Below are 53,921 nucleotides of genomic sequence, written 5' to 3'. Positions count from 1 at the left end.
TCTCGACATGCTGCCGGGCACCAAGATCTACAAATTGCCTGACGACATGTCGCTGCGGTTGGGTGCGCTGTCGGAGCCGCTGACGTCCTGCATCCGCGCCTTCAATCGCGCCAGCCGCGCCGGCGGTTTTTCCTGGGGCGACACTGTGGTGATCCAGGGCTCGGGCCCGATCGGCATTCTCGCGGTCGCCGCCGCGCAGGAGATGGGAGCAGGGCGCGTGATCTGCGTCGGGGCGCCGGAGGAGCCGCGGCTCAAGCTCGCGCGCGAGTTCGGCGCCGAGGCGACGGTGAACATCGAGGAGATCAAATCGCCCGAGGCACGCATCGCGCGCGTGCGCGACATCGTCGGCGGCTTCGGCGCCGATCTGGTGATGGATTGCTCGGGCCATCCCTCCGCCGGCCCCGAAGGCATCGAGATGCTGCGCGACGGTGGCACTTATGTCGAGATGGGCCAGTTCACCGACGCCGGCTCGATCGAGACTTCATGGCACCGCATTTGCACCAAGGATATCAACGTGCTGGGCTCCTGGGGTTTTACCGCCAACGATCTGCCGCTCGGCGTCGACATGCTCCATCGCACGGCGGGCAAATATCCCTGGCTGAAGATGCAGACAATCTATCCGTTCACGGAAGAAGGCGTCGCACAGGCGGTCAGGGATGCCATGGCGATGAAGACGGTGAAGTCGACCATCGTGCCGTGGCCGGAACTGGTGGAATAACCGATGTCGTCCATCCCCGGGGATCTCGCAGCGTTCCTGGTCGAAGCCAAGCGCCATACCTATGCGGGGATGGGCGACGACGCCACCGCCGCTCCGCTGCTCAGAGGCTCAAAGCAGCTCGAGCATCGTGCGGCACCTATGCCTATCGCGATATCTATTTCGGGATGGGGTTTTTCGTTGGCCAAGAAACCGTGTCCCGGGATGACCGCGTCGTTTGGTCGATGAGCTACAGCGGTGGCGTCCGTGCGGAGATCACGGATCGAGACATCTTCCTCGCAATCTACAAATTCCTGGGTCAGGCGTTGCTGGATGTCAGCGTCGAGTATCCGTTTCGGGGCCCGCATCTGTTCGAGCAGGCAGGCATGATTTATCGAAACGAGGTCGAGGGCGCGCTCGATCGTTTCCACGGTGTCGAGACGATTGCGCGGCAGGATGGCGTGCCGCTCTATGCGGTCCGTTACAGTGGCGGTTTGTTGCGATAAAGTCTCGCGAGCCCTGTAGCCCCGGACGGAGCGCAGCGTAATCCGGGATTCTCGCCTGGGGCTCCCCGTATTCCGCTACGCTCCATACGGGCTACGGGCCGGCGTTTTGAATGAAGGACGAGATGACAACCGAACCGATCCAACGCACCCGCTCGCCCTTCCGCGCCATCCGTGCGATCGACTACACCGTCATTTTCGCGCGCGACATGGTGGCGATGCGGCGCTTCTACCAGGAGGTTCTCGCATTTCCGCTGCTGCGGGAGCTGTCGCCGGACTGGATCGAGTACGGCTTGGGCCCCAACACGCTGGCTCTTGCAAGGCCAAGCCGGACCGCGGCTGACGCGCCGACGCCGGCAGGCAGTGCCTCGCTGCAACTGGCCTTCAAGGTGTCCGCGGCCGAAGTCGATGCGTGTGCCGACGAACTCGCACGCCACGGCGTGGCGCTGCTGTCACCGCCGACGAACCAGTCGTTCGGGCATCGGACGCTGTTCTTCCGCGACCCCGACGGTAATCTTTTGGAGATCTATGCGGAGATCTGAACCGGGCAGCGGCGGGCCCGTACACGAAAAGTTCCATCGAAAATCCGCGAGTTATTCAAGCCGGGGTGAAACTTAGGCCCAGGTTACGGCTTTCAGTTCACGGGAGAGTTCATCGTGAAGCAGAACCTGAAGCCCCTGACCTACATCGCGGCCGCCATCTACTTCCTGGTGGATGCGGTCTTCATGGCCGTGGCGAGGCCAATCTCGCGCTGGATCGGGCGGCATCTCCAATTGAAGCGATTGCGGGGCTGGATCAGATCGCTGTCGCCTTATTGCTCGCTCGCCTTGTTTTCGGTACCCGTCATTATCCTGGAGCCGGTCAAGCCCGTGGCAGCCTATCTCGCGGCGACCGGGCAAATCGTGATGGGGGCCGTGACTTTTCTTGTCGGCGAACTGCTTAAGCTGGTGCTGGTCGAGCGCCTGTTCCATCTCACGCGCGACAAGCTGATGCGGATTCCGGCCTTCGCCTGGGCCTATGGGAAGTACTCCGAGGTGAAGGCGTGGCTGCAGGCAACCGACGCCTGGCGCGCCATCCGCGCACTGAGCCGCGCGGCCAGGGACACTCTTGTGCGGGCAAGAGCTAGACTGGTCGGCGGCTTCAGCAGCCTGGTGACCTCCAGGGATTAAGGCTGCAGGCATAGAGCTGCGCTGGGCGAGTTGCCATCTATGCGAGCTTGCGGTCCGCGGCGGTGGCCTTGTCGCCCGTGTTCGGCGTGCCGGTCGGCTCGATGAGCAGGAGATGAACTTCCTCGCGCGCGACCGGGCGATGCTCGACACCTTTGGGCACGACATAGAGTTCGCCCGGACCAAGCGTCACCGTGCGATCCCGTAATTCGATCTCCAAACTGCCTTTCAGGACGAGAAAGAAATCGTCGGTGTCGTCATGCTTGTGCCAGGTGAATTCTCCCTTCACTTTCACCACCATCACGTCGCAATCGTTGAAGGTCGTGATCGTGCGTGGGGACCAGAAATCCCCAAATGTCGCGAGCTTGTCGGCAAGCGAGATTCCGTCGGCCATGTGTTCTCCCGTTCTTCCGTGCGGCACAATTTGGGTCGAGCGATGCCAGCAGTTATTTGACATATCCCGACGATATGGCCTGCGCCCATTTCGGGTGGTCGTTGGCGAGGGCACGGGACGATGCGGCGTCCCAATCGTATTCGAGGGCCAAGAGTTCGGCCTGCCAGCCCCTTTGTCGCTTCGTGAGGATTGCATATCGCGCGTGCGGCGAGCGGTATTCCAGGTTTGCGGCAACGGGAATGTCTGCGAAGACCGGGCAACCAACGCTCCCTGGATTGAGAACCAGACAGTCATGAGGTCCGTGAACGACGGCCTGGCGGTGGCTATGACCACACAGCACCACACGCGCCGTCGGCTCACTCGCGAGGCGCATTGCCAGCACGTCGCGGCGTGCCGGTACGAAGCGGCCGTCGTCGAGCGTTTCTTCCAGCAGGCATGTCGTATCGTTCTCGGGCGTGCCGTGGCAGGCCAGGATCCCATCGTCCAGCCGTATTTGGGAAGGCAGGCTGTGGAGTGCGAGACGTTGCTCCGCAGTCAATGCGTTGCGCGCAAACAGACCCGCCGACGAGAGCTTGTCGTCCGGAAACTCCTCAATCCAGCGATCATGGTTTCCGCGTACGGTCGGCAACGACAGCGCCTCGAGCGCTTCGAAAGTCTCTTTCGGCCACAACGGGCTGGTGACGCAATCGCCAAGGTTGACCGTACGATCGACGCCACGCGCCTTGATGTCGGCCAGCACCGCCTCGAGCGCGGCAAGGTTGCCGTGGATATCGGAAATGACTGCCAATCGCATCGTCGTGCTCCCTAGTTCAATCGGCCTGAGCTTAGCCCTGTTGTGCGTCTCCGGCAGCTTCAACCGCGCATAATTTAAGCGAGGTGGCCGTGAAAATCTGCAGCCTCGCCCCAAAATCCCGCTATATGCAGTAAAATGCCCCGAAAACGCTGGATGTAGTGGGTCGAGCTGGCCAGTAAGCTTCTTCTCGGCATCACCAAAGCCATGCGTCATAGGCATGGTGATTTGCCCGCACTTGGCGTAAAGAGCGTCCAAATCAGATCACCACGCGTGCGGCTGGACCATTTGCCGCCTACGCAGCTTCAGGTCGCGCGGCTCGACGTTCCGCGCCTGGACCAACCAAGGTTTATCCCGTGTCTTTTCCGACCATGAGTGCGCCGCTCGCCCGAGCTTTGGCCGAGCGCAATTACGACCGTCCGACCCCCGTTCAGCTCGCCGTGCTCACGGACGAGGCCGCTGACCGCGATCTCTTGGTTTCGGCACAGACCGGCTCCGGCAAGACCCTGGCCTATGGGCTCGCCATGGCCAAGGACCTGTTGGGCGACGCCGAGCGGTTCGAGCGGGCGGGTGCACCGCTTGCCCTGATCGTGGCGCCGACCCGCGAGCTTGCCTTGCAGGTCCATCGCGAGCTGGCGTGGCTGTACGAGCATGCGAGCGGGCGCGTCGTCTCCTGCGTCGGCGGCATGGACCCCAGGCGCGAGCAGCGCGAGCTTGCGGCCGGCGCTCATATCGTCGTCGGCACGCCCGGCCGGTTGTGCGATCATTTGCGCCGCGGCCGTCTCGACATCTCGGAATTGAAGGTAGTCGTGCTCGACGAGGCCGACGAGATGCTCAATCTCGGCTTTCGCGAGGACATGGAGTTCATCCTCAAGACCACGCCGGACACGCGCCGCACCCTGATGTTCTCGGCGACGTTCCCGCGCGGCATCGTCGCGCTGGCCAAGCAGTATCAACAGCGGGCGTTCCGGATCGAGGTCGCCGGCGACGAAGGCGGTCACGCCGATATCGAGTACCGCGCGATCCGGATCGCGCCCGGCGATGCCGAGCACGCCGTCGTCAACGTGTTGCGCTTCTACGAGGCGCCGAGCGCGCTGGTGTTTTGCAGCACGCGCGATGGTGTCCGGCATTTGCAGGCGGCGCTGCTGGAGCGCGGCTTCTCCGTGGTCGCTTTGTCAGGCGAATTGACGCAGAACGAGCGAACCACGGCGCTGCAGTCGCTACGGGACGGACGCTCGCGCGTCTGCGTGGCGACCGACGTCGCCGCGCGCGGCATCGACCTGCCGAGCCTCGACCTCGTCATTCATGCCGACCTGCCCAACGACGCCGAGGTCATGCAGCATCGCTCCGGCCGCACCGGCCGCGCGGGCCGCAAGGGGACGAGCGTCATGCTGGTGCCGCCCGTGCGGCGGCGGCGTGCGGAAATGCTGCTGAACGTCTCGGGCATCGACGCGGTCTGGGGGACGGCGCCGCAGCCGGATGAGATCCGCAAGCTCGATCACGAGCGCATGAAGGACGTGCTGTTCACGGAGGAGACCACCGCCGACGATCTGGCGCTGGCGCAGGCGCTATTGGCCGAGCGGTCGGCCGAGGAGATCGCCGCGTCACTCGCACGGCTCTATCGCGCGCGGCTGCCGTCGCCCGAAGACATTATGGATCCCGGCGAGCGGAGCAGTCGGCCGCGCGAGGATCGCGGCCGCAATGATACGCGCGCACCGCGCGACGATATCCGCGCATCGCGTGGCGATGATCGGCCCGAAAGGGCGCGGCCCAAAGCGGGAAAATCGTCGTCGAAACATGGCATGGCGGATGGCAGCGTCTGGTTCCGGGCCAACATCGGACGAAAAAAGAATGCGGAAGCGCGCTGGCTGTTGCCGATGATCTGCCGCCGCGGCGGCATCGACAAGAACGACATCGGCGCGATCAAGATCATGGACACCACGACCGAGTTCGAAATTTCCGAGCGGGTCGCGGAATCCTTCGCCGTGAAGATCAAGCGTCCGGACAAGGAAGACAATATCCGCCTCGAGCCGATGGCGGATGCGCCGCAGCGACAGGCGGCTTCGGAAGAGCGGCCCCACGCGCCGCGGCGCGAGATCGGCGACAGCGATCATCGTGAACGCCAGGGCGAACGCGCGCGCGAGCCGAACGGGTTCAAACCGCAAGGCAAACCTCACGGCAAGCCACACGGTAAACCGCACGAAAAGCCGTACGGCGAACGCACACCGAAATTCGACGATGCTCCTTCCTTCGCAAAGAAGAAAAAGCACAAGAACAAGCCGGGCCACGCTGAGCCCTCGGTCACGTCGTGGTCTGAGAAGGGCGCCGCCGGGAAGAAGCCGAAGACTAAAAAGAAGCATCGCGCCTGACGGCGGCCTACCGGCGTCGACGGGGAGGGGCGTTACGTCGCAGCGAGGTCGCGCAGCATGTAGGTCGCGCTGTCGCCGTAGGACGCGAGTTTCGCCCGCAGCTCCGCATCCGCCGTGACCGGCCGAAAGCCGAGACGCTCCCACAGCGGCCGCGTGGCGTAGACCGACACCAATGCGAGCGTCGCGATTCCTGACGCGCGCGCGAGCTGTTCGGTCGCAACGACATAGTCGCGCGCGACGCCGCCGCGAAAGTCGGGCAGCACCGCGATGTCATGCAAATAGAGGCAATCCGCACCGCCGGGCAATTGCTCGAGGAAGCCGTCGAGCGGCGGAATCCGGTGCTGGATCCAGGGATGCGCGAAACCATAGCCGACGATCCCGTCGTCCGCGACAAGCACGCGGCAGCCATCGGGATAGAGCCGCATCTTTTCCGCGAACACCTCAGGGCTTTCAGGCAGATCGGGATGGATCCGTGCTGCGATCTTGCTGATCGCCGGCAGATCGGGGGCGCGCGCGGGACGCCAATGCGGCTTGCTCATGTCGATCCGTCGTCCATCTCCATCATCCCAGTTTATTCCGATGCGACGAGGCTTGCAGCGAAAAATATCTTTGCCGCGATCTCAGGAATACGACGGCTCGCGCGGCGTCCTACCCATGCAAGCCCATTGCCTGACAGGAGAGACCATGACGTCATCGATCCGCCTCGCGCTCACGCTCGCAATATCGCTGGCGCTGCTTCCCGCTGCCTTCGCGGCACCGCCGACCAAGACCGGCAAGACCGACAAAGGGAACGTGCTTACCGACCCCAAGGGCATGTCGCTCTATACTTTCGACAAGGATGCTGACGGCAAGTCGGCCTGCAATGGTCCGTGTGCGACCAACTGGCCGGTGCTGAAGGCCGAGGCGAGCGATGCGGCCGCCGACGGCTACACCGTCATCACGCGCGACGATGGCTCGAAGCAGTGGGCCTACAAGGGCAAGCCGCTCTACACCTTTGCCAAGGACACCAAGCCCGGCGACGTCACCGGCGACGGCTTTCTGAACGGCGCCTGGCATCTGGCGATGCCGTGAGCAGGGTGCACTCCTAGCGCAGCCCCTCATAGACCATCAGCCCGCGTGCGATCTGCAGCTTGCGGATCGCGCGCGGCAGCAGTTTTTCCGGCTGGTGCAGATAGCGCCAGGAGGTGAGGGCGAACGGGCCCAGCGCGCCGCATTCGTCGTCGAACGGCGCGAGCACGCCCGTCACGCTCACCGGTGTATGCGGGCGGGCGTTGAACGGCAGCAGCAGCAGCTCGAGATGCGCCTTGCTGCCGTCCTCGCGCGCGGCGGTGACGCCGGCGATTGCCCCGAGGCTCTCGTCGGCGACGATGGTCGTGATCTCCTCGATCTCGCGGCGGCTAGCCTCGTTGAACAGCGCCGCAAAGCTCGCATCCTTGAGGTCGCGCCCTGCGAGGGCGCAGACGCGCGTGCCGGCGACGCGGAACGGAAAGCCGAGATGGGGCTCGCAGGAGAGCACGAAGATGTCACCGAGCAGGCCGCGCACGGCGGCCGGATCGATATCGGCCCGGTCAGGGGCCCGCGCGGTGCCCCGCTTGGTGTCCCAATATGCGAAGAACTCGCGGCTCGACGGATGTTTCATGGCTGAACGCTTACCCCGGGGCGCAACCTCGCGGGACAAACCTGTCCCGCTTCAGTGCAGCCGCGATCCCTGTGTTGTTGTGCAGGAGGGGCTTTGCAGCGTCCATGCCGCAGCGGCATTTTCGGTGCTCCTGGCGCTGCCTTTGCGTCGTTAACGTTAAATTAACTATGCGCTTTCCGTGCACCGCCCCGCTGCTATGGTGATCGCGGTCGCAAGCCTCGCCGCTTTTCTCCAGGTTCTCGGCGAGGCCTGTACACAGGCGTCAAACAGTTTGGTCACCGGCCGCGGGGAGGGGTGGGGATACTCCCGTCTCTCTGGGTACCGGAAGTCCGACACGGATAGGCAGGGCTTTCCCAGGGCCCTGCCTTTTCCTTTTGTGCACTTGCGCAGCGCGGGCAAAGGCGACTATCTCCAAGGCCTGTCGTGAAGCCTGTCGCTCCGATCGCGCCTGAAAGCGAAGCCGCCCTTGGAATTCCCGCCAAATTCTCCGCCGCAAGATCCTTCGTCGCAAGATGCTTCGCTGGGGGTGCCGGCCGTCGTTGAGGAGGCTCCGCGCGAGCCGATCCTGACGCTGCCGTTCGCGCTGACCGCCTATATCCTCCTGCTCGCGGTGATCCATCTGCGGGTGCTGCTGCCGCCGGAGCTCGAGAACTGGACCATCGACGTCTTCGGCTTCATCCCCAAGCGCTACGATTCCTCGCTGCTCAATCTGGAGATCCCCGGCGGAGCCGGCGCCAAGGTCTGGACCTTCGTCACCTATTCGCTTCTGCATGCCAATCTCACCCATCTCGGCTTCAACGTGCTGTGGCTGTTGCCGTTCGGCAGCGCGCTGGCGCGGCGCTTTGGCGCCATCAGGTTCTTCCTGTTCCTCGCGGTGACGGCGGCGGCCGGCGCGCTCGCCCATCTCGTCACCCATGAGCACGCGGTGGCGCCGATGATCGGCGCCTCGGCCTCGGTGTCCGGCGCGATGGCGGCGGCGATCCGCTTCGCCTTCGTTCGCGGCAGCTTCCTGTCGTTCAGCCGATCGGATGCCGATACCGCCGCAAGAGTTCCGGCGCTGCCGCTGTCGCGCGCGTTGCGCGACGGGCGGGTGCTCGGTTTTCTTGCGGTGTGGTTCGGCGTCAACATCGTCTTCGGCGTCGGCGCGATCGGCGTCGACAGCGAGACCACGAGCGTCGCCTGGCAGGCGCATATCGGCGGCTTCCTTGCCGGCCTGTTGCTGTTCGCGCTGTTCGATCCGGTGCCGCGCGTGCGAAGTGATGCTGCGGATGCGTCATCACGGGACATTTCAGACCGCATTTGAAGCGGCGCTTGCGGCGCCGCCCGAATTCATCCATCATTCCCGAGAAGAATGTTCCGAAGCGACAGGCCGCTAGCGGCGATGCTTCGCAAAGCGCCTGAACGTGAAACCGGCGCTGAAACTGTTAGTTGAAGACTCGAAGAACAAGTCCGGACCGCGAACAGCGGACGGTTGCGATTCAGGGAGGCGACAATGACGGTACGTTCGATTCTCAACACCAAGGGCCACCAGATCATGAGCGTCGAGCCCGACGCCAAGCTGGCTGCCGCGGTCAAACTGCTCGCCGACAAGAAGATCGGCGCGGTGCTGGTGATGAACCAGAGCCGGCTGGAAGGCATCCTGTCGGAACGCGACATCGTCCGGGTGATCGGCGAGCGCGGCGCCGGCGCGCTGGAGGAGCCGGTCTCGCAGGTCATGACCCGCAAGGTGGTCACCTGCAAGGAGACCGACACGGTCGCCGAACTCATGGAGATGATGACCACCGGCAAGTTCCGCCATCTGCCCGTGGTCGACAACGGCAAGGTGGTCGGCCTGATCTCGATCGGCGACATCGTCAAGCGTCGGGTGCAGGAATACGAGGCCGAGCAGGAAGCTCTGCGCGACTACATCAAGACTGCCTGATCAGTAGACCGCCTGATCAGGCCTGCTGGTCGGCTTTGGGCGCGGCGCCCTCGGGCGCGGGCGCCAGTTCGTGGATTGCCTCCTGGATGGACTCCAGCGCACGCTCGGCTGCGCGGGTGCCCAGCGCGATGAGGTCTTCGGAGCGGTGGAAATCGAACCAGCCGAATTGGCCGATCCGCGGTGTGATCAGCATGTCGGGCGGATCGCCGGCGAGGCGGGCCCGGGTGATACGGTCCTGCATGATGTTGAAAGCGTCGACCATCACCGAGGAGAGGCCGGGCCGGGCGCTGCCGCCGCCGAAGAACTCGCGCTTCACCGTCTTCTCAGGCGAGAAGAATCTCGGGAAGCGCCGCTTTGACGCCGGCTCTTCGGTCGCGGGGATCACCGGTTCAGGCATCGCGCCGTGCGAATAGACCGTCGTCGAATAGGTGAAGATGTCGCTGGAAAGATTTGCGGCGATGACGATTTCCGCGCCGAGCGCGCGGGCGGCCGAGACCGGCACCGGGTTCACCAATGCGCCGTCGACCAGCCAGCGATCGCCGATCAGGACCGGAGAGAAGATGCCGGGCAGCGCGTAGGAGGCGCGCATCGCGTCGACCACGCGGCCGCGCGTCAGCCAGATCTCGTGGCCGGTGCGGACCTCGGTCGCGACGGCGGCGAACTTGACCGGGAGATCCTCGATCTGGCTCTGGCCGCAGGCAGCCTCGAGCCGGGTCGCCAGCTTCTCGCCGCCGATCAGGCCGGAGCCGTTGAGGCGGATGTCGAGATAGCCGAGGATGTTGCGCATGCCTTGCAGGCTGCGGCCCCATTCTTCCAGCGTATCGAGCCGGCCGGCTGCATAGAGGCCGCCGACCACTGCGCCGATCGAGGTGCCGACCACGACGTCAGGCACGATTCCGTTGGCGAGCAGGGTCCTGATAATGCCGATATGAGCGAAGCCGCGCGCCGCGCCGCCGCCGAGGGCAAGGCCGATGACCGGCCGGCGGATGCTGCCCAAGCCGACTTTCTCGCCGACCTTATCGCTGTTCGAACCCCGACCCTTCAATATGTCCAGCACCGAAACTCTCCTACGCCGGGACCCGCCGTCAGACTAGGCACCGCACTCGCGCTCCGCCAGAACCGGGCCGAAGCATGGTTTATGCCGGTTTGGGAAGCGCGCGGGGCAGGAGTATGGCGAGGGACGGGTGCCCCTGGGGTAATCACGCAGGCGTCAGCCGGGTTCCAAAGAACCGTATTGGCCGTATTTCCCGGGGATCCAGAGGCTTGAATTTGCCGCGTTTTCGGTGAAAAGCAGGTGGCATGACTCTCGGGGGTGACGGCATCATCGGATGGCGGCGCAGCACATCGCTGCTGCCGGTGCTGGTCCTTGCTGCCTGCCTCTATACTCTTAGCCAAAATGCTGCGCAGGCGCAGCTTTTCTCCGATCGTCCGCCGCCGGTGCCGCCCGCTTCGGTGCCCGATCCCGGCGGTGCCGTCAGTCTGGCGCCGCCCTCCGGCCCGGGTGCCGGACCGCCGAGCCTGCCGCCGACCCTGTTGCAGCCGACCACGCCCAGCATGCCGCCGCCCGCGGTCACGACTGTGCCATCCGCCCCGCCGCTCAACGCGGCGGTGCCCGGACAGGGCGTGCTGTCGCTGACCGCGAAATACGGCAAGGACACCCCGCCGATCACCAGCGGCCTGGTCTGGCGCGTGTTTGCCGATCGTCCCGACGAGAACGGCACCTTCAAGCTGATTCGCGAAGATCGTAATGCCACGCCAAACATCGTGTTGCCGCCCGGCAATTACGTCGTGCATGTCGCCTTTGGCCTCGTCAGCGCGGTGCGCACCGTCAGCCTGAAAGCCGAGACCGATCGCGAGTCCTTCGTGCTGCCCGCCGGCGGCTTGCGCATCGAGGGCCGCGTCGGCACCAGTCGCATTCCGCAGAACCAGATCTCGTTCGCGATCTACAAGGGGAGCCAGTTCGAATCCGGCGAACGCGCCTCCCTGGTGCCGAACGTGGCCGCCGGCGACGTCGTGCTGCTGCCGGAGGGCACCTACTACATCATCTCGAATTACGGCGACGCCAATTCGGTGGTGCGCTCGGACATCCGCGTCCAGGCCAGCAAGCTCACCGACGTCACCATCACCCACCGCGCTGCCGTCATCACGCTCAAGCTCGTCAGCGACAGGGGCGGCGAGGCGCTCGCCAACACCGCCTGGTCGGTACTGACCCCGGGCGGCGACGTCATCAAGGAATCGATCGGCGCCTTTCCCCGCGTCGTGCTCTCCGAAGGCGAATACCGCGCCATCGCCAAGAACGAGGGCAAGGTCTACGAGCGCGGCTTCAATGTCGTCAACGGCGTCGACGGCGAAGTCGAGGTCGTCGCGCGGTAGTGCTTGAGCGGTGATGCCGCATGCGGCCCGACGCTGGTCTTCGTGCCTGGTGAACACTTCTCATTCAGCGCATGGATTCCCATATCTCATTACCGCCAGTCCCGTGTGCGAAAGCAGATGCTTTCCGCTGCTCCGCTTGCTGTTGCGATTGTTGGCGTTTCGATTTGAACAGCTCTGGCAGCGCTACCAAGCAGGACCGATCAACACCGGCACCGCCGGCTTATTCCAGCGGCGCCGCGACTTCCTCACAGCCGGTGCAAGATACCTATTTCCGATAATCAATTTTATTCGCTTTCCATCCTGCCGCGTTATATGTCGGACATCACTCCAACGGGGGAGGCCGGAGCAGGCTCGTGCGTCTGCGAGACCGGCAAGGAGCAGGGGACCAAGCTCGTCGGCATGTTCGAAGTGATCCTCACCAGGCGTAAGCGGTTCGGCTGGCGGTGGCAGGTGTGCGACCAATCCGGCAAGAAATTTGCCGATGGCTTCGAGCGCACTCGGCCGTCCGCCAAATATCATGGCGAGCGCGCATTGTTCTTTCTGTTGTCGCAGGCCCATCTGCGCAACCGCTTGGCGACGTCCAGCGAGGACTAGTCGGGACTGCGCGTGCGGGTCTCCGCCGCCCCGCCTTGCGCCTCATCCATCGGGGGGAGGGGACTTCTCTGCGAGCGCCGTCAGATATCCACGACGAGCTTGCCCTGCGTCGCGTGATCGCGGATCAGCGCATAGGCGTCATCGACACTCTCCAGCGTGAAGTGCCGCGGATCCAGCAGCGGCAAGAGCTTGCCCGCCTCAACCAGGCGAGTGGCCTCCGCCATGATCTCTCCGTGATGCGCGCGGCCTTCGCCTGACAGCAGTGGCAGCAGCGTGAACACGCCGGAATAGGTGGCGGCGCGGAACGAGAGCGGCGCAAGCCCATGCGTACCCCATCCGAGCGCGCTCACGACATGACCGAAGCGGCGTACGGCTTCGAAGGAGGCGTCGAGGACCTTACCGCCGACGGTGTCGTAGACGACGTCGAAGCCGCGGCCGCCCGTATGCTCTGCAACATAAGTCGCGATGGCGGTGTCACGGTCGATGAAGGTTGCGCCAAAACCTTCGATGGTGGCGCGCTGCGATGCCGAGCCGGTCGCGAACACATCTGCTCCGAACGCGCGCGCGATCTGGATCGCGATGTGGCCGACGCCGCCTGCGCCGCCATGGATCAACACCTTCTGGCCGGCCTTCAGCGCCGCGCGGTCAATCAGTCCTTCCCAGGACGTGATGAAGATGAGGGGCAGGGCAGCTGCCTCCCGCATGCTGAGATTGGCAGGCTTCAGTGCCAGCAGGTCGGCGTCGACAGCGGCGAATTCCGCGAGCGATCCCTGTACACCGCCGACGCCTCCCGTCATGCCATAGACCTCGTCGCCCGGCTTGAACCGCGAGATGTCATGTCCGGTCTGCTCGATCACGCCGGCGAGATCCAGTCCGAGAATCGCAGGCAGCGGATGGCGTGCATGCGCCGCGGCACCGGCATGGATCTTGGTGTCGAGCGGATTGACCCCGCTCGCGCGGATTCGCACCAGCACCTCGCGTGGGCCGATCTCGGGCGTGGAGATCGTTGAGAGGCGCTGGCGCGCGTTGTGGGACTCCAGGACGGCCGCGCGCATGGTCGATAGTCTCGTCATGATCGTCTTGCTCCGTTGGTGGCCCCAATATGCTCATGAATTTTTGCATGGGAAGGAATGAGAATGTACGATGTCCGTGCGTTTTTGTATGAGGGAGGCTTCCGGTGGACTGGAGTGATCTGCGCATCTTCCTGGCGATTGCGCGCGAAGGCACTCTCGGCGCGGCCGCGCGCAAGATCGGCCAGACCCAGCCGACGATGGGACGGCGACTTCGCGCGCTCGAACAGTCGCTCGGGCAAACGCTGTTCCAGCGTACGGCGGATGGTTTCGTGCTGACCGACGAGGGAACGGCTGTGCTGCGCCATGCCGAGCGGATCGAAGAGGAGGCGCTCGCCTTGGAGCGGCGTGCGTCCGGTGCGGAGACGCAGCTCGATGGCTTGCTGCGTCTGTCGTCGTCGGACTGGTTCGGCACGGTAATACTCTCGCCGGTGATTGCCGCTTTTGGCAAGCGCCATCCCAAGGTGACCGTCGAGCTTCTGACCGATGCGCGCCTCTACAGCCTGCCGCGCCGCGAGGCTGATCTCGTCTTCCGCATCAAACCGTTTAGCGAGCCTGAAGTGATCTCCCGAAAGCTGCTCCACATTCCCTACGCACTCTACGGCAAGAAAGGTAGCAAGCCGCCACGCGCGGGCGACGGAAGCGGTGTCCGCGTTGTGACGATGAATACCGAATTCGCCGACATGCCCGATGCCCTGTGGCTGAAGTGCACGCTGCCGAATATGGAAATCGCCTCGCGCAGCAACAACAGGCAGGCGCAGGCGGAGCTTTGCGCGAGCGGCGGCGGGCTCGCGGTGCTGCCGCGCCCGCTCGGCGACCGCGACCGCCGGCTGGTCGCGCTCGACATCGGCGCGACGCCACCCGGCCGCGACACTTTTGTGGGTTATCATCGCGATCTCAAGCGCCTCACCCGCCTGCGCGCGCTGCTCGATCTCGTGATCGAGCGATTGGCAGGGTGATGGCTCCTGACACGCTGCCGTAGCCCGTGTGAGCGAAGCGATACCTGGGACAGCCCGTGGTAGGAATCCCGGATATCGCTTCGCTCATCCGGGCTACAAGACCTTGCGTTGCCCGACGGGCAAAACACCCAAATTGTCGGTCAACGCGAGCCGCGAAAATATTCCGCTTTACCGAATTTCGGAAACGACGTATGTGTCGCCGCAACCCGGCCCAAGGAAGAGGGGCGTATCGCGATCGTCACGAACGCGGGCCGGACGGCGGTGGACGTTAGTCACATCGGCGCGATCGGCTTCGCAGGGCGGGCAACCGTGAGCGAAGGCCTCGCGCACACGACCGGTGTGATCGGCGTACGGCAAAATCGTGTGGTCCTGACGCCCGGGGTCTGTGCGTCAAGCGTTGCGGTGATGTGGGTTGCCCAACCGGGCGCACGCGTCAGCCATCCGCAAGGCGACGGGGGCAATAGTGCATCGCTCCCCGGGGAGAGCGCGACATAAGCCGTAAAGCCACTGCGCAGGGAAGGCCGGATGTTTTGGCTTCACCTGTATGCTGCTGTGCAATTTTGTTCACGACAATCTCGCACAGTGGACCGCGGGTGCCAGCCGGCACCCGGTCTCCCTGCGCCCTCTTTCATTTGAGGGTAAGGCATCGAGGCAAAGCTCGGGCGAACAAGCCGCGAGGATGCGAAGGTGCGTCTGCGATCCGGAATGCGATGAAAGTGCGACGCTTCCACCCACAGACTCCGTCGTTGCGAGCGCAGCGAAGCAATCCAGAGTCTTTCCGCGTGGGCAGTCCGGATTGCTTCGCTGCGCTCGCAATGACGAGGATGATGGGAGTATACGCCGCCGAGATCGCAAAGCTGCTCGCCGATTTCGGCGAGCGAGATTCACGGACGGCGTAACTCGGACGGATAGCAGTCGTAGACCAGCGCCTTGAAGGCCGGCGTGATGCGGCTGCGCTCGTTCTGGGTCTGCTGCATCAGCAGGTAGACCATGTCGAGCTTGGGATCGACGCCGAAATAGGTGCCGCTGCCACTGTCCCATTTCAACTCGCCGAGCGAGCCCGGCGGCGGCGGTTTGGCGTTGCCGGGATCGGTCCGCACCGCGAGGCCATAGCCATAGCCGAAGCCGTCGCCCGGAAAATAGAAGTAATCGCGTCCGACGCCCGAGCCCGGCCCGACGTGATCGGTCGTCATGGCCTTGAAGGCAGCGGGGCTCAGATAGCGCTTGCCGTCGAACTCGCCGCCATTGAGCAGCATCTGCGCGAATCGCTGGTAGTCGGTGATGGTCGAGAGCAGCCCGCCGCCGCCGGACTGCCATTCGGGGTGATCGAGGCGCTCGCGCTCGGCGGCGAGCAGGATGTTGTCGTTCGGCAGCGGCCGCGCCATCCGCGCAAGCTCGTCCTCGGTCGCCAGCGCGAACTTGGTGCTGCTCATGCCGAGCGGATCGAAGATGCGCTGCTTGAGGAATTCGTACAGCGTCTGGCCCGAGATGATCTCGATGACGCTGCCGAGGACGTCAGTGGAATGACCGTAGCGCCACAGCGTTCCCGGTTGCCGTGCCAGCGGCAGCCTTGCGATGCGTTCGGCGAATTCCCTGTTGTTGAATTGACCTTCGAAGATATTTGCGGCCTTGTAGGCCTGCTCGACCCATTTGCCGCCGATGTAGTCGTAGCTGATGCCCGAGGTGTGCCGCAGGAGATCCTCGATGTTGACGGGACGGACCGGGGCCACGAGATCCAGGTGCAACGTGCCGTCGGGATTGGTGACCTCGAGGCCCACCTTGGTGTCGGCGAAGAGGGGAACGTATTTCGACACGGGGTCGGTGAGCGCGAGCTTGCCCTCGTCGATCAGCATCATCGCGCCAAGGCAGGTGATCGGCTTGGTCATCGAGTGGATGGCGAAGATCGTATCGGGCGTCATCGCGAGACCGGTCCTGGTGTCGCGCACGCCAATAGTCTTCAGATAGACCGGCTTGCCGTGCTGCTGGACCAGCACCACGGCGCCGGGCAGCCGGCCATTCGTCACCTCGTTGTCGAAATACGCTGTGATACGGTCGAGCCCGTCGGACGACGGCGCGGGGACGTCGGCGGCGCGGCTTCGCGCCATCGTGCCGGCCAGCAGCGCGGCTCCGACCAGAAATTCACGACGCTTCATCCGGGCTTCCTCCCTCGCCGGGATCAAAGCCGCAAGACGTCGAAGGCGTCAACACGCCTTCGATTAAAATCGCGTCACGATTTCAGAAAGGACCGGTCGCGGACGGTCTTCGCTCGGCCTGGTCGGCTTGCCGATATGGACGAAGCCCGCGAGCTTCTCGTCCGGCTTGAGGCCGAGGCCATCCAGCACGTCGCGATCGAACGCGAACCAGCCGGTCAGCCAGCAGGCGCCGTAGCCGAGCGCCGCCGCGGCCGTGACGATGTTCATAACGCTGGCCCCGGCCGACAATTCCTGCTCGAAGGCCGGCACCTTCGGATGCGGTTTGGTGAAGCTGACGATGCCGATCACCAGCGGCGCATCCGTGAGGCGTTTGCGCTCGGTCTCGACGTCGGCCGCCGGCGCGCCGGGATTCTTCCGGGCAAACACCTTCGCGATCACCTCGCCGGCGCGCTGGCGCGCATCGCCCTCGAAGATGATGAAGCGCCAGGGCGCGAGCTTGCCATGATCAGGCACGCGCGCGCCGATGGTGAGGATCGTCTCGAGCTCGGCCGGGGAGGGGCCAGGTCCGGACATCTCGCGCGGCTTGACCGAGCGGCGGGTCTTCAGGAGTTCGATGGCGTCGGGCACTGCGGTTTCCTCTTCGGCTGGTCGTGGGGCGTGCAGTCCCCACATAGGAATGCACGCCCGCAACCGAAAGCGAGTTTAGACCGATTTCAGATGTCAGGTCGCGCCACGCGCCCGCTTCACATCCGGCGGGGTCGCTTCGTCGACGAGGGCGGCGATGGCTTCCACCGTCGTCGTCACTTGCTGCCCGTCGCTGCCGAGCCGGCGGATCGAGACCGACTGCGTCTCGGCCTCTTTCTTGCCGACCACGAGCAGTGCCGGAATTTTGGCGAGCGAATGCTCGCGGACCTTGTAGTTGATCTTTTCGTTGCGCAGGTCGATCTCGGCTCGAAGTCCCGCACGCCGGACCTGCTCCAGCACCTGCTTGGCATACTCGTCGGCTTCCGACGTGATGGTGGTGACCACCACCTGCACCGGCGACAGCCAGAGCGGGAAGTTGCCGGCATAGTGCTCGATCAGGATGCCGATGAAGCGCTCCATCGAACCGCAGATCGCGCGGTGCACCATGACCGGCGGCTTCTTGCCGCTGTCGTGGTCGATGTAGAACGCACCGAACCGTTCCGGCAGGTTGAAGTCGACCTGCGTGGTGCCGCACTGCCAGTCGCGGCCGATGGCGTCGCGCAGCACATATTCGAACTTCGGTCCGTAGAAGGCGCCTTCGCCCGGATTGATCTCGGTCTTGATGTGATTGTTCTGCGACTGGATCTCGCGCAGCACCGTCGCCATCACGCGCTCGGCGTGATCCCACATCGCGTCGGTGCCGACGCGTTTCTCCGGCCGGGTCGACAGCTTCACAGTGAGATCGCCGGTGAAGCCGAAATCGGCATAGGTCGACAGGATCAGCTCGTTGATCTTCAGGCACTCGTCGGCGAGCTGATCCTCCATGCAGAAGATGTGCGCGTCATCCTGGGTGAAGCCGCGCACGCGCATCAATCCGTGCATCGCGCCGGACGGCTCGTAGCGGTGCACCACGCCGAACTCGGCGAGCCGCAGCGGCAGGTCGCGGTAGCTCTTCAGGCCATGCTTGAAGATCTGCACGTGGCCTGGGCAGTTCATCGGCTTCAGCGCGAACCAGCGCTTGTCTTCGGCCTCCTCGCCGGCCGACTGCGCCGCGAACATGTTCTCGCGGTACCAGCCCCAATGGCCGGAGGTCTCCCACAGCGACTTGTCGAGGATCTGGGGGGCGTTGACCTCGCTATAGTCACCGGCCAGGCGGCGTCGCATATAGGCGATCAGCTGCTGGAAGATGGTCCAGCCCTTGGCGTGCCAGAACACGACGCCCGGACCTTCCTCCTGGAAGTGGAAGAGGTCGAGCTCGCGTCCGAGCTTGCGATGGTCGCGCTTTTCCGCTTCCTCGATCTGCTTCAGATAAGCGTCGAGGTCCTCCTGCTTGGCGAATGCCGTGCCGTAGATGCGGGTCAGCATCGGGTTGTTGCTGTCGCCGCGCCAATAGGCGCCGGCCACCTTCATCAGCTTGAAGGCGTTGCCGACCTTACCGGTCGATGTCATGTGCGGGCCGCGGCAGAGATCGAACCAGTCGCCCTGGTAATAGATCTTGATCGGCTCGTTGCCGGGAATGGCATCGACCAGCTCGACCTTGAACGCCTCGCCCTTGTCGCGGAATACCTGTTTTGTCTTTTCGCGATCCCAAACCTCCTTAGTAAAAGGCTTGTCGCGCGCGATGAGCTCGCGCATCTTCTTCTCGATCGCGGCAAAGTCTTCCGGCGTGAACGGCTCGTTGCGGAAGAAATCGTAATAGAAGCCGTTCTCGATCACGGGGCCGATGGTAACCTGCGTGCCCGGCCACAGCGTCTGCACGGCTTCGGCAAGCACGTGGGCGCAGTCATGGCGGATCAGCTCGAGCGCGCGTGGATCGTCCCGGTTGATCAGCTCGATCCTGGCATCGGCTTCGATGGGATCGTCGAGGTCGGAGACCACGCCGTCGAGCGCCATCGCGACCGTACGCTTGGCCAGCGACGGCGAAATGCCCTTGGCGAGTTCGAGGCCGGTGATGCTCTTGGCGTATTCGCGCCGGGCGCCGTCGGGGAAGGTGAGGGTGATTTTTTCCGGTGGGGTCACGGGTCTCAAATTGCTGAGGCTGTACTGGAAGCCGGATTCGGATTTGGGCTGCTCGGACTTGGATTGGTCCTTGGATGGGTCCTTGGGCTGGTCGGTCATGGCATGTCTCCTGAGGCTCACTCCTGCGAACGAGCGCAGGTAAGCGGGAACGAGCGATATATCAGGCGAGTCGGCCTGCGCAATCCGGCATTTCCAAGAAACCGGCGCGCAAAAGCGGAGGCGCTGCACGAACTATTCCGGGCAACGCCCTTTAACTGGTCGCAAGGCGGCTCTACATGCGTTTGCATGGAAAATGCACGCGCCGGCCGTTTCGCGCCAACCGCCCTGATGCTCGGCAATCTCGTCACCGGCTGCTCAGTACTGGCGCCGGCGGGCATGCTGCCGGAATTGGCGACGGGGCTCGACGTCAGCATCCATGCGGCTGCGCTCCTGATCACCTTCGGGGCTGTCATCCTCTGCATCGGCTCGCCGCTGACGGCCTGGCTCACCAGCCGGATCGAGCGCCGGGCGTTACTCACCACGACGCTGGCGGTGCTCGCTTTTGGCAATCTGGCCTCGGCCTTTGCGCCCGACTATGCGAGCCTCCTCGTCACCCGCCTGGTGATGCTCGCGGTCGGCGCGCTTTACACGCCGCAGGCCGCCGGTACGGCGGCGTTGATCGTGCCGGTGGAGCGTCGCGGCAGCACGATTGCCTACATCTTTCTCGGCTGGTCGCTCGCTGCCGCCGTCGGCCTGCCGCTGATCACCTTCATCGCCAGCCGCTATGGCTGGCGCGCGGCCTATGGCGGAATCGGCGCGCTCGGTTGCGTCAGCTTCCTGCTGTTGCTGATGCGGCTGCCGGGGGGCTTGAAGGGGACGCCGGTGGATCTGAAGACCTGGAGCGCGGTCGGTCGCAACAGAACGATCCGGCTTCTGCTTGCGATCACGATGTTGCAGATGTCCGGGCAGTTCGTGGTGTTCACCTTCATGGGGCCGCTGCTCAACAAGCTGACCGGCGCAGGGCCCGATGCGATCGGCCTGGTGTTCGCTCTCTATGGCGTCTGCGGCTTCCTCGGCGTTGTCATCGCGACCCGCATCGTCGACACCTCGGGACCCTATCGCACCTCGCTGCTGTTCACCTGCCTGCTGCTTGCAGGAATCACGGGCTGGGCACTCGGCGCCGGCACGCTCGCGTTGATGGCGGGTGCGGTCGCGATCTGGGGCCTCGGTTTTGCCTCGACCAATTCGATGCAGCAGGTGCGGCTGGTCTCGGCCGCACCGTCGCTGGCATCGGCGACCGTCGCACTCAACACCTCCGTCCTTTATATCGGCCAGGCGGTCGGCTCTGCCGTCGGCGGACTGCTGTTCGCCCGCGAGCTCCTGCATACGCTCGGCTTCGTCGCAGTCGGTTTCGTGGTGGTGGCGCTGATCCTGGTCGTCCTGACCCGGCCCCGGCCGGCAACAGCCGCCCCGGCCTGAACGGAAGCGTGCCTGTGTGCGCAAGGTGCTTGGCAAACCGCGCGCCGGGAGGCTAGAAGGCCGGTCATGGGGACCAAAGAGGGTTGACTGAGATGAGGATGATTCTGGCGGTTGCCGCGGTGCTCTATTCAGCTTCCGCTTTCGCGCAAGCCGACAAGCCACCAATGATCGGAGACAAGCCGTTGGTGCAGGTCAAGCCCAAAGGGACCAAGGCGGGCACCAAGGAGGCTGCGGCCAAGCCGGCTGCCGCGCCGAAGGGCAAGCCACAATCCATCGCGGCGCGGCTGCAGGCTTGCCTGGACCTCGATGACGGCACCAAGGACCGGCTCAATTGCTACGACGCCGTGATCCCGCCGACGCCAAAGCCGAAGCCGGCCAAGGCCAAGGGCTACGCCGATTGCCGTTTCTTCAAGGAAGAGGACGAGCGGCTGGCCTGCTTCAACGGCTTTGCCGAAAGCATTCCGAAGCTGCCAAAGACCTGAGGCAGATCAGGGCCTGCGACAGTTACAGGCCCACCTAGCCAAAATACCGACGGCGCAATATCGCGGGCTTACCGGCTCGACGGGGATGGATTGGTGGAGGCCACGCGCGTGAGCGCGAGTGATGGCGTCGCCGACATCTTCACGAGGACGTCCTTGAGCGGGTCCCGCGTCCACGCTCGCGTCACATAGTCACGATGCGTGATGCCGTCCCCGGTTTCGACGAACACCACGCTGCCCGGACGCAAGGGGCCGTCCATGTCTTCGGAGACGGTTATGCCTTTCTGCCGCAGCGTGCTCATCAGTTCGCGGTCGCGCCGTGCGGTGTAGCGGGTGTAGGAGCTGACGAAGAAGCCGGAGCGGTGGCTCTCGATCCATGAGGCGAACTTGTCCATCTCGCCATAGACGGCGTCGAGCAACACGACGCCGCGGACACGGTCACTGATGCCACCAACCTCGAGGCTCCAGGCCGTCGGCAGGAAGCCGCCGCTGTAGCCGACGATCACGATCGGCATGTTGGCGAAGGCGCGGGCGCTGTTGGGATCGCCGGTGAGGCGGGCGAGATGGTTCGCCGACTCGTCGATGAAGCGCTTGAGGCCGCCAGTCTGCCAGAATTTTCCTGCGCTGGAATCGGCGGCATCGACCGCCATCTGCGGTGCGAGCAGGATGGCGTTGGCGCCGGAATCAGTGATCTGTTGCGGCACCAGCTGGCGGTCGCGCACGTCGCGCTCCAGCGTCGCGCCATTGCCGTGGAAGAACACCACGATCACGCCTGGCTTCCGCACGTCGAAATGTTCGGGCACGTGCATCAGGACGCGGTTATCGTTGTAAGTCTCGTCCTGCCAGAACACGCGCCCGGAATAGCTGCGGTGGCCGCGGCGGTCGCCCTTGGAGATGTTGAGGAATGGCGCGTCGGAGGCAGGGTTGTTGCCGAAATAGGGGAAGGCTGACGATTTCATGCTGACGAGCGTCGTCAGGTCCTCGCGTGGCGGACGCTGGTAGGGGGCCTGCGGCGCGAGCGAAGCAACCTTGTAAGGCGCCTGCTCCGGCTGCGGCTGCACGGCGCGCTTGGGTGAGAAGTCCGACATCTGCCGTTGCAGAAAACCCTCGCTCGCGGATGGGAAGCGCTCCCTGAACTGGGGGGCCGGGAATCGATCCTCGAACGTGTCGTTGCTTGCGACTTGCTGGTTTGTCTTCGCAACGACCTGGACGTTGGCTTGGACGTTGCCTTGGGCATTGGCCTGCGAGTTCGCCGCGAGTGCTGCCGGATTGGGTGCCTTGCCGCATTGAACCAGCGTCAGCGACAACGGCACCAAGGCTGAGATCAGAGCGGTCCGAAGCGCACGACCGCGTGCGCCGGACGTGGTCCGGTCGGCGCGGATGTCAGCTCTCGGTTTCGGAACGGCCCCGACCATTCACCCATGACCCCAAGTCATGACCACAAGTCCATCGGCAATCATTAAGGCAATTGAGCCTATGGGCGTTTAGGCGACGTTAAGTGTCCGGAGAAACTTCCCCACATCCGGAACGCTCAAAGGGACCACGCAATCGTGTCGTGATTGTGGGGGAGGGAGACGGGATGTCCCGGTGTTTACGACGCTTTATTGCCCGTTCGTGCATTGATGGTGCTGCAGTACCGATTTGGCCCCGCCTCATTTAACCCTTGTTAACCCTGCTTGAATTGACTGGACCGAGCTGCACGATGCTTCCCACGAGACGTGACGCCTGAGGTTGAGGACGGCGATGACGGCATCAGATGCGGGTACTGCACCCTGGACCGGCCGGCTGACCGGAAGCGGGTCGGGGGTCTCCGTTCTGGTCGCAACCGCCATCGTCGTGGCCGACATGATCGGGGTCGGCGTCTTCACCAGCCTCGGCTTCCAGGTCAAGGACATTCCCTCGGGCTTCTCGATCCTCTTGCTTTGGACGGTCGGCGGCATCGTCGCGCTGTGCGGGGTGTTCTCCTACAGCGAGCTCGGCGCGATGTTTCCGCGCTCGAGCGGCGAATACAATTTCCTCGGCCGAGCCTATCATCCCGCCTTCGGCTTTCTCGCCGGCTGGGTGTCGGCGACGGTTGGCTTTGCAGCACCCGTCGCGCTCGCCGCGATGGCCTTCGGCGAATACGCCAAATCGGTGGTCCCCGATGTGCCGCCGATCCCGCTTGCCATCGCCGTGGTGTGGCTGGTCTCGCTCGTGCAACTGACCGGGGTCAGGCATTCCTCGACGTTCCAGTTGATCTCGACCATCCTGAAGGTCGTGCTGATCGTTGCCTTCCTGGTCGCCGGCTTCATCGTCGGCGTGCCGCAGCCGATCGCCTTCACGCCGCAGGCGGGTGATCTCGTGCATATCGTCAGCGCGCCTTTCGCGATCGGGCTCGTATTCGTGATGTATTCGTTCTCGGGCTGGAATGCCGCGACCTACATCATCGGCGAGATGAACATGCCGCAGCGGGACCTGCCGCGTGCGCTGCTCGCGGGCACGCTGATCGTGCTCGTGCTGTACGTCGCGCTGAATGCGGTGTTTCTCCATTCTACGCCGGTGGGCGCGCTCGCGGGTCAGCTCGATGTCGCCAGCGTCGCCGGCAGCGCGATCTTCGGCAATCTCGGCGGCCGGATCGTCGGCGCGATGATCTGTTTCGGCCTGATCTCCTCGATCAGCGCGATGATGTGGATCGGCCCGCGCGTGATGATGACGATGGGGGAGGATATTCCGGCGCTGCGCGTGTTCTCGCGGAGATCGGTGCGCGGCGCGCCGGCCTATGCCATCCTGTTTCAGCTCGCCGTCGCCAATTTGCTGCTGTTCACGCGCAGCTTCGAGGCCGTGCTCGACTTCATCCAGTTCGCGCTGCTGTTCTGCTCGTTCTTCACGGTCGCCGGCGTGATCAAGCTGCGCATCACGGATCCCGATTTGCCGCGGCCCTATCGTGCCTGGGGATACCCGTTCACGCCGCTCGTGTTCCTGCTCGTGACCGCGTTCATGATGTACTATTTATTGACTGAGCGGCCGGTACAATCGCTATCGGGGATGCTCGTCATGGTCTCGGGCCTGGTGATTTATGCTGTTTTCCGCAGGCGGCCGGTCGCCGCTGGCACGTCACACAATCGCGAATAGACATGTTTCGACCCATGAGAATTGCGGCCGTGGCTCTCGCCTTGCTGGCTGGGGCCGTCTCGTCCGCACGTGCTGCCGAGGCAACTTTCGACGACACCGCGCGCTTCCTCGCGGGCATGCAGCCTTCGGCGGATTCGCCGCTGGTGCCGCTCACAAAGGACTCGGGTTGGCAACGCCAGGCGAGATTCTTCGACAGTGCCTTCGCCCAGCTCGAGGAGCGCCAGCTCGCGAAGATCCGCAACTGGGCCGACGTCAATTTGGCGGCGACCAAGCCGACCATGTTTTATTGGTTCAGCGGCCCCGACTTCCTCTACGCCAACGCCTTCTATCCCAAGGCCAGCACTTACGTGCTTGGCGCGCTGGAGCCGGTCGGTGCAGTGGCTGACCTGGCGCGATTGCCGCGCAGTTCGGTCGGCGCCGCGCTCTATAATGTCGAGCGCTCGCTCGGCTCGATCCTGAGTTTTTCCTTCTTCATCACCAAGCAAATGAAGGTCGACCTGCACACCAACCAGGTCAACGGCACCTTGCCGATCCTCTACGTCTTCCTCGTCCGCTCCGGCAAGATCATCCGCAATGTCGAGATGGTCGCACTCGACGACAAGGGCGGCGTGCATGTCGGCAACGACAATCCAGGACCGAACGCGACGCGCGGCGCCCGCATCACCTTTGCGGGCCCCGACGGCGAGGCGCGCACGCTGTATTATTTCTCGACCGATCTCTCCAATTCAGGTGCACGCGCGGCAGGATTCCTGAAGTTCTGCGAGACGCTCGGACCCGGCAACAGCCTGATCAAGAGTGCGTCCTATCTGCTGCACTCCGGCAATTTCACCGTGGCGCGCGACTGGTTGCTCGCCAACAGCGCGACCATCGTCCAGGACGATTCCGGCATTCCGCTTTCGAGCTACAATTCGCGGCAATGGCGGTTCTTCCCGTTCGGCCGCTATCTCGGACCGATCGGCGAATTCCCCGGCCGCTACCAGGAACGCTACGCCGCGCTGTTCACGCGCGCCCAGCCGATCGATTTCGGCGTCGGCTACCGCTGGCGGATGCACGAGTCGAACTTGCTGCTGGCGGTGAAGGTGCCGGGAAGCGAGACGGCGCCGGGGGCGGAGACCACCTCGTCCGCCGAGCCGTCGCCGAAACCGCTGCGTCCGAAGCGGCCACGTCCGCCTGAGCCGGTCCCGCCGCCACCCGGACGCTTTTTCTGGTCCCGCTAATTACCAGTGCACGCTCTGGCTCGGCACGATGAATGCCGTCGTGCTAGGCGGCGTGGCAAGACTCGTCTCCAGATACCAGCCGGAGCCGACCACGAGCAGCAGCAGGGCGATGATGGCGAGCATGTCGAGGGTTCTGGGATCGTGGCCTCGCGAACCACCCCGGGAATCCGGTCCAAGTCTGACGTGAAAATGAGGGCTGATTTTCCAGCGCATTGTTGTTTCCTCCCGCGGGAGCATCACAGCAACGCGAGGAGAGAGTTTCGGTTCCACTCAAGGTAGCGACACCTGAGGCGCCGCATCATGCTCAGGATGCGTTGACGCCGCGCCAGCGGCCGTAGCGCCAAGGCAAGTACCAGCGCGCGCCCTGTGGTGCGGTGAGGGGCACGTTGTCGATGCCCGAGGTGCCGAAAGGGTTGCAACGGAGCAGGCGTGCGAGCGTCATCCAGCCGCCGGCCCACAGCCCGAACCGTTCGATTGCCTCGTCGCCATAGGTGGAGCAGGTCGGCACGTGCCGGCAATTGTAGCCAACCAGCGGCGAGAGCGTGTGGCGGTAGAGCCAGATCAGCGCGCGGGCGAATCTGCGTGGAAGCCGGAGCGCGCCCGCGACGGGATTGGAACAGGGCTCGCGGGCTGATTGCTTCATGGGCGCTTTGCTGAGATCGTGGGCGAGGTTTTGCGCGGTTCCGGTGCAGGGAACTGTAAGCTGTTGTTTGTACGTCATATTTTGCGTGCTTTTTGGGAGCAGTGCAGCAAATGCCTATGGACGAGCTGTATTCCCCCGGATACCATTTTTGTGACGTCCATGTGAGACTCATTGGAATGTCGGAACGGGGCTTGGCTGAGTCGGCTCGCCGTAAGGCTTGGGCTAAAGCTTGGGACTTGGGGAAGGGACCAGTTTGAAACTTCTGAAGGCACTCAATCTTCGCGGCTGGTTGCTGGTGGGAACCGCTGCTTGTGGAGTCGTGCTGGCTGGCGCCGTCGCGACGCTCGGGTCGTCTGCCCGGGCCGGTGCTGCCCTCGAAGAGCGCAAGCTGCCGATGAAGTTCAATTGGGTCGCCTGCGAGCCGAATTGCCGCGGTTGGGTCAGTGCAGTCGGCATCATCACCGCCGATACGCCCCGGGACTTCGAAGAGTTTTCCCGCGGGCGCCAGCTCGGCGGCGCCACCGTGGTGCTGGATTCCAGCGGCGGTTCCGTCAACGACGCGATCACGCTCGGCCGGCGCTTCCGCAATCTCGGACTTCTGACCACGGTCGGCGTTAGCGTTCAGAACCGCGGCGGGCAGTCGGCCCGTCCGGCAGTCGCGCCGGAGGCCTATTGCGAATCCATGTGCGTGTTCCTGCTGTTGGCGGGCAAGAAGCGCTACGTGCCGGACGCGGCCCATGTCCGGGTTCACCAGATCTGGATGGGCGATCGCGCCGACGATGCCAAGGCGGCGAGCTACAGCGCGCAGGACCTGATGATCGTGGAGCGCGACATCGGCCGGCTTGCCAAATACACGTTCGACATGGGCGGTGCCGGCGATCTGCTGTCGCTCGCGCTCAGCGTCCCGCCCTGGGAAGATTTGCACCAGCTCGATGCAGGCGAGCTCAAGCTCACCAATCTCGTGACGACGGATCTCGTGGCCGATGTGCTGCCGCATGTCGACATCTCCGCGCCGGCAATGGCGGAGCTTGCACCGAAGACCCAGGCGAGGTTCGGTGCGGAACCGGAGCAGGCTGCGAAGTCGACCAAGACGGCGGAAGCCCTGGTGCCGACGGGCGGCGTGGCCACGCCGGTTGCGGCGTCGCAGAAGTAGCCTCGAATCTCTGATCTATTTCCGGGCCCTGCGACCAGCCCGGGATCAGCCTCCGAATCAGCCTTGCGCCGCAGCCGGCTGCTTCGCCTTCGCTTCGATCTGGCCGATGGCATCGACCACGGCATCGAAGGTCAGGAGTGTCGAGGCGTGGCGCGCCTTGTAGTCGCGGACCGGCTCGAGGAACTTGATCTCTTCCCATTTGCCTTCAGGAGGCGCGCCGTTCTCCTTCAGCATCTTGCGAACAGTTTCGCGTAACTCACGGAGTTCGCTCGCAGTCGATCCGACGATCTGACTTGCCATGATGGAGGAAGAAGCTTGTCCCAGCGCGCAGGCCTTCACGTCATGGGCGAAGTCAGTGACCTTCTCGCCCTCCATCTTGAGGTCGACCTTGACGGTCGAGCCGCACAGCTTGGAATGGGCGGTGGCGGTGGCATCGGGATCCGGCAACCGCCCGAGCCGCGGAATATTCCCGGCCAGTTCGATGATCCGCTTGTTATAAATGTCGTTCAGCATGTGATGGAGTCCAGCAGGACCGGCCTTGGCGTGCGCCGTCCACGGCCTTATATAGGATCGGAACTGGCGGAAAAACAGTCCAGCGCTGCGGCAGTGGTGTGATCCAGAACCCTGCTGCCGGCGTTACGGCTTGCAGAGTTTTCGCAGAAACTGTTCTCTCAGGCGTCCGGCGGTTCGCCGCCCCGTCTGCCGGTGACACTCCGGCCGCAAGGCCGTCGAACGGAGTCGACATGGACGCTACCATCAAATCCATCCGCCCCAACAAGCCCTCCGATCGGCAGCCCGAGAGCCGTCCGGCGGAGCTTGATCCTTCCGAATTCCTCGCCGCCGCCGTCCGCGCCGACCAGCCGCGCCCGGCGCGCGCCGAGGCCGAGCAGGCGGTGAAGACACTGCTCGCCTATATCGGCGAGAATACCAACCGCGAGGGACTGCTCGACACGCCGCGCCGCGTGGTCGAGGCTTTCGACGAACTCTATCAGGGCTACCACCAGTGTCCGGCCGAGGTGCTCGATCGCACCTTCGGCGAGACCGCCGGCTATGACGACTTCGTCCTTGTGCGTGACATCGAGTTCACCTCGCAATGCGAGCATCACATGATGCCGTTCTACGGCAAGGCGCACATCGCCTATACGCCGGTGGAACGCGTGGTCGGCCTGTCGAAGCTTGCGCGCCTCACCGACATCTTCGCCCGCCGGCTCCAGACCCAGGAGCACATGACCGCGCAGATCGCGGCGGCGATCGACGAGATCCTCAAGCCGCGCGGCGTTGCCGTGCTGATCGAGGCCGAGCATACCTGCATGTCGGTGCGCGGCGTCGCCAAGCATGGTGCCTCCACCTTCACCAGCCGCTTCACCGGCATGTTCCGCGACAATCCGGCGGAACAGGCTCGTTTTCTGTCCCTGGTGCGAGGCCTGCAGCGCTGACCTCGCGAATAGACCGGCGAGGGCGTTGTGTCCGCTCACTCCCATGAAACCGAGGAAGGTCTCGCCTTCCTTCCGAGATTCGATGCGGCCGGGCTCGTCACGGTCGTCGCGACCGAATTTGCCACCGGCGACGTGCTGATGGTCGCGCACATGAATGACGAGGCGCTGCGCAAGACCATCGCGACCGGCGAAGCCTGGTACTTCAGCCGCTCGCGCAATGCCTTGTGGCGAAAAGGTGAGACCTCAGGTCAGACCCAGCGCGTGCTCGAGATCCGCACCGATTGCGATCAGGATGCGGTCTGGCTGCGCGTCGAGCAGATCGGCGCTGCGTGTCACACCGGCCGCCGGTCCTGCTTCTACCGCAAGGTCGAGGCCGAAGACGGCGGCGCCAGGCTGGTCTTTGTCGATGCGGACAGGCTGTTCGATCCGGACGCGGTGTACAAGAAGTAGTCCTGCCGTCATGCGGAGGGCGGCGCTGGCGGCCCGAATTTACCCCGCATTAACCATATCTGTCCCACGGTGAGACGACAGGGCGTCGAATTGCCGGCGCGCCTCAACGCCATGCGGGCGGGCACTTCATCATGTCGGTCGACAATTCCAGTGTCTCACAGGCGGCGGTCCTTGATCCGTCGCGGGCACGCGTCGCCAGTGCGATCAAGCAGGCCTCGAACGTAGGTGGCGTCAGCTTCCAGTACATGCTGACCACCGCCAAGATGGAATCGGATTTCGATCCCACGGCGGGGGCGACTACGTCATCCGCGCACGGGCTCTACCAGTTCATCGACCAGACCTGGCTTGGCACGGTGAAGGAAGCGGGCACCCAGCTCGGCTATGGCAACTATTCGGACGCCATCACCAGGACGTCGTCGGGCACCTACACCGTCGATGATCCCGCGATGAAGCGGTCGATCATGAAGCTGCGCGACGATCCGGAGGCCGCCTCCAGCATGGCGGCTGCGCTGACGCAGTCGAACAGCTTCAAGCTCACCGGCCTGCTCGGCCGCAGGCCGTCCGACGGCGAACTCTACATGGCGCATTTCATGGGCGTCGGCGGCGCCGCGAAACTGATCGCCAATGCCGAGGACAATCCGCAAGCGGTTGGCGCGCGGTTGTTTCCTAACGCGGCGTCCGCCAATCGCTCGATCTTCTACGCCAAGGACGGCCGCGCGCGCAGCATCTCCGAGGTCTATTCCGTGCTGGATGCACGCTACGCCGGCGCGGCAAATTCGAAAACCACCCGCAGCGCGATGGCGATGTATGGCGGCACGCCGTCGACCACGCAGGTCGCGAGCGCCAACGGCGTACAGCCTGCCGCGCCGCTGATCGATGCCGCGTATCTCCAGACCTTTCCGAACACACGCGCGGTGATGCCGGTCAGCGCGACAGCGCCAACGACGATCGCGGACAATGCGCCAATCACGCCGGTGTTTCGCTCGATCTATCAGCCCGGCGACACCACCCAGCCGGTCTCGACGACCGTGCAGAAATTGTGGGGCAACAATGCCTCGCTCACCTCGGTCGCACCCGCGACCTCGGTCCCATCGGCAACGCCCGACGTCCGGCCGCCCCAGCCGCTTGATCTCTTCAGCGATCGCAGCGGCACGTTCTCAAGCTAATACGCACTCCCGTATCTCGGACACGTCGCAGCGTGAACGCTGCTGCGCAGGGCCAGACGTGAACCGGTCGCCTTTGCTCCCTTAACAAAACGTCAATAAAACCAGCCAGTTATGGTGAACGCTTTGTTAAGCGTCGTGGTTTATTTTGTGTTGCAGGTGACAAGCCGTCACCGCTTCGTCTTCGTTGCGTAAGCCGGAAGCACCATGATCGTTCGGCAGTTCATCAATTGGATCAGGACGGCGCCCGCCGGCGAGCGGGCCGAGGCAACGCGGGCACTGGCCCGGGCCTGGTTGATCTCAGACCTTTCCCATGACGACCGTATTGCCGTTGAAGGCGCGCTTCTGATGCTGCTCGACGATCCCTCGCCGCTGGTGCGGCAGGCGATGGCCGAGGCGTTCGCGCGCAGTACCGAAGCGCCGGCGTCGATCGTGCGGGCGCTGTCGGCGGACCAGCCGACCGTCGCGCTGCCCGTGCTCGAACATTCTCCGCTGCTGATCGACGCCGATCTCGTCGACATCGTCGCGACCGGCAACGACGAGGTGCAGTGCGCGGTCGCGCGCCGCATCGCGCTGCCGGTATCGGTCTGCGCCGCCATTGCCGAAGTCGGCTGCGCGGCGGCAGCGCTCGAGCTGATCGAAAATCCTCATGCAGAGCTTGCGCCGTTCTCCTGGGATCGCATCGTCGAGCGTCACGGCCATCTTGCCGCGATCCGCGAGGCGATGCTGGTGCTGGAGGATCTGCCGTCTGCCACGCGCGCCGCGCTGGTGGACAAACTCTCAGAGACGCTGGCTCAATTCGTCGTGGCCCGGAACTGGCTGAGTGCCGACCGCGCCGAGCGCATCGCGACCGAGGCGCGCGACCGCTCCACCATGAACATTGCGGCGCGCTCCCGCGGCGAAGACATGGAAGGGCTTGTTCGGCACCTGCGCATCACCGGCCAGCTCACCGCGGGTCTCATTCTGCGCGCGCTGCTGTCGAACAATCTCGACCTGTTCGATGCGGCGCTGGCTGAGCTCGCCGAGCTGCCGCTGGCGCGCGTGTCCGCGCTGCTGCACGATCGCGGCGGCAACAGCCTGCACGCGCTGCTCCGCCGCGCCGGGCTTCCCGAGGCGACGTTTGCAGCCTTCCAGGTCGCGCTCGATGCCTGCCACGAGCAGGGCTTCGTCGACAGCGACGACAATGCAGCGAGGCTGCGCCGCCGCATGGTCGAGCGCGTACTCACTCATTGCGAGACCGACCGCGGCGCGACCGAGCCGCTGATGGTCCTGTTGCGCCGCTTCGCCACCGAATCCGCGCGCGAAGAGGCAAGGCTGTTCTGCGACGAGCTGGTCGCGGAGGAGACGGTTGATCCGGTGTATGACGATCTGATTGCTGCGTAACGAGACGCTGTAGGGCGGGGCAAAGGCGCATTGCGCCGTGCCCACCGTCTCTCCGCACAATTCATGTCGATTGGTGGGCAACGCTTCGCTTTGCCCACCCTACAACACCTCGCGAACGGCGACGCTACCCCGCCGGCGCGATGCTCGGTGCCAGGATCACCTCGAGATGCTCGGGGCGATCGCGGTTGGCGTCGGCGAGATAGTCGTCGGCGACCTTGCGCAGGCGCCGGCTGAGTTCGGCGGAGACGCTGATGCTGTCGAGTTTGGTGTTCTCGTGCACGATGGCAAGGATGGCGTTGATGTGGTGCGTGAACAGCTCGGCCGGTACCTTTTCGAGATCGGGCGCGTGTTCGATGACGCGGCACAGGCTCTCGGCTACGCCCGCCGCCGCCGGATAGCCGAAAGTCGCGGCATCGCCCTTGATGTCGTGCGCGGCGCGAAACAACTCGTCGCGCCTGTCCTTGCTGAAGCCGTCGTGCCGGATGGCGACGTAGGCGGCCGACAGCCGGTTGATCTCGGTCGCCATCCAGTCCTTGAACTCGCCAGCAAGGCCCGCGAGCGCCTGTTCGGCGCGGCCGATCGGATCGTCCATGTCTTTGTCTTCGACGCGGCGCAGGACCGACCGCAGCGGGTTGGGCTGCGTGATGATTTGATGCGTGGCGAAGGCCGTGATCTCGATGTCTCTTGCGCTGTTCTTCGCCATGATATCGGCCTCGATCGTGAGAGACGTTGCGCTAGATGGAGGAGCGGGCCTTGTCGAGCAGCGAGGGCTGCTGCAGCACCTCGTGCTTTTCGCCGACGCGGCGCTCGGGGCCCATATAGGCTGAGTTGATGTTGCGGCGGCGGTCCGGGCCGAAATAGGTCTTGGTCTTGATGAAGGGGCGGGGACTGGCGACCACGTTGAGGATGCGCTGGTAGAGCCCCTTGGCCGAGATCGGCTTGGCCAGGAATTCGGTGACGCCGGCATCGCGCGCCACCGTGACGCGGCGCTTCTCGGAATGACCGGTCAGCATGATGATCGGCGCGTAGGGATTGCCCTTGGATTCCGGCTGCCGGATCATCTGCGCCAGCTCGAGCCCGTCGAAGATCGGCATCGCCCAGTCGGTGATGACGATGTCTGGCACGTAATGGCTGTACATTTCCAGCGCCGTGGCCCCGTCCTCGGCCTCGTAGACTTCACGCGCGCCAAACGAATGCAGCAGCGTCCGCAGGATGCGGCGCATGTGCGGATTGTCGTCGCAGACGAGGAAACGCAGCTTGTTGAAATCGATGCGGAACATGGAGCCCGGGCCGAAGTGGTCAACTTTCGTTAACCATATCTCGCCGGGGGTTAATGAAGGGTTGCGATCGGCAGTCCGGCGGGCGGCTCAGGAGCCGAACTGTTCGCGCAGAATGCGCTCTTCCAGGCTATGACCGGGGTCGAACAGCATGCGCATCGAGATGGTCTTGTCGGACAGCACCTCGACGCGGCGAACATCGCGCACCTCGTCGTGGTCGGCGACCGCCGCCACGGGGCGCTTGTCGCCCTCCAGCACCTCAATCACGACATAAGCCGTGTTCGGCAGCAGCGCGCCGCGCCAGCGCCGTGGGCGGAAGGCGCTGATCGGCGTCAGCGCCAGCAGCGCGGCATTGATCGGCAGGATCGGTCCCTGGGCGGACAGATTGTAGGCGGTCGAGCCAGCCGGCGTTGCCACCATGATGCCGTCGGCGATCAGCTCGGACATGCGCTCGCGCTCGTCGATCAGGATCCGCAGGCGCGCGGCCTGGTAGGTCTGCCGGAAAAGGGCGACCTCGTTGATGGCGTGATGCAGGTGGACGCGGTCGTTGGCGTCGGTCGCGCGCATCAGGAGGGGGTGGATTTCTGATTCCTGCGCCGCCTCGAGGCGGGCTCGAAGATCGACCGTCGAGTACTCGTTCATCAGGAAGCCGACGGTGCCGCGGTGCATGCCGTAGATCGGCTTGCCCGTATGCATGTGCTGATGCAGCGTCTGGAGCATGAGCCCGTCGCCGCCGAGTGCGACCACGATGTCGGCGTCCTTCGGATCGCAATTGCCGAAGTCCCTGGTGAGCTGGCCGAAGGCGGCTTGCGCCTCGCTGCTCGGGCTGGCGACGAAGGCGATCCGGTCGTATCGCGCTGGCTTGGTCATGGTTTCCGGGCAGGGCCGCTGGCTCGAGAAAGTTCCGCCGGGCTCGTCTAACGATCTCGACCCCGATTGTCGAGGATGACCACCCTTCACAGCAGTCCGGCAACTGCCCATTCCGATTTGAGGATGAAACCGGGTCGATTTGTGCCCCACCGGGCTCTTCAGGCGCCGCCGGAGCCATGATCCCCCAAACCGTCGCAATTCCGCGCTAGCCTTGCGGTCCGCACCGGTGGTCGTCGCCGGGCAGGGAGAACGACCATGAATATGAATATGCCGGTGCTCCGCCGTGCGACCCTGGTGCTGGCGGTATCGGCATTCGCGCTCGCAGGATTGGCGCGCGCCGACGATCCGCCGCAGCCGCGCGCCGAGGCGGCAGCGCCAGCCGGACAGAAGGGCGGGCGCGGCGGCGCACAAAGCGCGTCGCAGAATGCATCGCCATCCGCCGAGCCGCACCGTCTTCCGTCGGATTCGACCTCGAAGCAGACGCTCGATCTTCCCGGCCGCACTCTCAATTTCGCAGCGACCGCTGGTTCGATCCGCGTGTTCGACGGCAAGGGTGAGCCGGTGGCCGACATCGCCTATACATCCTATGAGCTCGACGGCGCAGACCGTGCGACGCGCCCGGTGACCTTCCTGTTCAACGGCGGGCCCGGTGCGTCGTCGGCATGGCTCCAGTTCGGCGCGGCCGGGCCGTGGCGGCTGCCGCTCGATGGCGAAGCGCTGTCGCCGTCCGCCTCGCCCGAGGTGAAGCCGAACGCGGAGACCTGGCTCGATTTCACCGATCTCGTCTTCATCGACCCCGTCAACACCGGCTACAGCCGCTTCGTCGCGAGCAGCGATGACGCGCGCAAATCGTTCTACTCCGTCGACGGCGATGTCAATTCGATCGCGTTGGTGATCCGCCGCTGGCTCGAGAAGCACGACCGGCTGACCTCGCCGAAATACGTCGCCGGCGAAAGCTATGGCGGCATTCGCGGGCCGAAGGTGGTGCGCCAGTTGCAGCTCCAGCACGGCGTCGGCGTCAGGGGATTGATCCTGGTGTCGCCGCTCCTGGACTTCCGCGAATTCACCGGCACCAGCCTCCTGCAATATGTCGCGACGCTGCCGAGCTATGTGGCGGTGGCGCGCGAGGCGAAAGGCCCGGTCAAGCGCGCCGATCTCGCCGACGTCGAGGCCTACGCGCGCGGCGAATTCCTGGCCGACCTCGTCAAGGGCGAGGCGGACAAGGAGGCGACCAATCGTCTTGCCGACAAGGTCGCCGAGCTCACCGGCATCGACCAGGCGGTGAGCCGTCGGCTTGCCGGCCGCTTCGACGTCGGCGAATTCCGCCGCGAATTCGACCGCAAGAACGGCGAGGTGACGGGGCGCTATGATGGCTCGGTACGCGGCCTTGATCCCTATCCGGATTCGAGCAGCTCGCGGTTCGGTGATCCCTCGGGCGATGCGCTGCAGGCGCCGCTGACGAGTGCGGCGGTTGACCTGCTGACACACAAGCTCAACTGGCGGCCCGACGGCTCCTACGAGGTGTTGAACGGCGCCGTCGAGGGTCATTGGGATTTCGGCCGCGGCATCAATCCGCCGCAATCAGTCTCCGAGCTGCGCCAGATCCTTGCCACGGATGCGAAGCTGAACGTGCTGGTCGCGCACGGCCTGTTCGATCTCGCCACCCCCTATTTCGGATCGAAGCGGGTGCTCGACCAGTTGCCGGCCTTCGCAACGCAGCGGGTCAAGTTCGTGGTCTATCCCGGCGGCCACATGTTCTATTCGCGCGACGGCTCGCGGCAGGCTCTTCGGAGCGAAGTCGAGACTCTCATTCGGGAGTAGGCCGTCGCGTGCGCGGCTTGTATCTTCGTCCGATCTCACGCGCCACGACGGCCGCAGGCTTGATGTTGGCGCCCGCGATCCAGACGTCACTGACCTTGCCGCGCTTGTCGCGGACGCGGCGCACCGGCTCGCCGTGGCTGGAGTAACCGGCGGCCCAGGCGAGCTTGCCGGTGTCGCGGCCGGTGACCTCGATCTCGGCGGCGTCCATGAACGGGTTGTTGAACTGGGGATTGGCGACCAGCACGCGGTTGCCGACCGGCACGAGGTCGTTCGCGCCCCAGATCGTCCACCAACGGCCGGTCCAGTCGCGCACGCGGCGGTCGGGTGCACCACGGGACTGGAAGACGCGCAGGATCTGCATCGCGCCGTCCATCCAGAACGGGGCCGCGCCGTCGATGGAGTTGCTGAGGATGCTGATCGCGAGCTCGCAAGCGGGGATGGAGCAGGTCCTGGAGATGTAACCTTGAAAGCCGCCGCCATGGCCCAACCAATCCCAGCCGTCGGTTTTGCCGGCGTTGACGCCGAGGCCGTAATAGGCCTCGAAGCTTTGCGGCACGCGCCAATGGTTTCGCGTCATCTCGCGGCGGCTTGCGACCGATAGCACGCTCTTTTTCGCATTGGGCGCGAGCTGCGCGTAGAAGCGGGCGGTATCGGCGGCGGTCGCGATGAAGCCGGCGGCGGAGGCCATCGCGTGCGCGGGATTGTCGCCGGGGATCACGCATCGCTCTCCGTACGGCAGCTTGCGAGTGTGGCCGCGCGCGAACGACGCGCCCTTGGGAAGCGGCGCGTCCGGCTCGGTCTCGCGCAGGCCCGCAGGTTCGATGATCTCGCGCTTGATCCAGACCGGGTAGGGCTCCTTCGTCACGGCCTCGATGACGAGACCGATCAGCCCAAAGCCGTGATTGGAATATTTGAAGCGTGTGCCCGGCTCGATTGCGGTCGGCCGCTTCAATTCCGCGAGCAGCTCGCTCGCGTTGAGATAGGGACGGCTGTCGATGAACTGGCCGGAATCGGCGCCGTCGCGCGTCAGTCCCGCGCTGTGCGAGAGCACTTGCGCAATCGTCGTTTCGGCGACGCGCGGATGCAGGCCGGCGACATGTTGGCCGATGGAATCGTCGAGCCGGAGCTTGCGCTGCTCGCGCAGCTTCATGATGCCGGCCGAGGTAAAGCTCTTCGAGTGCGAGGCGATGCGGAAGCGGTGGCGCGGGGTGAGCTTCTCGCCGGTGTCGAGATTGGCGAGGCCGAACGCATGCTCGGCAACCACCTCGCCGCGATGGACGAAGGCGACCATGACGCCCGGCTGGTGGATTGTGGTGTGCTGGAATTCGATCCAGGAGCCGATGTAGTCGATCGCGGATCGCAGCCACTTGTCCATTGCGCACCGATTTACCAGGAGAGTGTTTGATGCGAGAGGCTAACCGAGAACGCAGAACGGGCACAACCCTGAGGTTGTGCCCGTTCGTCCCATTCGGAGATGCGATGTTCTGTTCTTAATAGACCAGCGTCGCTCCGGTCGGCTTGTCGAGCGCGGCGGCGAGCGAGCGATATTCGGAGCTGTCGGTGCCGGCGAGCGAGGCGAGCTTGTTCAGGTGATACTGCGCCTGCTCGCGGTTGCCCTGCTCGAGCTGCCAGAGGCCATAATACTGCCAGGTGCGGACGTGGTTCGGATCGTCCTTCAGCGCGAGCTCGTAATAGACCTTCGACGACTGGTAGTCGCCGAGCTTGCGATAGGAGTAGCCGATCAGATTGGCGACGTCGGCGACGTCGTCGCGCTTGAGCGACTTCAGCTGGCCGATCGCGCCGGTGTAGTCGTGATTGTCATAGATCGTGGTGTAGGCGGTGCGATAGGCAGCAAGGAATTTCGGATCGCTGACTGAGGAGCTCTTCTTCTTGCCCTTCTTGATCGAGGTGTCGGATTTCGGTGGCGAGGAGGGCTCATCGCTGCCGGCGGCATAGGCGCTGGTCAGCACCGGCGCCGCTGCCACCGACACGGCGACAAGTCCCGGCACAAGAAGCATTGAGAGTTTGCGCATATAAGTTCTCCGGTATGGAACGTGGCGATCCTACACGATTGCCCAAAGACCGGAACACCCATCAGGCAAAAACATTCCCGCCATCCTGGCCTAGGGCGGATGACAAACTTGTCATCCAGATGAACGGGAGCCTGCTGTGGGCTTCAGATTGGGTTCAGTGCGAGCCTCCTAGGCTCCAACCTACGGTCAAAGGGTTGGCGAGAGGGCGCCCGCCTCAAGATCCTTCCAAGAGGAGACCAACCATGTTGAAGACCATTTCCGCAGCCTTGCTCGCAGCCTCCGTGATCGCAGCCCCGGCCTTCGCAGCCGAGACCGCCACGACCACGCCGGTGATCAAGGCAGACCAGAGCCAGACCAAGGTGTCGACCACCGCCGCGAAACCCGATGCCGGCCTCAAGGCCAACGTCAAGGCTTCGGACGTCAAGGCCGATGCCAAGGTGGACACCAAGTCGAAGGCGATGAACGCCAACGCCGCCGTCACACCGGACGAGCACAAGACCGTGCGCAAGCATCGCCACCACCACAAGCATCTGTCAGCGAAGAAGTCGCTGAAGACGCAGCCGGACGTGACCAAGCCGGCGACGATGGAGAAGCGCAGCTAACGACTGAGCCTGCGCGGCGGCGCTAGCATTGCCCCGGCCGCCGCGTGAGGAATTCAGGCCCGGCCCGTTCGTCACGCCTTGCGCGAAAGCTCGAGGTGCTGGCGGCGGGCCGGTATGACCATGCTGAAGCCCGCGAGCAACGTCCCAGATTTGGCGGCCGCAAACAAAACCTCGAAAACAACCCCATGCACAGTAGCGGGTCGTAGATAAATCAATGGTTTAAGGGGTGGCGTATTTGCGGATTTTACGAATCTGTTTGACTCGTCGGGCAAAACACCTGTAGACATGCATCATTGCAACCTTGGGGCTAGAACGTCTCCGAGACTGATCGAGCGGAGAGCGTAAGCGGTGCGGCGACTAGCGGAACGCGCAGTGAGCTTGGCGTTGATGCTGGCACTGCCGCTGGCGCTCACGGGATGTTTCGGCAGCGATGGTGACCGTCCAACCCTGATGGAGGGGACCCAGGCCGGAGGTCCACAACCGTTCCCGGATAATTTCCGTGGCGACACGCTGGCCTTGATGCGCAGCTATCTGAACAATCCCGTCGGCGTGCGTGACGCCAGCATGGCCGAGCCGGCGCAGCGCGAGGTCGGAGGCCGCCAGTTCTACGTCAGTTGCCTGCACTTCACCCCACGCGAGACCGACGGCACCTACAAGGCCATGAGGGAGCGCGCCGTGATCTTCGTCAACGGCCGGGCGGACCGCGTCGTCGATCGCGCCAGCGAGCTGTGCGCGGGCGCGGTTTACGTACCCTTTACGGAACTTGAAAAGATGACGCGGTAGCGCAAAGCCCACCTTCATCGCTTGGTGATAGACAAAGCCCGCCGGAGCTGCTGGATCACATTTCGGGGAGCTTTGAACGGGGTGGTTTCGCGTTGCGACTAATCGTTACGGAATGTTTTGTTTCCGACGGAAAAAACCGTCGGCACGCGCCTGTCGGACGGAACAAAATCGCGCTGTTGCCGCTCCGTCACAGTAACGAACGATCAACGTTCCGGCATCGCCTCGAAGCAACCCAATTCACGCCACGTTGTTTCCTGAGTGTCGAATTGAAAGAACGGGGATAATCATGAAGAGGATTTTGCTGGGCGCGGTTGCCCTGCTTGCGCTGGCTGCGCCGGCTGCCGCAGCCGACATGCAGGCGCGCACCTACACCAAGGCTCCGGCCTACACGCCGCCGCAGGTGATCTACAACTGGACCGGCTTCTACATCGGTGGCCATGTCGGCGGCGCCTTTGCCGGCGACAGCAGCTTCCAGTCGAGCGACGCGCGCTTCCTCGGCGGTGTTCAGGGCGGCTTCGACTACCAGTTCGCGCCCAATTGGGTCATGGGTGTCGAGGCCCAGTATTCCTGGCTGCCGACCAACAACGGCGGCGCTACGTTCCCGCTGGGCACGCAGGTGACCTCCAATACCGACCAGCTCGGCTCGGTGACCGGTCGCATCGGCTACACCTGGGGACCGGCGCTGCTTTACGCCAAGGGCGGTTATGCCTGGCGCAATGGCGGTCTTGGCGTCAATGTCGCCGGCGTCCCGCAGCCCTTCACCGCCACCGGCAACAGCAAGGACGGCTATACCGTTGGCGCTGGCCTCGAATACATGTTCGCGCCGAACTGGTCGGCCAAGGCCGAGTACCAATATTACAACTTCGGCAACACGACGATCACCTCCGGTCCGGCTGACGTCGTCGGCGTCCGCGGCCGGGAGGACGAGCATACCGTCAAGGTCGGCGTGAATTACCGCTTCGGCTGGGGCGGTCCGGCAGCCTCGCGCTACTGACGCGCCACCAGCGACCCACGACCTGACAAAGGCCGGCTCTCGCCGGCCTTTCGTTTGCCCAGCCCTCGTTCGCAAGTCCTTTGTTTGCATCGCGTCAACCATCTGGCGCGTCATTTGCAGGCAAACGTTCTGGCGGGCGCTTTCTCACGCGCGTCATGGAGCTCGGGTAAAGCAAAAATAATTTTTTCAGCTTACGGAACTCGCGCGCCGGAACGCGTTATATGACAATTACCGGGCTGGTGGGACGACGGACATGCGTATCTTGGTGTCGGCTGTGGTGCTCTCGTGCTTCGTCAGTTTGCCGTGCGCTGCCCAAACAATCCTCAAATCCGAGCCTCTGATGCTGGCACCCTACGAGGTGGCCTTCGTCAAGGACGCCTCGTGCTCCTCCGGTAAGGTGCTGAAGGTCACCGGCGCGATCCGTGGGCTGCATCGCCGGAAGGCCTGCGTGGCTCTGGCGGGCGAGCAGGCGTCACTGGCCACCGCGACCCCCTAAGCTTTTCCTGAGCTCTGGCTTCCCAGCTTTGATTCCTCTTTAGGAATTCAGCTCAAGCTCCATCCTCGCTTGGCGATCAGCCTCGGCCTTGTTCCGGGCCGGGTCCTCGCCCTGTGCGGCCCGGCACGGCTTGATCTCGTAATCGTTGTCGAGCACCCGGCGTGGCCCGGGACGGTTGTCATCCGCGGTTACGTCCACGACGAGGCCACTTCGCTGCGCGAGCCTCCAGACGTCGGACTCGTCAGGATAGGCCTTGCTGATCTGGGCATCGTTGCAGAACAGGGCGTAGGGCATTGTTCCCGCTCCTGGAAAGCGCATTAACGAATTTGACGGGGTAGGGGTTCCGCTCGCCGGTCGATCACGCGGCCGTGATCAGGGCCGTCGGGTCCTGAGTCCTTAACGAGTCCTGAATCCCGAAAAAAAGAATCCACGGGACTCATTTGGCGGAATCAGCGGATGTTTTCGGTCATGACGACGGACCTGAAAACCTCTTGCGGGCACATGCTGCTGCCCCTCACGCTGGCCCTGTTCGGCGCCTGCGCGGCCAATCTCTGGCTAGTGTGGTCCTGGCTTTAGTCCAGCGACGGGAGATCCGGCTTTACTTGTCAGCCGGTGGACGGGAGGAGGGCTCGCGGATGGCGGCCCGCAATTTGGTCAGGGTGGCCGCGCAATATTCCTCGCGCTCGCGCTCGAACCGCTCCTGATGCTTGCGGAAATTGGCGATGCGGGCCTGTATTTCGGTGCGGACGTCGTGGCTCGCCACCCGGGACGGCGGGAGAGGTAACGGCAGCGGCGGAGCGGCCTTAAGTGACTCGGTCCCGATGATGGTGTTGACGGGGGCGATCTGCACCGACGCGGCCACTGTCGCCATCGGGATCTCCGGTGGATGCAAGTCATCCTTTTTGCCGGTTACCGATTGGACGAAAGCCATTGTCTGCGCGATCAGCGCGTCGCGTTCCGCGATCCACTTCATGGTGCACCCCTGTTGGCGCCATTCCAGCAAAGCTGGCCGGCCGAATCAAGAAGGTGTTGGGTGAGGGATTGCATATTTTTCCCGGCCGCCCGACAGTCGGGAATGGATGCCAAAGCAGACCATTCAGCCGAAGCCGAGGGCTTGAGGCTCGTCCGCGCGTTCCTATCGCTGCCGCCCGACAAACGGGCGGAGGTGATCGCGTTCGCTGAGGAGTTGGCCCGCGCCAAACGCCGTCCGGAGGAGGGCGCCGACGTCTCGCCGGCGTGAGCGCTAGCGCTCCCGCGGATTGAGGTTGGGCTCGAACGGCGCCCCGACCACCCGAACCGGCGTCGGCGTGGCCCCGTCTATTGCTACCGTTTCAGCCCGCTGCTTTGCCGGAGCCGGCCAGGCAGCCTGTTCGAACAGCGCAACAGCCCCGGCCAACGCGCTACAGCACAGCGTCACCGTGGCCAGCAGAAACATGTTTCGATTTTCTTCCCTGATCCGCATGGGTCGACAACGGCCGACGCCCTTGACCGGTTCCGTCTGACCATGCCCGGATCGCTCCCCAAACTGCCGGCGGGACGCGATCAGGACATGGCCAGGGCAAATCTTCAAAGACAAATCTTCAGAACCACGGATCGAGGTCGCCTCACGGCAGCGCAGATCGAGGTTGGGAAGCAAGCCGCCCATCAGCGCAAGCGCGACATGGTCAACCTTGCCGACGGCTTTGAGCGCGCAGCCGGCGAGATCAAGACGGTGGGCGCGGCGCCCACCGAGCTTGAAGCGTCGTCCTCGACGCTGGCCAAGTGTTTTCCACGGCCAAGATGCTGGCGAGCGACAGCAACCGGCTGGGTGGCACAAACTCCGGCGGCACGGCGCCCCGGCAAGCAGCTGATTTATTGCGGCAGCAAGAGGGACATCGCGATCGCGAACAGGAAGCCCGTTGCGACGATCGCCGCGACAGCACCCGCGGTGATCTTGGCGATCTCTCGGCTGGTATAGGGAGGCATGGGATGCGCATGCTACCTCATGTTGAACTCTGATCCAATCTGTGGTCAGTAGCCGCGCCCGAAATGCGTGCGGCCAACGTCCATTCCCGAAGGTCGATCCATGAACGAGGATATCAGCGACGGCTGGACCGCGTCCGCGGCTGCTTGGATCGTCGAGCAGGGTGAAGACGGCGACTATGGTCGCCGCTTCGTGCTGGACGCGCCGATGCGAGCGCGGATCGAAGGGCGCGGCTTCCGCAATGCGCTCGACGTTGGCTGCGGCGAGGGGCGCTTCTGTCGCATCATGCAGCGCGCCGGCATCCGCACCACCGGCATCGACCCGACCGAAGCGCTGCTCGCGCGTGCCATGAAATTGGACCCGCAGGGCGACTACCGGCTTGGCCGAGCTGAAACAATGAAGATCGAAGCGCCATTTGATCTGGTCGTCAGCTATCTCAGCCTAGTCGACATGCCCCATCTCGGTGCGGCGATCGGGAAGATCGTGGCAGCGCTGCGGCCGGGCGGTACGCTGCTGATTGCCAATCTGACCAGCTTCAACACCGCGGGTCCGCCCGACGGCTGGACGCGTGACGGCGACGGCGCCTTGCGCTTCAACATCGATCATTACATGGAGGAGCGGCCGACTTGGGTGACTTGGCGCGGCATCCGAATTCTGAACTGGCATCGTCCGCTCAGCACCTACATGACGCTGCTACTCGATCAGGGGCTCCTGTTGCGCCTTTTCGTCGAGCCGCAGCCCAGCGGCGGCGACCCCGACAGGAATGCCTTTCATCGCCGGGTGCCTTACTTCCACATCATGGAGTGGCAGAAACCGGTTTTGAGGATGGGATGAGATTCGGATGGAACGCATGACCACAGTGTTCACAACGTAGTCTTAAGGTCCGGACGATGATCTCCAAGCGCCCACCCGTGCTCGCCCATGAGCGGTTCACCGCCGACCGCGAGAATTTTGTCGGCCTCGATCTGGCCGCGCGGTTCGAGCGCATCGAGAAGACCAACCTGTGGGGGGGCGGCCAGTTCGGTGTCGGGCCTCGGCTCGGAGAATCCCGCGACCGCAGCAATCCGCGAGGAGCTTCCTGCACTCCTGCAACGGCTCGGCGCGCACTCGCTGCTCGATGCGCCCTGCGGCGACGCGGGCTGGATCGGCCGCCTGAAGCTGCATCTCGACTACACCGGAATCGACATCGTGCCGTCGCTGATCGCGGCCAATCGCAAGCGCGTGGCTGGCGGTGAGTTGTCAGGCCGGTTTCTCGTTGCCGACATCACACGCGATGCACTGCCGCGTGCCGACGTGGTTCTGTGCCGGGACTGCCTGGTCCATTTGAGTTTCGACCACATCGTCCGCGCCGTCGCGAACTTTCGCGCCAGCGGTGCGCGTTTCCTGCTGGTCACGACGTTTCCCGAATGGGACGACAATTGCGATTGCGAGGACGGCGACTGGCGGGCGCTGAACATGGAGAAGGCGCCGTTCGACTGGCCGGCACCGCGCGAGCTGATCAACGAGCGTTGCGAAGAGGGCGATGGCGGCTGGCGCGACAAGAGCCTCGGGCTGTGGCGGCTCGATGAACTGCCCGATCGTGTCCTCACTGCCCGGGGGATATGACGGACGCGGGTGGAACGTCCGTTGCGTGAGTGATTGCCCTCGCGCTATACTTTGGGTTGCATGATGCCGTCTCGCATTGCGGTGACGATGTTGGAGCACGCCATGAGACCGAGTGTTGTCGCCGTCGCCATGCTGGTCTGGTGCTGCGCGCCCGCGTTGGCGCAGCAGGACGGCGCTGCGCTCTACGCAAGCCACTGCGCGCAATGTCACGATGGCGGTGATGGCCAGAGCCGTGTGCCAGGCCGCGGCGCCATGCAGGCGATGTCGTTCGATCATGTGCTGGGAACGCTGACTTCTGGAAGCATGGCGGCAATGGCGAAGGACCGCAGCGACTCGGAACGGCGCGCGATTGCCGCCTTTGTCACCGGCAAGGCCGCGGTGGGCGACAATGCAGTCGATGCGGAGGGACGCTGCACGCAGCAGGTCAATTTCTTTCCGCAAGCGCTCGATGGTCCGCGCTGGAATGGCTGGGGCGTCGACGTTGCCAACAGCCGCTTCCAGTCGGCCGAAATGGCCGGCCTCACCGCGGAAGAGGTGCCGCGCCTGCGGTTGAAATGGGCTTATGCCTTTCCCGGCGCCTCGGTGTCGTTTGCGCCGCCGACCATCGTGGGCGGTCTGCTGTTTATCGGCGGCACTGACCGCAAGGTGCACGCGCTCGACGCGCGAAGCGGCTGCACGAGGTGGACGCTGCCGACCGATGCCGCGGTGCGCGCGGCGATCAGCTTCGGGCCGCTTCCCGGCACCGATCAGTTCGCGATCTTCTTCGGTGACCTGCGCGCCAATGCCTATGCGGTGAACGCACTGACTGGCGCGCTGATCTGGAAGACGAAGGTCGAGGAGCATCCGGCAGCGCGCATCACTGGCGCGCCGACGCTGCATTCCGGCGTGCTCTATATCCCGGTCTCCTCGCTGGAGGAGGCCGCCGGTTCGCAGGCCAGTTACGAATGCTGTACCTTCCGCGGCAGCGTGGTCGCGCTCGAGGCAGTGACCGGCAAGCCGGTGTGGCAGGCCTACACGATCCCCGAGGTGCCGCATCCGACCGGCAAGAATGCGAGAGGCACGCAGCTGTTCGGCCCGTCCGGCGCGGCGGTGTGGTCGGCACCGACGATTGATCCGAAACGCAACGCCGTCTACGTCGCGACCAGCAATTCCTATTCGAATCCACCCGCCGCAACCGCCGATGCGGTCCTCGCCTTCGAGCTTGCGACAGGTAAGCTGCTCTGGAAGCAGCAGGCGACCCCGAGCGACGCCTTCATCGTCGCGTGCTTCGGCGCGGACAAGACCAATTGTCCTGAAGATCACGGGCCCGACCACGATTTTGGCCAGTCGCCGATCCTCGTGACCTTGCGTGACGGCAGGCGCGTTCTTGCCATCGCGCAGAAGTCCGGCGTCGTGCACGCGCTCGATCCTGATGATGGCGGCAAGATCCTGTGGCAGACGCGGATCGGGAAGGGCGGTGCGCTCGGCGGCAGCGAGTGGGGCTCGGCCGCCGACCAGGATCGCATCTATGTCGCGAACTCAGACGTGCGGTTCCTGCGCGATGGTACGCGGCGGCTCGATGCCACCCAAGGCGGCGGCCTGTTCGGCCTCGACCTCGCCAGTGGGAAAATTGCGATGGAAGTATCTCCTGTCGCCTGTGGCGATCGCCTCCAATGCAGCCCTGCGCTGTCGGCTGCCGTGAGCCTGATCCCCGGCGTCGTGTTTTCCGGCGGCGTCAGCGGCTTTCTGCGCGCCTACGCGACAGCCGACGGAAAGCTGTTGTGGGAATACGACACGGCGCGAGACTATACGGCGGTGAACGGCGCCCCTGGTCATGGCGGCGCGATCGACGGCCCCGGGCCGATCATCGCCGGCGGAATGCTCTACACCAATTCCGGCTACGGCCAGTGGGGCGGCGTCGCCGGCAACGCACTGCTGGCGTTCGAGGTTGCGAAGGAGTGAGGGTCCGTCCTGGATTGCTCTGCGCTCCAGCCGAGCGACAGAACCTGTCAGCCAATTGAGGAGGAAGGAGCTTCGATGATCGATGCCCAATGCAGGTGCGGCGCTCTCGCGCTGTCGCTTCCAGGACCTTCCAGCCTCGTCGTCGCCTGCCACTGCATTGACTGCCAGCGTCGAACCGGCGCGCCGTTCGGGGTCGGTGCGTTCTATCCGGCGGAGGGCGTCACGATCTCAGGGACGTCGAAGGAGTACGTCCGGACAGCCGCAAGCGGCGGCACGGTCCGCAGCTATTTTTGCCCCGAGTGCGGTTCGACGGTCTATTGGAAGGCGGACAATCTGCCTGCGATGATCGGCGTTGCCGTGGGCGCGATCGCGGTTCCGAACTACCCTGCGCCCAACCGCTCGGTTTTCGAACAGTCGAAACATGCCTGGGTGGAGATATCAGGCGCTGAGCACTTCCAGCAAAGCAGCGCACCGAAGCATTCGAAGTGAGCGTTGCGCGTCAAATTTCGCTCCAAGGCTTCGCGGCAAGATGAATTGACGCCGTTCCCGTGGGTTCCGCCGAGGGTTGGAATTTGCGGCGGTCCCTCTGCTTCGCGTGAGACAATAGCTAGCCGTCCGGATTGGAACGAACGTCACAAAAATTCGTTTGCCGACCGGAGCTAACGATGAATAACGCGGAAATTTTCGAACCTTTCTTAAGGCGGTTGCGGGTCAGCACCGAAATTGATGAAGAGGACGAGGCCGCTATCCGTCATTTGCCAATCACGGTGAAACGGATGGCTGGCGGTCAGCCGGTCGTTTCTCTCGGAGATCGACCTTCGGCGTGCTGCCTTGTCGTTGATGGCTTTATCCTGAGATCAAAGATCGTCGGCAATGGCCACCGCCAAATCATGGCCTTTCACCAACCCGGCGACATTCCCGATCTGCAGGGTCTCTTTCTACATGTGATGGACCATGACGTCAGCGCGCTTGGCGATAGCGTTCTCGGCTTCATTCCGCATGCAGCGGTGCGCTCACTGATAAGAAAGCGGCCTAACGTGGCCGAAGCGCTTTGGCGCGATACACTGACCGACGCCGCGATCTTCCGGGAGTGGATTTGCAACGTTGGTCAACGCGAAGCCACAAGCCGCGTGGCGCATCTCGTGCTTGAGCTTTACACCAGATTGAAGGCGATCGGTCGAGCGGACGGCCTGTCCTTCGACTTTCCGGCCTCTCAGGCACTCCTCGCCGACGCCGTCGGCACGAGTGTGGTCCACATGAATCGGGTCGTTCAGCAGCTACGTGCTCAGCGCGTGTTGGACCTGGAGCGGGGAAGAATATCGATCCTTGATGAAGCCAGGTTGCGCGAAATAGCAGACTTCGACGTGCTTTACCTTCATCTCAATCCGTCGCTCTGAGCCATGAAGTTCTACTTCGATATCAAGGACGACTTTTTCGCTGCGGTCGACGAGGATGGGGTGGATTTGCCCGGCCCGGAAGCCGCCGAAAAAGAGGCGATCGCAATGGCGACCTCGATTGCCAGAGACGTTGCGTCGGCAAAGGGGGCGCAGGTCCTCATTATAGTCAGGAACGAGAAGCACCCGCTGCTCGAGTTGAGTGTAACGGTCGCCCGGAAAGCTCTGACGTGATTGCCTGAAATCGGTTCTCGCGGTCGTCAGACGGAGGAGTGCCCCGATCTATAAAGGCCGCAGTGTCGGCTAAATCGGTGGTGCCGGCTGAGGGGATTGAACCCCCGACCTTCGGTTTACAAAACCGCTGCTCTACCGCTGAGCTAAGCCGGCGACGCCTGGAGAAGCGGGGCAGGCCCGGCCTATGCCGGGGCTGTCCGCCCGTGCGCGCCGCAATACCAGACTTGACCGGAAAGTGCCAGAACCCGGGATCCCCGATGCAGACATGAATCAGGCGGCCCGAGGGCCGCCCGATCTGTCGCGTTCGGTTCAAACCGCCTTATTGGCAGATGTGCCGGCGGCCGTCTTCGCCCTTGAACCAGGTGCCGGGCGTGCAGACGAAGCCGTTGCGCTGGGCGTAGGTGCGGGTGTCCCACCCCCGATTGTCCCAGCCGCGGTTATCCCAACTGTTGTCGTAGGCGTAGGCGTCGTTCGTGGCACGGAACGGGGCAGTTGCGATTGCACCCGCAGTCCCGATGGCTGCGCCGGCCACGCCAGCGGCTGCTCCGACCGCGCCGGCGGCGACGTCGGTCGGCCAGAAGCCGGTGCGGCTCCTGTTCCAGTCGTTATTCCAGTCACCGTTGGTGGTCTGGCGATAGGACACGCGACGATGCCGATAGCCGCTATCGGTGTACGGATTTCCCGGTCCGACGTTCTGGCAGTTGGCGTTGGGGAATTGCGCCGCGCAACGGCCGGGATTGGTGATCACGGCCTGCGCCATGGCAGAGCCTGCCACCAGGGTCGCCGCAATCGCCGTGGCTCCGAGAAGTTTGACGTTCATGATTGTTTGGCTCCCGTTTTGTTGACGGGGGCTAAACGCCGAAGACGCCGGACGTTCCGCTGAAGCCGCGGATTTTCGTCGGCGACAGTCAAACGGAAGTGAGCACGGTCCATGGTTCCGGACTGCAGGGTCCGGCGGCGTTAATGCTTCGCTAGTTCGCTTTGGCGCATTTGAGCGGCGCGGAATCCTTACACATTAGGCTTACCGGCAATTGGTGAGAGGGCCTTAACCCTCTCTGCGCCGCCATCGGGTAGGTTGTCGCCGAATAAATGGGGTCCTCTCATGCGCGCTGTGGCGCTCGCTGCCTTTCTGATCGGACTGCCCGCGACGGCGTTTGCCGGCGGCGGCTTCGATATCGTCGTTCCCGGTCGCCCCGGCGTGCCCATCATCATCAACAACATCGACGCGTCCTATGCCGTGATCGAGGGGACCTGGGGCCTGGGGAAGAACGTCCAGGTGCAGCCCACGATTTATGGCGGCCGCTATGTCGCCGAGCGCCAGCCCACCGACGTCGGCCATTACTATCCGACGCTGGGCCTGCGGCCCGGCTATGGCCGGCTCGAGGTCGAACCGCCCGCGAACCGCAAATTGCCCAAGCCGCCCGATAGCTATCACCAGAGCTGGGGCGCCCAATCGGCGCCGCTGCCGCCGCAGATGGACGTGCCCGTCAATCCGCCGCCGGTGATTCTCGCGCCTGAGTTCAACGACCAGCCGCGGCGTCCTCGGCCGCGGCCGCGTGCAGAGATGCCCGGCAAGCCGCCGGGTTAAGAAACGACAAAATCCAAAAAACGGAAATCAACAGGAGAGAGTAATGCGTCAGATGATTTCGGGACTGGTCGCGGCGGCTGCCGTGATGTTCGCCGCCACCGCGCCCGCTGCGGCCTGCGGCTTCGATCCGTGCCAGCCGGTCGCGCCGGTCTATTCCGGCTGTAACACCGGCTGCGGCGGTTATGGGGCCGGCTACAGCTACGGCTATGGCGCCTATGAGCGTCTCGCCGAGCCCACCACGCAATATTATCACGTCAACCAGGGCCCGACCTACACCGGCCCGGGCGCCTTCGCGCCGTATCCGACCTACCGTGAGGACGCGGTGGTTGCGCCCGCCAATTACGGCTACGGCCGTGGCTACGGCTATGGGCACGGCTATGGCTATCGCGCTGCCGCGGTCGAAGCGCCGGCCGCCTATCCCTACCGCCGCCCGTATTACCGTCCGTATCGCTACGGCTACGGCCCGCGCGCCGGCTATCTGCCGCGCACGCATTACGGCTACGGTCCGCGCTACGGCTACGCCCCGCGCCATGCGCCGTACTATGGCGGCCACCGCGTGCTGCGCCGCTATTACTGATCGCTTGATCGGTTGAGCCGACGAGACGCCCGTCCGCGACGCGGACGGGCGTTTTGTTTTGTTACCGCTTCATCAGCCCGAGCCGGCTCGCGCCGACATAGAGCGAGAGCACGGCGGCATTCGAGACGTTGAGACTCTTGATCTCTCCCGGCATGTCGAGCCGCGCCACGACGCTGCAGGTCTCGCGTGTCAACTGCCGCAGGCCCTTGCCTTCCGCGCCCAGAACCAGCGCGAGCGGCTCGCGCAGGGTGAGCTCGGAGAGATCCGCGCTGCCTTCACTGTCCAGCCCGACAGTCTGGAAGCCGAGCTCGTTCATCGTGGTCAGTGCGCGGGCGAGGTTTTGCACCGTCACCATCGGGACCAGCTCCAGCGCGCCGGAGGCGGCCTTGGCCAGCACGCCGGTCGCTTCCGGACTGTGACGCGCGGTGGTGACGATCGCCTTCACCGCAAAGGCGGCCGCCGAGCGCAGGATGGCGCCGACATTGTGCGGATCGGTGATCTGGTCGAGCACCAGCACCATGCCGTCCTGCTCCAAATCCTCGATGTCGGGCGAGGGCAGGGGATCGGCCTCGGCGAGCAGGCCCTGGTGCACGGCGTCGGGCGACAGCAGCCGGTCGATCTCCTGGGGCCGGACGATCTCGGGCGCGACCGGGATCGCGATGTTCTCGTCCGCCAGACGCCTTGCGGCGTTCTCGGTCAGCGTCAGCTTGCGGATCTGCCGCTGGGGGTTGGCGAGCGCCATGGAGACGGTGTGCCAGCCATAGAGGATGACAGGCCCGTCGGTGTCCGAATCGCGATCGCGACGGGCCGGACGACCGGCCGATTTTCCGGGCCTGTTGAAGGGCTTAGACCCGCCGCGGGGGCCCCTCGGGTTGAATTTTCGATCCTTCATGGGCTCGCTTGTGTCACGGGTCCCGGAATATGGCAATTTGGGTGGTGTCGGGGGCGATTTTAGCTGTTCGCCTCGGTTGACTTTACCCCACCGCTTCGCCGATAACCGCGCCCGGTCGCGCCCCCATCCGGGCTGTCGCGGCCTTCACGTTCCATGGCCGTCTTCGGTCGCCGGCAAGGTCCGGCCCGATTGTGCTGCCGTCGAGCGGGGGAGTGTCCCGAGTGGCAAAGGGAGCTGACTGTAAATCAGCCGCCTTATGGCTTCGCAGGTTCGAGTCCTGCCTCCCCCACCATCCTGCTTCGCGCTGACGCGCTTCGCAGGATTTGCAGCCTTTTACTGCGCGAAGCAGGATGCCCTCCGAAGCCTAGGCGAAGGGGGGCGGCGTCATGCACTATGTCTATCTTCTGGAGAGCGAACTTTTCGTGGGCCAACGCTATATTGGGCTGACGAAGGATCTCAAGCAGCGGCTAGCCGATCACAACGGGGGTAAATCGCCGCACACGTCTAAGTACGGTCCGTGGCGACTGGTGACCTATGTGGCCTTTTCCGACATCGAGAAGGCTAGAGCCTTCGAGCGCTATTTGAAATCCGGTTCGGGCCACGCCTTCGCGAAGAAGAGACTCTGGTGAGCGAAGGCGAAGACGCACTGAAGCGGATCCGATCGCCTCACCCCACCATCTCCCGCACCATCGGCACCACCTTCCGCCCGTAGAGCTCGATGCTCTTCATCAGCTTGCCATGCGGCAGCGGGCCCGCCGAATACTTCAGCTGAAACCGCGAAATGCCGAGCGCCTTTGCCGTCTTGGCGATCTTGCGCGCGACCGTCTCCGGCGAGCCGACATAGAGCGAGCCGTGCTCGGCCTCGTTCACGAACTCGTCGCGGCCCATCGGTGGCCAGCCGCGTTCCTTGCCGATGCGGTCGCGCATCGCCTTGTAGTCGGGCCACAGCTCCTCGCGCGCCTGTTCGTCGGTCTCGGCGACATAGCCTGGCGAGTGCACGCCGATCGGCTGTGCCGGGCGGCCGAACTCCCTGAACGCGCGATGATAGAGCTCGACGAAGGGCGCGAAGCGCGCGGGATCGCCGCCGATGATCGCGAGCATCAAGGGCAAGTCGTAATGCGCCGCGCGCACCACCGATTGCGGACTGCCGCCGACGCCGATCCAGGTCTTGAGCGTGCCGTTCTCGACCGGGGGATAGACCAGCTGCCCGTTCAGCGGCGGACGCAGCTTACCTTCCCAGGTCACCGGCTTCTGCGACAGCAGTGCCGCGAACAGATCGAGCTTCTCCTCGAACAGCGCCTCGTAAGCCCGCAGGTCGAAACCGAACAGTGGAAAGGACTCGGTGAACGAGCCGCGGCCGAGGATCACCTCCGCACGTCCGTTCGAGAGCGCGTCCAGCGTGGCAAAGCGCTGGAAGACGCGGATTGGATCGTCCGAGCTCAGCACCGTCACGGCCGAGCCGAGATGGATCCGCCTGGTCCGCGACGCGATGGCGGCCAGCACGGTCTCAGGGGAGGAGATCGCGAAGTCGGCGCGGTGATGCTCGCCGAGGCCGATGAAGTCGAGGCCGAGCTGGTCGGCGAGCACCGCCTCGTCGACGACATTGCGGATCACCTGTGCGTGCGGAAGCATCGCGCCGGAGGCGTCCCTGGTGACGTCGCCAAAGGTGTCCAGTCCGAATTCGAGCGTTGCGGTCATTGATGAGGTCTCTGCGGGCGCGGCTTGCGCGCCTGTCACTGGGGGAGGGGATTGCTTTGGTTGGAGCTAAGCAGCAGGGACTGGCGCGCAATGCTGCTTCGAGAAACCCATTGTTTCCCTTTTTCGTGGTGTCGGGGCGCCCGCCGCCCGCGCCTTCAGTCCGACCTGGCGAACATCTCGACCAGCGTGTCGCGCAGCCAGCGCTGCGCCGGTACGGTGTCGTTGCGCTGGTGCCAGAACAGGCTGACGATGCGCGGCGGCGCCTTGAGCGGAAGCGGCATGGCGTGCAGGAACGGCGCGTGCCGGGATTGCGAGCGCAGATCGCTCGGCAGCACGGCGATCAGGTCGGACTGGCGCACGATTTCGTAGGCGGCGCTATAGTGATTGACGGTCGCGACCACGTTGCGCGACAGCCCGCGCGAGGCGAGGAAGAGGTCGTAGGACGGCAAGGTCTTGCCGGCGAGGCTCACATCGACATGCCCCGCGTTGAGGAAGCTGCGCGTGCTCAGCCGCTTCATCGCGGCGAGCGGATGGCTGCGCCGCATGAAGCAGGCGTAGTCGACGGTCCACAGCGAGCGCGAGCGGATGGCGGCCGGCTGCTGCGCCTCGTTGACATAGACGCTGAGGACGCAATCAACGCGATTGTCCTCGAGCTGGTCGGCGATCTCCAAAATGGTGTTGGGAACGGTGTGGATTCGCGCCTTGGGCGCGACCTTGCCGAAATGGTTCAGCAGGTTTGGCATCACCAGCGAGGCGACGTAATCCGACATCGACAGGCTGAACTCGGTCTGAGCACGGTGCGGATCGAACACCTGCTCGTCGAGCGCGCCGCGGACGGTTTCGAGCGCTTCGCCGATCGGCTCCCACAGCACCACGGCGCGCTGGGTCGGACGGATGCCGGTGCCGGACCTGACGAACAGGGCATCGCCGAGCGCGTCCCGCAGGCGTGCGAGCGCGTTGCTGACGGCCGGTTGCGTCATTAGAAGCGCGTTGGCGGCGCGCGTGACGCTGCCCTCGGTCATCAGGGCCTCGAACACTTTCAGCAGGTTGAGGTCGAGCGAGCGAAACGACAGAACATTCACCCCAGTGATGTACTAGATCATGATTATAAATTATGACGATAATATCTCCTTGTCTATGGTTCCCCCCGGGAATGAGCGGAGTGCCGGGCCGCCAGACAGAGGGGGACTTTCATGTCGATGATCTCGGCGCGGATCGAGCGCCTTCCATTCGCACGCTTCCACAAGCATCTGCTGCTGATGGGCGGGCTCGGCTACATGTTCGACGCGATGGACGCAGCCGTGCTGGCGTTCATCCTGCCGGTGCTGCGCA

Annotated in this window: 60 protein-coding genes, 2 tRNA genes and 2 pseudogenes (2 of these 64 cut by a window edge); 38 read left to right on the top strand and 26 right to left on the bottom strand. The window is 64.3% G+C overall.

The annotated features are described in order from the left end of the window. From IVB36_RS01195 to IVB36_RS01180, 4 genes are all read left to right on the top strand, one after another. Positions 1–718, top strand: partial view of a zinc-binding dehydrogenase gene (locus tag IVB36_RS01195; protein ID WP_204511595.1) — the 3' portion only. It extends 434 nt beyond the left edge of the window; only the last 718 of its 1,152 coding nucleotides appear in the window; its start codon lies beyond the left edge, outside the window; the stop codon is at positions 716–718. A gap of 164 nt (positions 719–882) precedes the next feature. Continuing rightward, positions 883–1,200 (top strand): DUF5680 domain-containing protein, encoded by a 318-nt coding sequence (locus IVB36_RS01190; RefSeq protein ID WP_247390264.1) that lies wholly within the window; start codon positions 883–885, stop codon positions 1,198–1,200. A 110-nt stretch (positions 1,201–1,310) separates the two neighbouring features. After that, complete coding sequence (locus IVB36_RS01185; protein WP_204511594.1) at positions 1,311–1,739, top strand: VOC family protein; 429 nt, start codon at positions 1,311–1,313, stop codon at positions 1,737–1,739. A 114-nt stretch (positions 1,740–1,853) separates the two neighbouring features. Next, positions 1,854–2,366 carry a hypothetical protein gene (locus IVB36_RS01180; protein ID WP_085385015.1) on the top strand — a complete coding sequence of 171 codons (513 nt, stop codon included), beginning with the start codon at positions 1,854–1,856 and terminating at the stop codon, positions 2,364–2,366. Between the two features lie 37 nt (positions 2,367–2,403). On the opposite strand, the gene IVB36_RS01175 is transcribed toward IVB36_RS01180, so the two are convergent. Together IVB36_RS01175 and IVB36_RS01170 are read right to left on the bottom strand one after the other, a co-directional pair. Beyond that, the gene (locus IVB36_RS01175; RefSeq protein WP_085361730.1) at positions 2,404–2,757 is read right to left on the bottom strand and encodes a cupin domain-containing protein; all 354 of its coding nucleotides are present in this window, start codon (positions 2,755–2,757) and stop codon (positions 2,404–2,406) included. A 52-nt stretch (positions 2,758–2,809) separates the two neighbouring features. Further along, a complete protein-coding gene (locus tag IVB36_RS01170; RefSeq protein ID WP_085361731.1) occupies positions 2,810–3,550 on the bottom strand; it encodes a metallophosphoesterase family protein in 741 nt (246 codons plus the stop codon). Between the two features lie 368 nt (positions 3,551–3,918). On the opposite strand from IVB36_RS01170, the gene IVB36_RS01165 reads away from it, so the two are divergent. Then, positions 3,919–5,916 carry a DEAD/DEAH box helicase gene (locus IVB36_RS01165; protein WP_247390342.1) on the top strand — a complete coding sequence of 666 codons (1,998 nt, stop codon included), beginning with the start codon at positions 3,919–3,921 and terminating at the stop codon, positions 5,914–5,916. Between the two features lie 32 nt (positions 5,917–5,948). On the opposite strand, the gene IVB36_RS01160 is transcribed toward IVB36_RS01165, so the two are convergent. Next, positions 5,949–6,455: a GNAT family N-acetyltransferase gene (locus tag IVB36_RS01160; protein ID WP_085351133.1), complete on the bottom strand. Its 507-nt coding sequence runs from the start codon at positions 6,453–6,455 to the stop codon at positions 5,949–5,951. Positions 6,456–6,600: 145 nt separating this feature from the next. On the opposite strand from IVB36_RS01160, the gene IVB36_RS01155 reads away from it, so the two are divergent. After that, complete coding sequence (locus IVB36_RS01155; protein ID WP_166517712.1) at positions 6,601–6,987, top strand: hypothetical protein; 387 nt, start codon at positions 6,601–6,603, stop codon at positions 6,985–6,987. A gap of 13 nt (positions 6,988–7,000) precedes the next feature. Here the strand turns inward: IVB36_RS01155 and IVB36_RS01150 are convergent, their stop codons facing one another. Continuing rightward, on the bottom strand, positions 7,001–7,555 hold the full coding sequence (locus IVB36_RS01150) for a PAS domain-containing protein (RefSeq protein ID WP_085351135.1): 555 nt from the start codon (positions 7,553–7,555) through the stop codon (positions 7,001–7,003). A gap of 526 nt (positions 7,556–8,081) precedes the next feature. On the opposite strand from IVB36_RS01150, the gene IVB36_RS01145 reads away from it, so the two are divergent. Both IVB36_RS01145 and IVB36_RS01140 read left to right on the top strand, forming a co-directional pair. Beyond that, complete coding sequence (locus IVB36_RS01145) at positions 8,082–8,858, top strand: rhomboid family intramembrane serine protease (RefSeq protein WP_018455359.1); 777 nt, start codon at positions 8,082–8,084, stop codon at positions 8,856–8,858. Positions 8,859–9,047: 189 nt separating this feature from the next. Next, a complete protein-coding gene (locus tag IVB36_RS01140; protein ID WP_085351136.1) occupies positions 9,048–9,476 on the top strand; it encodes a CBS domain-containing protein in 429 nt (142 codons plus the stop codon). Positions 9,477–9,492: 16 nt separating this feature from the next. On the opposite strand, the gene IVB36_RS01135 is transcribed toward IVB36_RS01140, so the two are convergent. Then, positions 9,493–10,533, bottom strand: a complete 1,041-nt coding sequence (locus IVB36_RS01135; protein WP_085361736.1) for a patatin-like phospholipase family protein — start codon at positions 10,531–10,533, stop codon at positions 9,493–9,495. Positions 10,534–10,775: 242 nt separating this feature from the next. Between IVB36_RS01135 and IVB36_RS01130 the strand changes: the two genes are divergently transcribed. Beyond that, positions 10,776–11,849 carry a hypothetical protein gene (locus IVB36_RS01130; RefSeq protein WP_247390260.1) on the top strand — a complete coding sequence of 358 codons (1,074 nt, stop codon included), beginning with the start codon at positions 10,776–10,778 and terminating at the stop codon, positions 11,847–11,849. Between the two features lie 312 nt (positions 11,850–12,161). Continuing rightward, entirely contained in the window at positions 12,162–12,443 is a 282-nt protein-coding gene (locus IVB36_RS01125; protein ID WP_018455363.1) for a hypothetical protein, read from the top strand. A gap of 80 nt (positions 12,444–12,523) precedes the next feature. On the opposite strand, the gene IVB36_RS01120 is transcribed toward IVB36_RS01125, so the two are convergent. Beyond that, positions 12,524–13,516, bottom strand: a complete 993-nt coding sequence (locus tag IVB36_RS01120) for a zinc-dependent alcohol dehydrogenase family protein (RefSeq protein WP_247390258.1) — start codon at positions 13,514–13,516, stop codon at positions 12,524–12,526. Positions 13,517–13,620: 104 nt separating this feature from the next. On the opposite strand from IVB36_RS01120, the gene IVB36_RS01115 reads away from it, so the two are divergent. Continuing rightward, complete coding sequence (locus tag IVB36_RS01115; RefSeq protein ID WP_247390257.1) at positions 13,621–14,472, top strand: LysR family transcriptional regulator; 852 nt, start codon at positions 13,621–13,623, stop codon at positions 14,470–14,472. An 884-nt stretch (positions 14,473–15,356) separates the two neighbouring features. On the opposite strand, the gene IVB36_RS01110 is transcribed toward IVB36_RS01115, so the two are convergent. From IVB36_RS01110 to thrS, 3 genes are all read right to left on the bottom strand, one after another. Continuing rightward, positions 15,357–16,625 (bottom strand): serine hydrolase domain-containing protein, encoded by a 1,269-nt coding sequence (locus IVB36_RS01110; protein WP_085351139.1) that lies wholly within the window; start codon positions 16,623–16,625, stop codon positions 15,357–15,359. Between the two features lie 63 nt (positions 16,626–16,688). Then, positions 16,689–17,252 carry a nitroreductase gene (locus tag IVB36_RS01105; protein ID WP_018455367.1) on the bottom strand — a complete coding sequence of 188 codons (564 nt, stop codon included), beginning with the start codon at positions 17,250–17,252 and terminating at the stop codon, positions 16,689–16,691. A gap of 93 nt (positions 17,253–17,345) precedes the next feature. Beyond that, complete coding sequence (thrS, locus tag IVB36_RS01100) at positions 17,346–19,427, bottom strand: threonine--tRNA ligase (protein WP_162496534.1); 2,082 nt, start codon at positions 19,425–19,427, stop codon at positions 17,346–17,348. Between the two features lie 186 nt (positions 19,428–19,613). On the opposite strand from thrS, the gene IVB36_RS01095 reads away from it, so the two are divergent. Both IVB36_RS01095 and IVB36_RS01090 read left to right on the top strand, forming a co-directional pair. Continuing rightward, positions 19,614–20,786, top strand: a complete 1,173-nt coding sequence (locus tag IVB36_RS01095) for an MFS transporter (protein WP_247390254.1) — start codon at positions 19,614–19,616, stop codon at positions 20,784–20,786. Positions 20,787–20,878: 92 nt separating this feature from the next. Next, a complete protein-coding gene (locus IVB36_RS01090) occupies positions 20,879–21,268 on the top strand; it encodes a hypothetical protein (protein WP_026232937.1) in 390 nt (129 codons plus the stop codon). Positions 21,269–21,336: 68 nt separating this feature from the next. On the opposite strand, the gene IVB36_RS01085 is transcribed toward IVB36_RS01090, so the two are convergent. After that, the gene (locus IVB36_RS01085; RefSeq protein ID WP_247390252.1) at positions 21,337–22,680 is read right to left on the bottom strand and encodes an alpha/beta hydrolase; all 1,344 of its coding nucleotides are present in this window, start codon (positions 22,678–22,680) and stop codon (positions 21,337–21,339) included. A gap of 328 nt (positions 22,681–23,008) precedes the next feature. Between IVB36_RS01085 and IVB36_RS01080 the strand changes: the two genes are divergently transcribed. Next, positions 23,009–24,376 carry an amino acid permease gene (locus tag IVB36_RS01080; RefSeq protein ID WP_247390250.1) on the top strand — a complete coding sequence of 456 codons (1,368 nt, stop codon included), beginning with the start codon at positions 23,009–23,011 and terminating at the stop codon, positions 24,374–24,376. 2 nt (positions 24,377–24,378) lie between these two features. Further along, positions 24,379–25,593, top strand: coding sequence for a hypothetical protein (locus tag IVB36_RS01075; protein WP_247390248.1), 1,215 nt, complete (start codon positions 24,379–24,381; stop codon positions 25,591–25,593). On the opposite strand, the gene IVB36_RS01070 is transcribed toward IVB36_RS01075, so the two are convergent. Further along, positions 25,594–25,806 carry a hypothetical protein gene (locus IVB36_RS01070; RefSeq protein ID WP_026232939.1) on the bottom strand — a complete coding sequence of 71 codons (213 nt, stop codon included), beginning with the start codon at positions 25,804–25,806 and terminating at the stop codon, positions 25,594–25,596. 91 nt (positions 25,807–25,897) lie between these two features. Then, the gene (gene yidD / locus IVB36_RS01065) at positions 25,898–26,236 is read right to left on the bottom strand and encodes a membrane protein insertion efficiency factor YidD (RefSeq protein ID WP_085385004.1); all 339 of its coding nucleotides are present in this window, start codon (positions 26,234–26,236) and stop codon (positions 25,898–25,900) included. Positions 26,237–26,489: 253 nt separating this feature from the next. Here yidD and IVB36_RS01060 point away from each other — a divergent pair, with 253 nt between their 5' ends. After that, entirely contained in the window at positions 26,490–27,389 is a 900-nt protein-coding gene (locus IVB36_RS01060) for a hypothetical protein (RefSeq protein ID WP_247390247.1), read from the top strand. A gap of 57 nt (positions 27,390–27,446) precedes the next feature. Here the strand turns inward: IVB36_RS01060 and IVB36_RS01055 are convergent, their stop codons facing one another. Then, positions 27,447–27,902, bottom strand: coding sequence for an iron-sulfur cluster assembly scaffold protein (locus IVB36_RS01055; RefSeq protein ID WP_007602629.1), 456 nt, complete (start codon positions 27,900–27,902; stop codon positions 27,447–27,449). Positions 27,903–28,132: 230 nt separating this feature from the next. On the opposite strand from IVB36_RS01055, the gene folE reads away from it, so the two are divergent. From folE to IVB36_RS01035, 4 genes are all read left to right on the top strand, one after another. Next, positions 28,133–28,825 carry a GTP cyclohydrolase I FolE gene (gene folE / locus IVB36_RS01050; protein ID WP_007602630.1) on the top strand — a complete coding sequence of 231 codons (693 nt, stop codon included), beginning with the start codon at positions 28,133–28,135 and terminating at the stop codon, positions 28,823–28,825. A gap of 27 nt (positions 28,826–28,852) precedes the next feature. Continuing rightward, entirely contained in the window at positions 28,853–29,275 is a 423-nt protein-coding gene (gene hisI / locus IVB36_RS01045; RefSeq protein ID WP_085351148.1) for a phosphoribosyl-AMP cyclohydrolase, read from the top strand. Positions 29,276–29,406: 131 nt separating this feature from the next. Continuing rightward, positions 29,407–30,441 carry a lytic transglycosylase domain-containing protein gene (locus IVB36_RS01040; protein WP_247385896.1) on the top strand — a complete coding sequence of 345 codons (1,035 nt, stop codon included), beginning with the start codon at positions 29,407–29,409 and terminating at the stop codon, positions 30,439–30,441. A gap of 204 nt (positions 30,442–30,645) precedes the next feature. Next, positions 30,646–31,821 carry a DUF2336 domain-containing protein gene (locus IVB36_RS01035; protein ID WP_247299738.1) on the top strand — a complete coding sequence of 392 codons (1,176 nt, stop codon included), beginning with the start codon at positions 30,646–30,648 and terminating at the stop codon, positions 31,819–31,821. A gap of 124 nt (positions 31,822–31,945) precedes the next feature. Here IVB36_RS01035 and IVB36_RS01030 read toward each other — a convergent pair whose 3' ends face one another. From IVB36_RS01030 to IVB36_RS01020, 3 genes are all read right to left on the bottom strand, one after another. Continuing rightward, positions 31,946–32,524, bottom strand: a complete 579-nt coding sequence (locus tag IVB36_RS01030; protein ID WP_018455380.1) for an Hpt domain-containing protein — start codon at positions 32,522–32,524, stop codon at positions 31,946–31,948. Positions 32,525–32,555: 31 nt separating this feature from the next. Next, positions 32,556–33,101: a response regulator gene (locus tag IVB36_RS01025; protein WP_007611745.1), complete on the bottom strand. Its 546-nt coding sequence runs from the start codon at positions 33,099–33,101 to the stop codon at positions 32,556–32,558. Between the two features lie 87 nt (positions 33,102–33,188). Next, positions 33,189–33,968 carry an NAD kinase gene (locus IVB36_RS01020; RefSeq protein WP_085351151.1) on the bottom strand — a complete coding sequence of 260 codons (780 nt, stop codon included), beginning with the start codon at positions 33,966–33,968 and terminating at the stop codon, positions 33,189–33,191. A 255-nt stretch (positions 33,969–34,223) separates the two neighbouring features. Here IVB36_RS01020 and IVB36_RS01015 point away from each other — a divergent pair, with 255 nt between their 5' ends. Next, a complete protein-coding gene (locus tag IVB36_RS01015) occupies positions 34,224–35,789 on the top strand; it encodes a peptidase S10 (protein ID WP_247299735.1) in 1,566 nt (521 codons plus the stop codon). Here the strand turns inward: IVB36_RS01015 and IVB36_RS01010 are convergent. Together IVB36_RS01010 and IVB36_RS01005 are read right to left on the bottom strand one after the other, a co-directional pair. Next, complete coding sequence (locus tag IVB36_RS01010) at positions 35,776–37,164, bottom strand: serine hydrolase domain-containing protein (protein ID WP_247299733.1); 1,389 nt, start codon at positions 37,162–37,164, stop codon at positions 35,776–35,778. The two genes, IVB36_RS01015 and IVB36_RS01010, sit on opposite strands and share 14 nt — an antisense overlap. Positions 37,165–37,279: 115 nt before the next feature. After that, positions 37,280–37,822 (bottom strand): tetratricopeptide repeat protein, encoded by a 543-nt coding sequence (locus tag IVB36_RS01005; RefSeq protein WP_247390245.1) that lies wholly within the window; start codon positions 37,820–37,822, stop codon positions 37,280–37,282. A 242-nt stretch (positions 37,823–38,064) separates the two neighbouring features. Between IVB36_RS01005 and IVB36_RS01000 the strand changes: the two genes are divergently transcribed. The 4 genes from IVB36_RS01000 (at position 38,065) to IVB36_RS00985 (ending at position 40,697) form a co-directional block, all read left to right on the top strand. Then, positions 38,065–38,424 carry a hypothetical protein gene (locus IVB36_RS01000; RefSeq protein WP_247299728.1) on the top strand — a complete coding sequence of 120 codons (360 nt, stop codon included), beginning with the start codon at positions 38,065–38,067 and terminating at the stop codon, positions 38,422–38,424. A 387-nt stretch (positions 38,425–38,811) separates the two neighbouring features. Further along, positions 38,812–39,207 (top strand): hypothetical protein, encoded by a 396-nt coding sequence (locus IVB36_RS00995; RefSeq protein WP_247299800.1) that lies wholly within the window; start codon positions 38,812–38,814, stop codon positions 39,205–39,207. A gap of 286 nt (positions 39,208–39,493) precedes the next feature. Next, positions 39,494–40,201, top strand: coding sequence for an outer membrane protein (locus tag IVB36_RS00990; RefSeq protein WP_085384994.1), 708 nt, complete (start codon positions 39,494–39,496; stop codon positions 40,199–40,201). Positions 40,202–40,454: 253 nt separating this feature from the next. After that, positions 40,455–40,697, top strand: coding sequence for a hypothetical protein (locus tag IVB36_RS00985; protein ID WP_018455389.1), 243 nt, complete (start codon positions 40,455–40,457; stop codon positions 40,695–40,697). A gap of 39 nt (positions 40,698–40,736) precedes the next feature. Here the strand turns inward: IVB36_RS00985 and IVB36_RS00980 are convergent, their stop codons facing one another. Both IVB36_RS00980 and IVB36_RS00975 read right to left on the bottom strand, forming a co-directional pair. After that, complete coding sequence (locus IVB36_RS00980) at positions 40,737–40,991, bottom strand: hypothetical protein (protein ID WP_018455390.1); 255 nt, start codon at positions 40,989–40,991, stop codon at positions 40,737–40,739. Between the two features lie 304 nt (positions 40,992–41,295). Continuing rightward, positions 41,296–41,670 (bottom strand): hypothetical protein, encoded by a 375-nt coding sequence (locus IVB36_RS00975; protein WP_247299726.1) that lies wholly within the window; start codon positions 41,668–41,670, stop codon positions 41,296–41,298. 102 nt (positions 41,671–41,772) lie between these two features. On the opposite strand from IVB36_RS00975, the gene IVB36_RS00970 reads away from it, so the two are divergent. Then, on the top strand, positions 41,773–41,937 hold the full coding sequence (locus IVB36_RS00970; protein ID WP_247299724.1) for a hypothetical protein: 165 nt from the start codon (positions 41,773–41,775) through the stop codon (positions 41,935–41,937). A 3-nt stretch (positions 41,938–41,940) separates the two neighbouring features. Here the strand turns inward: IVB36_RS00970 and IVB36_RS00965 are convergent, their stop codons facing one another. Further along, positions 41,941–42,132 carry a hypothetical protein gene (locus IVB36_RS00965; RefSeq protein ID WP_247299722.1) on the bottom strand — a complete coding sequence of 64 codons (192 nt, stop codon included), beginning with the start codon at positions 42,130–42,132 and terminating at the stop codon, positions 41,941–41,943. Positions 42,133–42,234: 102 nt separating this feature from the next. Here IVB36_RS00965 and IVB36_RS00960 point away from each other — a divergent pair. From IVB36_RS00960 to IVB36_RS00930, 7 genes and pseudogenes are all read left to right on the top strand, one after another. Next, positions 42,235–42,456, top strand: a pseudogene (locus IVB36_RS00960) (methyl-accepting chemotaxis protein); the annotation flags it as partial. Positions 42,457–42,762: 306 nt separating this feature from the next. Continuing rightward, on the top strand, positions 42,763–43,494 hold the full coding sequence (locus IVB36_RS00955; RefSeq protein WP_247299719.1) for a class I SAM-dependent methyltransferase: 732 nt from the start codon (positions 42,763–42,765) through the stop codon (positions 43,492–43,494). Positions 43,495–43,550: 56 nt separating this feature from the next. Continuing rightward, positions 43,551–44,265, top strand: a pseudogene (locus IVB36_RS00950) (class I SAM-dependent methyltransferase). Positions 44,266–44,367: 102 nt separating this feature from the next. Next, complete coding sequence (locus tag IVB36_RS00945; protein ID WP_247371696.1) at positions 44,368–46,206, top strand: PQQ-binding-like beta-propeller repeat protein; 1,839 nt, start codon at positions 44,368–44,370, stop codon at positions 46,204–46,206. 75 nt (positions 46,207–46,281) lie between these two features. Further along, positions 46,282–46,695 (top strand): GFA family protein, encoded by a 414-nt coding sequence (locus IVB36_RS00940; RefSeq protein ID WP_247335710.1) that lies wholly within the window; start codon positions 46,282–46,284, stop codon positions 46,693–46,695. Between the two features lie 176 nt (positions 46,696–46,871). After that, positions 46,872–47,603 carry a Crp/Fnr family transcriptional regulator gene (locus tag IVB36_RS00935; protein ID WP_247335721.1) on the top strand — a complete coding sequence of 244 codons (732 nt, stop codon included), beginning with the start codon at positions 46,872–46,874 and terminating at the stop codon, positions 47,601–47,603. Positions 47,604–47,606: 3 nt separating this feature from the next. Further along, complete coding sequence (locus IVB36_RS00930) at positions 47,607–47,834, top strand: hypothetical protein (protein WP_018455400.1); 228 nt, start codon at positions 47,607–47,609, stop codon at positions 47,832–47,834. Between the two features lie 78 nt (positions 47,835–47,912). On the opposite strand, the gene IVB36_RS00925 is transcribed toward IVB36_RS00930, so the two are convergent. Next, a tRNA-Thr gene (locus tag IVB36_RS00925) sits at positions 47,913–47,987 on the bottom strand. 166 nt (positions 47,988–48,153) lie between these two features. Beyond that, positions 48,154–48,654: a hypothetical protein gene (locus IVB36_RS00920; RefSeq protein WP_247335724.1), complete on the bottom strand. Its 501-nt coding sequence runs from the start codon at positions 48,652–48,654 to the stop codon at positions 48,154–48,156. A gap of 282 nt (positions 48,655–48,936) precedes the next feature. Between IVB36_RS00920 and IVB36_RS00915 the strand changes: the two genes are divergently transcribed. Together IVB36_RS00915 and IVB36_RS00910 are read left to right on the top strand one after the other, a co-directional pair. Then, a complete protein-coding gene (locus IVB36_RS00915) occupies positions 48,937–49,422 on the top strand; it encodes a hypothetical protein (protein ID WP_018458105.1) in 486 nt (161 codons plus the stop codon). Between the two features lie 43 nt (positions 49,423–49,465). Then, entirely contained in the window at positions 49,466–49,999 is a 534-nt protein-coding gene (locus IVB36_RS00910) for a hypothetical protein (protein ID WP_247335727.1), read from the top strand. Positions 50,000–50,060: 61 nt separating this feature from the next. Here IVB36_RS00910 and rlmB read toward each other — a convergent pair whose 3' ends face one another. Then, positions 50,061–50,891, bottom strand: coding sequence for a 23S rRNA (guanosine(2251)-2'-O)-methyltransferase RlmB (gene rlmB, locus IVB36_RS00905; RefSeq protein ID WP_247362010.1), 831 nt, complete (start codon positions 50,889–50,891; stop codon positions 50,061–50,063). A 206-nt stretch (positions 50,892–51,097) separates the two neighbouring features. On the opposite strand from rlmB, the gene IVB36_RS00900 reads away from it, so the two are divergent. Both IVB36_RS00900 and IVB36_RS00895 read left to right on the top strand, forming a co-directional pair. Continuing rightward, positions 51,098–51,183, top strand: a tRNA-Tyr gene (locus IVB36_RS00900). A 94-nt stretch (positions 51,184–51,277) separates the two neighbouring features. After that, on the top strand, positions 51,278–51,520 hold the full coding sequence (locus IVB36_RS00895) for a GIY-YIG nuclease family protein (RefSeq protein ID WP_247362223.1): 243 nt from the start codon (positions 51,278–51,280) through the stop codon (positions 51,518–51,520). Between the two features lie 37 nt (positions 51,521–51,557). Here the strand turns inward: IVB36_RS00895 and IVB36_RS00890 are convergent, their stop codons facing one another. Continuing rightward, positions 51,558–52,589 (bottom strand): LLM class flavin-dependent oxidoreductase, encoded by a 1,032-nt coding sequence (locus IVB36_RS00890; RefSeq protein ID WP_247390243.1) that lies wholly within the window; start codon positions 52,587–52,589, stop codon positions 51,558–51,560. Positions 52,590–52,744: 155 nt separating this feature from the next. Next, positions 52,745–53,671 (bottom strand): LysR family transcriptional regulator, encoded by a 927-nt coding sequence (locus tag IVB36_RS00885; protein ID WP_247390241.1) that lies wholly within the window; start codon positions 53,669–53,671, stop codon positions 52,745–52,747. A 111-nt stretch (positions 53,672–53,782) separates the two neighbouring features. On the opposite strand from IVB36_RS00885, the gene IVB36_RS00880 reads away from it, so the two are divergent. Continuing rightward, positions 53,783–53,921, top strand: the 5' end (the start) of a protein-coding gene (locus IVB36_RS00880; RefSeq protein ID WP_018458110.1) for an MFS transporter. 1,220 nt of this gene lie beyond the right edge of the window; 139 of the gene's 1,359 nt are visible here — the first part of the coding sequence; the start codon lies at positions 53,783–53,785; its stop codon lies beyond the right edge, outside the window.

Source organism: Bradyrhizobium sp. 35, from assembly GCF_023073215.1.
GTDB classification, from domain to species: Bacteria; Pseudomonadota; Alphaproteobacteria; order Rhizobiales; family Xanthobacteraceae; genus Bradyrhizobium; species Bradyrhizobium canariense_D.
This window is presented reverse-complemented; position numbering and strand designations above follow the sequence as displayed.

Coding starts and splice junctions, on each gene's coding strand:
- IVB36_RS01175 (WP_085361730.1), bottom strand. CDS start 2,757: ATGGCCGACGGAATCTCGCTTGCCGACAAGCTCGCGACATTTGGGGAT.
- IVB36_RS00955 (WP_247299719.1), top strand. CDS start 42,763: ATGAACGAGGATATCAGCGACGGCTGGACCGCGTCCGCGGCTGCTTGG.
- IVB36_RS00975 (WP_247299726.1), bottom strand. CDS start 41,670: ATGAAGTGGATCGCGGAACGCGACGCGCTGATCGCGCAGACAATGGCT.
- IVB36_RS01010 (WP_247299733.1), bottom strand. CDS start 37,164: ATGGACAAGTGGCTGCGATCCGCGATCGACTACATCGGCTCCTGGATC.
- IVB36_RS01070 (WP_026232939.1), bottom strand. CDS start 25,806: ATGCGCTGGAAAATCAGCCCTCATTTTCACGTCAGACTTGGACCGGAT.
- IVB36_RS01075 (WP_247390248.1), top strand. CDS start 24,379: ATGTTTCGACCCATGAGAATTGCGGCCGTGGCTCTCGCCTTGCTGGCT.
- IVB36_RS01030 (WP_018455380.1), bottom strand. CDS start 32,524: ATGGCGAAGAACAGCGCAAGAGACATCGAGATCACGGCCTTCGCCACG.
- IVB36_RS01165 (WP_247390342.1), top strand. CDS start 3,919: ATGAGTGCGCCGCTCGCCCGAGCTTTGGCCGAGCGCAATTACGACCGT.
- IVB36_RS01155 (WP_166517712.1), top strand. CDS start 6,601: ATGACGTCATCGATCCGCCTCGCGCTCACGCTCGCAATATCGCTGGCG.
- IVB36_RS01055 (WP_007602629.1), bottom strand. CDS start 27,902: ATGCTGAACGACATTTATAACAAGCGGATCATCGAACTGGCCGGGAAT.
- IVB36_RS01040 (WP_247385896.1), top strand. CDS start 29,407: ATGTCGGTCGACAATTCCAGTGTCTCACAGGCGGCGGTCCTTGATCCG.
- IVB36_RS00945 (WP_247371696.1), top strand. CDS start 44,368: ATGAGACCGAGTGTTGTCGCCGTCGCCATGCTGGTCTGGTGCTGCGCG.
- IVB36_RS00930 (WP_018455400.1), top strand. CDS start 47,607: ATGAAGTTCTACTTCGATATCAAGGACGACTTTTTCGCTGCGGTCGAC.
- IVB36_RS01020 (WP_085351151.1), bottom strand. CDS start 33,968: ATGACCAAGCCAGCGCGATACGACCGGATCGCCTTCGTCGCCAGCCCG.
- thrS (WP_162496534.1), bottom strand. CDS start 19,427: ATGACCGACCAGCCCAAGGACCCATCCAAGGACCAATCCAAGTCCGAG.
- IVB36_RS01085 (WP_247390252.1), bottom strand. CDS start 22,680: ATGGTCGGGGCCGTTCCGAAACCGAGAGCTGACATCCGCGCCGACCGG.
- IVB36_RS01125 (WP_018455363.1), top strand. CDS start 12,162: ATGTCGGACATCACTCCAACGGGGGAGGCCGGAGCAGGCTCGTGCGTC.
- IVB36_RS00980 (WP_018455390.1), bottom strand. CDS start 40,991: ATGCCCTACGCCCTGTTCTGCAACGATGCCCAGATCAGCAAGGCCTAT.
- IVB36_RS00915 (WP_018458105.1), top strand. CDS start 48,937: ATGCGCGCTGTGGCGCTCGCTGCCTTTCTGATCGGACTGCCCGCGACG.
- IVB36_RS00965 (WP_247299722.1), bottom strand. CDS start 42,132: ATGTTTCTGCTGGCCACGGTGACGCTGTGCTGTAGCGCGTTGGCCGGG.
- IVB36_RS01170 (WP_085361731.1), bottom strand. CDS start 3,550: ATGCGATTGGCAGTCATTTCCGATATCCACGGCAACCTTGCCGCGCTC.
- IVB36_RS00970 (WP_247299724.1), top strand. CDS start 41,773: ATGGATGCCAAAGCAGACCATTCAGCCGAAGCCGAGGGCTTGAGGCTC.
- IVB36_RS00995 (WP_247299800.1), top strand. CDS start 38,812: ATGCTGGCACTGCCGCTGGCGCTCACGGGATGTTTCGGCAGCGATGGT.
- IVB36_RS00890 (WP_247390243.1), bottom strand. CDS start 52,589: ATGACCGCAACGCTCGAATTCGGACTGGACACCTTTGGCGACGTCACC.
- IVB36_RS01090 (WP_026232937.1), top strand. CDS start 20,879: ATGAGGATGATTCTGGCGGTTGCCGCGGTGCTCTATTCAGCTTCCGCT.
- IVB36_RS01160 (WP_085351133.1), bottom strand. CDS start 6,455: ATGAGCAAGCCGCATTGGCGTCCCGCGCGCGCCCCCGATCTGCCGGCG.
- IVB36_RS01130 (WP_247390260.1), top strand. CDS start 10,776: ATGACTCTCGGGGGTGACGGCATCATCGGATGGCGGCGCAGCACATCG.
- rlmB (WP_247362010.1), bottom strand. CDS start 50,891: ATGAAGGATCGAAAATTCAACCCGAGGGGCCCCCGCGGCGGGTCTAAG.
- IVB36_RS01005 (WP_247390245.1), bottom strand. CDS start 37,822: ATGCGCAAACTCTCAATGCTTCTTGTGCCGGGACTTGTCGCCGTGTCG.
- IVB36_RS00990 (WP_085384994.1), top strand. CDS start 39,494: ATGAAGAGGATTTTGCTGGGCGCGGTTGCCCTGCTTGCGCTGGCTGCG.
- IVB36_RS01150 (WP_085351135.1), bottom strand. CDS start 7,555: ATGAAACATCCGTCGAGCCGCGAGTTCTTCGCATATTGGGACACCAAG.
- IVB36_RS00895 (WP_247362223.1), top strand. CDS start 51,278: ATGCACTATGTCTATCTTCTGGAGAGCGAACTTTTCGTGGGCCAACGC.
- IVB36_RS00985 (WP_018455389.1), top strand. CDS start 40,455: ATGCGTATCTTGGTGTCGGCTGTGGTGCTCTCGTGCTTCGTCAGTTTG.
- folE (WP_007602630.1), top strand. CDS start 28,133: ATGGACGCTACCATCAAATCCATCCGCCCCAACAAGCCCTCCGATCGG.
- IVB36_RS01000 (WP_247299728.1), top strand. CDS start 38,065: ATGTTGAAGACCATTTCCGCAGCCTTGCTCGCAGCCTCCGTGATCGCA.
- IVB36_RS01140 (WP_085351136.1), top strand. CDS start 9,048: ATGACGGTACGTTCGATTCTCAACACCAAGGGCCACCAGATCATGAGC.
- IVB36_RS01095 (WP_247390254.1), top strand. CDS start 19,614: ATGGAAAATGCACGCGCCGGCCGTTTCGCGCCAACCGCCCTGATGCTC.
- IVB36_RS00920 (WP_247335724.1), bottom strand. CDS start 48,654: ATGAACGTCAAACTTCTCGGAGCCACGGCGATTGCGGCGACCCTGGTG.
- yidD (WP_085385004.1), bottom strand. CDS start 26,236: ATGAAGCAATCAGCCCGCGAGCCCTGTTCCAATCCCGTCGCGGGCGCG.
- IVB36_RS01080 (WP_247390250.1), top strand. CDS start 23,009: ATGACGGCATCAGATGCGGGTACTGCACCCTGGACCGGCCGGCTGACC.
- IVB36_RS01110 (WP_085351139.1), bottom strand. CDS start 16,625: ATGAAGCGTCGTGAATTTCTGGTCGGAGCCGCGCTGCTGGCCGGCACG.
- IVB36_RS01025 (WP_007611745.1), bottom strand. CDS start 33,101: ATGTTCCGCATCGATTTCAACAAGCTGCGTTTCCTCGTCTGCGACGAC.
- IVB36_RS01035 (WP_247299738.1), top strand. CDS start 30,646: ATGATCGTTCGGCAGTTCATCAATTGGATCAGGACGGCGCCCGCCGGC.
- IVB36_RS00940 (WP_247335710.1), top strand. CDS start 46,282: ATGATCGATGCCCAATGCAGGTGCGGCGCTCTCGCGCTGTCGCTTCCA.
- IVB36_RS01190 (WP_247390264.1), top strand. CDS start 883: ATGGGGTTTTTCGTTGGCCAAGAAACCGTGTCCCGGGATGACCGCGTC.
- IVB36_RS01185 (WP_204511594.1), top strand. CDS start 1,311: ATGAAGGACGAGATGACAACCGAACCGATCCAACGCACCCGCTCGCCC.
- IVB36_RS01120 (WP_247390258.1), bottom strand. CDS start 13,516: ATGACGAGACTATCGACCATGCGCGCGGCCGTCCTGGAGTCCCACAAC.
- IVB36_RS01015 (WP_247299735.1), top strand. CDS start 34,224: ATGAATATGAATATGCCGGTGCTCCGCCGTGCGACCCTGGTGCTGGCG.
- IVB36_RS00910 (WP_247335727.1), top strand. CDS start 49,466: ATGCGTCAGATGATTTCGGGACTGGTCGCGGCGGCTGCCGTGATGTTC.
- IVB36_RS00935 (WP_247335721.1), top strand. CDS start 46,872: ATGAATAACGCGGAAATTTTCGAACCTTTCTTAAGGCGGTTGCGGGTC.